Below are 56,707 nucleotides of genomic sequence, written 5' to 3'. Positions count from 1 at the left end.
GGCGGCAACGCCCCCACTGGAATTCCTGCGGCACATGGCCGCCCGTGGATTGAACATCCGGCAGACTCCCGTCATCGACCTGACCCTGGCGGCCACCAGCGAACAATATAAAGATCTGCTCGAACAACTGCTGCTTTCGGACTGGTGCGATGCCGTGCTTAGCGTGGTGGGCTCTTCGGCCCAGTTTCACCCGCAGTTGGCGGTAAAGCCTTTGATTGAATCGGCAAAGCCGGACTCCAAGCCGCTGGCCGTATTCCTGGCACCGGAGGCGAACGAGTCATTGAAGCTGCTGCAGCAGCATGGCATTGCGGCCTTCCGCACGCCGGAGGCCTGTGCCGATGCGCTCGCCGCTTTCTTCAAGCCCGTCATCGAACAGACCGACCTGCCCAGCGGCGGCGCCGACCTGCCCACCGATTGCCCGGCGTCGGGCAATTTCACGGAAGTGGAATCGATACGCGCCTTTGCCGCCTTGGGTATAAAAAGCGCGGCAAGCCAGCTATTGCAGCCCGACCACATCCAGCACGCCATCGCTTATCCACTGGTGCTGAAAGTTGTTTCCCGCGACATCCTGCACAAGACCGATGTGGGCGGCGTCAAGGTCAACATCAAGAACGATGCGGATCTGGCCCTGGCGGTTCCCGGGCTTTTGCAATCCGTTCAACGCCACAGGCCGCAAGCGCGGATCGACGGCGTCCTGGTGCAGAAAATGGAAGGCCGCTTGATCGAGCTCATGCTGGGTTATAGGCATGATCCGCTGGTCGGCCCCACCGTCCTGTTAAGCACGGGCGGGATCGCGGCCGAGCTGATGCCGGACTATGCCATCCGCCTTGCCCCTGTCGGTTTGAGCGAGGCGCACGCGATGATAGCCGAAGTCAAGCACAGCAAGCTGATACGGGGCTTTCGCGGCCTTCCCAAAGGAGATGTCGACGGCTTGGCCCAGGCGATTGTGAACATCTCGCGCCTTGCCTGCGTACCCGGACAACCCGTAGCGGAAGCGGAAATCAACCCCCTATTCGTACAAGCCGAGCAGGTCATCGCCGTGGATGGCGTCATTCGGCTGAAAGACTAACACCAGTTAAAAACTTAACGATCATAAGCAATACAAGGAGACCCAAATGAAGTCCTTTACCCTCACCCCTGGAAAATCGATACGGTCGGCACTGGCCGTCGGACTGTTTTCCGTGGCTGCGTGCGCTGGGCAAAGCGCCGTCGCGGCCGATTGGCCTACCCAACCCGTCAAGGTCATCGTGGCCTTCACGGCGGGCGGCACAACCGACATCCTGGCTCGGGAAATCAGCAACGGCCTGACAAAAAAATGGGGCCAAAGCGTAGTAGTGGAAAACCGTCCGGGTGCCGGCGGGAACATTGGAACCCGCGACGCCATCAATTCCAAGCCGGATGGCTATACCATACTGATCAACTCCATCGGTCCGATTGCCATCAACCCTTCGCTGTACACCAAACTGGGCCATAACCCGCAAACAGACCTGATCCCCTTGACGCTGGTGGCCGACGTGCCCAATGTCCTGGTCGTATCGCCGTCGCTCAATATCAAATCGGTGGAAGAACTGATCGCCGCCATCAAGAAGGAACCCGAAAAATACAACTGCGCATCGACCGGCGTGGGCACCGCCGCGCATTTGTCGTGCGAGCTGCTTGCCCGAAGCACCAAGCTGCCCATCACGCACGTTCCCTATAAGGGCGCGGGCGCATTGACCGACGTGATCGCGGGCCGCGTGCAATTCATGTTTGCCACGCTGCCCTCGGTCAAAGGCCATATCAAGTCCGGCACCCTGCTTCCACTGGCTGTTTCCACCGCCGCCCGCTCGCCCGCGCTGCCCGGCATTCCGACCATGAAGGAAGCAGGCTACCCCGACTTTGCGCTGGGCGCATGGTTCGGCTTCTTTGCTCCCAAAGGAACGCCCGAGGCGATCGTCAACAAGATCAGCCACGATATCGACAGCCTGATCCATGAGCCTGGAGTCAAAGCCAAGCTGCTGAATGAAGGTGCGGAGCCGATAGGCGGAACACCGGCGCAATTCAAAGCTTTCGTCGAGAAAGAATCGAAAAAATGGGGCGAATTGGTCAAATCGATGAATATATCGCTGGACTAAGGCGCTGCGCCCTGGCTTGGCGAACCGAACACACCGCTCGCCGGGCACAAAAGGACGGCCTTGCTTATCGCAAGGCCGTCTGCTTTTGAAGCGATGGCTGGTCCCCGCGTCGAATAAGGCTTGATCAGGCGGTCTTGGGCGGATACTGCGAAAACGAACGCTCGAACACGCCTTCCGCAATACGATTTTTCAGTATCTCGATCGACCCGCCGGCAATCATCCAGCCCCGGATGCGGCGCACGCAATACTCCACCAGTACTTCCTGGCTGAAGCCCATGCCGCCCATTACCTGCAAAGCCTCGTTGGCCACAAACCAGCCGGCCTGATTGCAGGCCAGCTTGGCCATCGCAGTGCTTTGCGCCGATGGCAATCCGTGCTCGCCCTCCAGCGCCGCGCGGTAAAGCATCAACTGAGCCGACTCCAACTGCATCCACATATCGGCGAATTTCCATTGAATGCCCTGGAATTCGCAGAGCTCTTTATTGAACTGCTTCCTGGTGGAGGCATGTTCACGTGCCAGATTGAAGGCGTAGCGCCCCAATGCGAGCGAACGGGACGCATTGCCCAGGCGCTCCACGTTGAACCCCGATATCTGTTTCTTGAATCCGCCCGGCCCCAGCAAAAGGTTGCTCGCGGGAATACGCGCATCCTCGAAATACAACTGGCACCATTGTTCGCCGTTCATGAAGCCGGCGGGCTCGCCTATCGTGAATCCAGGCGTTCCCCGCTCGATCAGCACAGAGCCTATTCCTTCCAGCCCCGGTCCAAAACGCACGTAGATCAGGAACAGATCCGCTTCGGGGCTGTTGGTGGAGAATATCTTGCTGCCATTGATCAGATAGTCGTTGCCATCCTTGCGGGCACTGGTCTTGAGCTGCGTGACCGCGGAGCCGGCATCGGGTTCCGTCATGCCCAGGGCGATCAGTTTTCTGCCGCCAAGAAGATCGGGCAGGAAACGCTCTTTTTGTTCTTCCGTGGCGTACTCCACAAAAGTGCGGATGGGACCGAAGTTTCCCGCCTGAACGATGTCGGCGCTTTTGGGGCACGATAAGGCCACTTGTTGAATGGCAAGAACGGCATGCATCAATGTTCCGCCCTGGCCGCCATCTTTTTCAGGGAAGGCGATACCCAGCAAGCCATTGTCGGCAATCAGTTTTGCGGCATCCCAGGGGTGCTCCGTCGAATGCGCGCGGGCGAGCGCGCCCGGGGCCAATTCCTGCTTTGCGAAGCGGCTGACCGAGTCGGCAAAAGCGCTGTGTTCTTCGTTGAGTTGAAAGTCCATACCTGTCCTTGGTTCTTGATTCATCAGGCCGATGATAAAGAAAACCACCCGCTATGAATACTTCCTTATTGGTTCGATGATATGATAAAAAATCATGCCTTTCCGGCTGGCCTTTTTCTATAAGGTATTGCTCATCGTGCCGCCGCAACTCCCCCCCTTGAACCCCTTGCGCGTATTCGAGGTCGTGGCCCGCCACAAGAACTTGACCGCGGCGGCCAAAGAACTGCACGTTACCCAATCGGCGGTCAGCCGGCAGATCGCGACGCTGGAAAAATACATGGGCACGGCGCTGATCAGGCGGGAAAGCCGTGGTGTCAGCCTTACCCAGGCTGGGCAACGCTATGCGAAAGAAGTCCTTCCCGCGTTCAAAATCCTTTCCGAAGCGACCGGCAAAGCCATGAAGCAAGGCACTCAAAGCGTATTGCGGGTGCGCGCGTACACGACTTTTACGGCAAAGTGGCTGATTCCCCATTTAGTCCAGTTCCGGACGCTGCACCCAGACATCGAAGTATTTATCAACAATGCCGTCCCCAACGTCGATTTCGATCGGGATGACGCTGATGTGGCGATTCAATATGGCGACGGGCACTGGCCTGGAACCGAGACCGACTTATTGTTCAAGGACGAGCTGGAGCCGGTTTGCTCGCCCGAGTACCTGGCCGGATTCCCCGGCGCGGCCGACGATCCGCGGGTGCTCCTGAATGGCCCGCTGCTTGTTTCCCGCTACCGCAGGGATGACTGGGACGATTGGCTGGCGTCCACGAAGCTGGCGGGCAAAGCCGGCAAGGCGGAGCGCATGAGCTTCAGCACGTCGGTCCTGACCTGGCAGGCCGCCATAGACGGCCTGGGCCTGGCCATGGGGCAGATTCCACTACTGAAGACGGAACTGGATACCGGCCTGCTGCTGCGCCCGTTCTCCAGTCCGTGGCACGGGGACAAAGGGCATTACCTGGTACGCCCCGCACTCCAGCGTTACTCCCGCAAAGTCAGCATGTTTCGAAACTGGATGCTGGACGCGATTCATTAAGAAGTCAGCTAAATTCATTCCCGCGTCTGCACTGCCGCCAGCGCCGCCCGGACAAAGCTCAAGTGCGCGAAAACCCATCAAACTGTGTATCCTCGTGTTTCGGACGACCTGCTTTAAGGGAAAAGGAAAAGAAGGCATGATCAATAGCCAATACACACGCATAGACGATGCCGCGATAGCACGCTGCAAAGACATACCGGCATCCATTTTTGCCGATGTGGCCGGCCGGCGCGGCGCCCTGGACGGACGCATTCGCACGGTGGCTCCGGGCATGCGCTTGTGCGGCCCCGCTTTTACCGTGGAAGTACGCCCGGGCGACAAACTGATGATCCATGCGGCGCTGGTACTGGCGCAACCCGGCGACGTGCTGGTCATCGACGGCAAGGCGGATACCACATCCGCATTGATGGGTGAACTGATGTGCGCCCATGCCAGCGCCGCCGGGATTGCCGGCATTGTCATCGATGGCGCCGTACGCGACGTCGCGACGCTGCGCCAAGGCGCCATGGCCGTCTTTGCTTGCGCATCCAACCCAAATGGACCAACTAGAACCCTGGGAGGACGCATCGGCCACACCATTTCGGCGGGCGGCGTCAGCGTCTCCCCCGGCGATCTCGTGATCGGCGACGACGACGGCGTCGTGGTCGTATCCCAGGGTGACGTAGCGCTACTCATCGATGCCGCGCAAGAGAAGATGCGCGCAGAGGAAAAGCGCATGCGCGATATTGCCGAAGGCCGCCTGGTATACGGCTGGCTGGAAGGCGCGCTTGCGACGGCGGGTGTGCTGCCGGCGGGCACCCGTTTGAACGACGCGGTGGAGCAGTTCAGGGCTGCCGGCTCCCGGCGCTAGCGGCACCGCCTCGATGGCCCGCCGCGAGCGACGGGCCATCGAGGCGTTTCATATTCCCGCAACATGAAACGAGAACACTGGAGCTTTTGCCATTTACTGGAGTGGTTCCGTGCAAAAATCCCGCCCTATCGATTCTGAAGACCTTCCGACCAACACGTCGGAGAACGAACATTTCCAGGCCGTCGTCGAACGCGCATACAGCCGGCGCGGCTTTCTCAAGTCAGGTCTTGGATTGTCCGCCGCAATGTTTCTGGACGGCTCCCTGAGCGCCTGTGCCAGAACAGGCGACGGCTCCGGCAAGCAAGACGCCTCGGCGCTGCTGGGCTTCACGGCCATCCCGATCTCCACCGACGACACACTGAAAATCGCCCTCGGCTACACCGCCACCGTCTTCGCACCGTGGGGGACGCCGCTATTCGCCGGCGAGCCAGCCTGGAAGACCGATGGCGGCGATGATGCCGGCGCGCAGGCGCGCCAGGTTGGCGATAACCATGACGGCATTCATTTCTTTCCCATCGACGGCGGCAGCACCGAAGGCCTGCTGGTCATGAACCATGAATACACCACTGTCGACAAGGGCGCCTATACCTGGCTGTTCGGTCCGAATGGAACCGAACCGTGGACGGCGGACAAAGTCCGCAAGGCGATGAATGCGCATGGAGTCTCGGTCATCCACATTCTTCGCAGTAAGGCGGGCAAGTGGGAAATAAAGCTGGATTCCCGGTACAACCGCCGCATCACCGCCTCGACGCCCATGGAATTGACCGGCCCGGCCGCCGGCAACGATCTGCTGAAGACCCAGGCCGACCCCGGCGGCACGCGGGTGCTGGGCACCTTCAACAATTGCGGCAACGGCTGGACGCCGTGGAACACCTATCTGGCCTGCGAAGAAAACTTCAACAATTATTTCGGCACCATGCCGGGCAAGGACGTGCGTACCGCGGCGCAAAAGCGCTACGGCCTTCCAGCCAAGGGCAGTGAGTATCGCTGGGAAGAATTCGAAGCCCGCTTCGATTACGCCAAGGAACCCAACGAAGCGAACCGCCATGGCTGGATCGTCGAGATCGATCCGTGCGACCCTGCATCCACGCCAAAAAAACGCACGGCGCTTGGGCGCTTCAAGCACGAGAACGCCGCCTATGCGCTGACCGCCGACAGGCGCATCGTCGTCTATATGGGCGATGATCAGCGCGACGACTACATCTATAAATTCGTATCGGACGGCGTTTACCGGGAAGGCGGCAACAATGCCGGCCTGCTCGATGCCGGCAAGCTGTATGTCGCCAAATTCAACGATGGCCCGGCCGCCGGCGACTTCACCGGGACGGGGGAATGGCTGCTTCTGGACAAGGCAGCCAACGCCACCCTGGCGGCCCACAGCGGTTTTTCCAGCCAAGCCGAAGTGCTGGTGAATACCCGCCTGGCCGCCGACGCGGTGGGCGCCACCAAGATGGACCGTCCCGAATGGGTCAGCGTCCATCCGGGCAGCGGCGAAGTCTACGTTACCTTGACCAACAACGACAAGCGCAAGACGCCCGATGCGGCCAATCCACGTGCCGCAAACATCTACGGCCAGATCCTGCGTTGGCGCGAGGCCGGCGGCGACGCCGCCGCCACGGCATTCGACTGGGACATCTTCGTGCTGGCCGGCAACCCGGTCAAATATACGGACCGCGGCGATCTGAAGTCCGGCTCCGCCAACATCACCGCCGACAATACCTTCAATAGTCCCGACGGCCTGGCCTTCGACAGCGCGGGCCGCTTGTGGATCCAGACCGATGGCAAGTACAGCAATAGCGGAGAGTATGAAGGGCAAGGCAACAACCAGATGCTGTGCGCGGATCCGGCAAGCAAGGAAATCCGCCGTTTCTTCGTGGGTCCGAAGGAATGCGAAGTCACCGGCATAGCCTTCACCCCCGACAGCAAAACGATGTTCATCAATATTCAACACCCGGGTGAAGCCGGCGATAGCCACTGGCCCGGCGGCGGCGCGTCGATACCGCGCTCGGCCACCGTCATCATCACCAAGGACGACGGCGGCGTCATCGGCAGCTAAATAGATAGATGCCAAGGCCTTTCCCGCCATGGGAAAGGCCGCTCCCACCCCTATCCCCACCGCCTGCCCATCGCGCATTGATATGCCGCGGGAATTGATCTCGACGGCGCATTTCCCGCGCCCATTAATATGCATTAGCTTGCATATTCATTTAAAACCATATAACATCTAATACATAAAAATTCCCGCCTCGTTTCAATACAGGCGCCCACCCGCCCCTGCCACACCAAGCAAAGGACTCAACATGCCCAAGAAGCCCAATAAGGCGAAAACGGCAGCTGCTGGCAATGACCCCAAGCAAAACGACATGCATGGAATATCACTTCAAGGCGTTGCCACCAAGGTGGCCACACTGAAAGACCTGCGCAAGGCCACGCAGCATACCCAGGAAGACCTGGCGCATGCGCTGGGCGTGGGTCAGGGCACGGTTTCGCGAATCGAGAAACAGAGCGACATGCTGGTTTCCACCTTGCAGCACTACATAGAAAGCGTCGGAGGCACACTGAAAATCATGGCTACGTTCCCGAATCGCCCGCCACTGCTCATCGAAAGACTGGGCAAAAAAAGCGGCGCCCCTCACAAAGACACCAACGTTAAACCTCCAGGCTCCAGCAGCCTGCCGGCTACCTGATCGACGATGCACACCATACCGACCCCCTACTACCTAATCGACAAGCCCGCCCTGCTGCGCAACCTCGAGACCATAGGCTATATACGCCAACACTCCGGCGCCAAGGTGCTACTAGCCCTGAAGTGCTTCGCCACCTGGTCGGTGTTCGACCTGATGCGCGAACACATGGACGGCACCACCTCCTCGTCCCTGTACGAAGTCAAGCTTGGCCGCCAAAAATTCGGCGGCGAAACCCACGCATACAGCGTCGCCTTTGCCGACCACGAAATCGAAGAAGCCGTGGCGCATTGCGACAAGATCATTTTCAATTCGATCAACCAGCTTCAGCGCTTTGCCTCGTATGCTCAGAATAAGCCCAAAGGGCTGCGGCTGAACCCCGGCGTCAGTTGCGCGGGCTTCGACCTGGCCGACCCCGCTCGCGCATACAGCCGGCTGGGCGAAGGCGATCCCGAACGCATCCTGACCGTCATCGATCAGCTGGACGGCGTCATGATCCACAACAACTGCGAAAATGGCGATTTTGCGCGCTTCGACGAATTGCTCACGCAAGCCGAACAGCGCTACGGCTCGATTCTGCGGCGCTTGAAGTGGGTCAGCCTGGGCGGCGGCATCAGCTTCACGGCGCCCGACTATCCTGTGGACGCGTTCTGCGAACGCCTGCGCCGCTTCGCGCGGGACTTCGACGTACAAGTCTATCTGGAACCGGGCGAAGCGGCGGTGCGCCACAGCACCACACTGGAAGTCAGCGTGCTGGATGTCGGCTTCAACGGCAAGCACCTGGCCGTGGTCGACAGCTCCACCGAAGCCCATATGCTGGATCTGCTGATCTACCGCGAGACGGCTCCCATAGGCGAAGACTCGGGCGATCATCAATACATGGTCTGCGGAAAAACCTGCCTGGCCGGCGATATCTTCGGCGAAGCCCGCTTTGCCGCGCCGCTGCGGGTGGGCGACCGCATTTCCATCCGCGACGCGGCCGCCTACACCATGGTCAAGAAAAACTGGTTCAACGGCGTCCACATGCCGTCGATCGCCATTAAGGAAGCCGATGGCTCCGTGCGCGCGGTGCGCGAATTTTCCTTTGACGACTACGTCAACAGTCTGTCCTGACAGCACTGCTCTTATTTCAGAAATTGGGGGATTATCCAATGAAACGCAATGTTCTTATTATCGGCGCCGGCGGCGTGGCTCATGTGGCGGCACACAAATGCGCGCAGAACAATATTTTGCTGGGCGACATTCACATCGCATCGCGCACGCTGGGCAAATGCCAGGCGATCATCGCGTCCATCAAGGAAAAGGACAGCCAATGCGGCCCAGGCCGCCTGCAGGCCCATGCGCTGGATGCGCTGGATGTGCAAGCCACCAAGGCCTTGATCCAATCCACCGGCAGCCAGATCGTCATCAACGCCGGATCGCCCTTCTTGAACATGTCGGTCATGACCGCCTGCATAGAAACCGGCGCCGCCTATCTGGACACCGCCATCCATGAAGACCCCGCCAAGGTATGCGAAGCGCCGCCCTGGTACGGCAACTACGAATGGAAGCGCCGCGACGCCTGCCGCCAGGCCGGCGTAACGGCCATATTGGGCGCGGGCTTCGACCCCGGCGTGGTCAATGCCTACGGACGTTTCGCGCTGGATACCTATTTCGACAACGTCGAATCGATCGATATCATCGACATCAACGCTGGCAGCCATGGCCGCTACTTTGCCACCAACTTCGATCCGGAAATCAACTTCCGCGAATTCACCTCGACGGTATGGTCATGGGAAGAAGGCAAATGGAAAGCCAACGCCATGTTCGAACGGCGCCAGGAATGGGACATGCCGGTGGTGGGCAAGAACACGGCCTACCTGACGGGCCATGACGAACTGCACTCCATGTCCAAGCATCTGGGCGTGCCCAACATCCGCTTCTGGATGGGCTTCGGCGACCACTACATCAACGTCTTCAATGTGTTGAAGGAACTTGGCCTGCTTTCCGAAAAACCGGTGCGCACGGCGGAGGGCCTGGAAGTCGTGCCGCTGAAGGTCGTGAAGGCCGTGCTGCCCGATCCCGCCTCTCTCGCCCCCCGCTATACAGGCAAGACCTGCATAGGCGATCTGGTCAAAGGCACCTATAACGGCCTGCCGCGGGAGGTCCTTATCTACAACATCTGCGATCACGAGGAAAGCTACCGGGAAGTCGGCAGCCAAGCCATCTCCTATACGGCCGGGGTGCCGGTCGTTGCGGCGGCCATGCTGATTGCCGATGGCGCATGGGATGTCGGGCACATGGCCAATGTGGAAGAACTGGATCCGAAACCATTCATTGACTTGATGAATCGCATGGGACTGGTCACCCGGATCCGCGATGCGCAGGGCGACCGCGTCCTGCATCCGCGGGATGAATCCGCGGTAACGGTCAACGCGCGGAAGCGCGCCGGTAAAGTGCCAGCCAACTATTACGCCAAGACCGAACGCCCTCTGGCGAAAGACAGGCCCTTCGCCAAGCTGCCCGGCATGGGCGGCAAGCAGGTGGCGGTCACCCGCAACCTTCCCTGACACCGGCCGCCACGGCGCTTGTATTTCGGCACGCGGGGCGAGCCAGGCCAAGATGTCCGCGCAATGTGCTTGTTTCGTAATCCTTGCGGAACAAGCCGCGCCGCTGCAGGACGGGAATCACATGGTCGACGAAATCCTCGATGCCGCCGGGCAATGACGGCGGCATCAGGTTGAACCCGTCGGCGCCCTCGTTCAGGAGCCATCGCTCCATCTCGTCGGCGATGCGCTCGGGTGTGCCGACCATCGTGCAGTGTCCGCCGCCGGAGGCCAGCCGCCCCAATAGCTGGCGCACCGTCGGCCGCTCCGTTTCAATGATGCGCAATATCGTCGCATAGCGCCCCTTGGGGCCTGAAAACTTTTCCAGCGGCGGCAAGGCCGGCACGGGCGCATCCAGTTCCCATTGCTCGCAGTTCTGCCCGACATACATGCTCAATTGCCGAAGCGCATCGGCGCTGGGCAGAAGTTCATCCAGTTCGCGCTGCTTGGCGCGCGCCTCCTGATCGGTGGAACCCACATAGGCGACCAGGCCCGGCATGATGGGCACGGGATCGCTACGGCCGGCGGAACGAACACGCCGCTTGATGTCCCGATAATATTCCTGGGCCGCCGGCAGGTCGTAAGCCACGGCATAGATGGCCTCGGCCCGCCGCGCCGCCAGGTCCCGGCCCTGGTCCGAAGCGCCCGCCTGGAACAGGACCGGATGCCCTTGCGGCGGATGCGGCACGGTAAGCGGTCCATCGACCTGAAAATGTTCGCCCTTATGATGAATCGGATGGATAGCCGACGAGTCGGCATAAGCGCCCTTTCTATCGTGCAGCAGCGCGCCCTCGCCCCAGGAATCCCAAAGATCCAGCACCACCTGTATGAATTCCTCGGCCCTGGCATAGCGCCAGGCGTGGTCCGGCATGGAGTCGAATCCATGGTTGCGCGCCTCGGCGTCGAACATGGAAGTCACGACGTTCCAGCCGATTCTTCCCCTTGAAATATGGTCCAGCGACGCGACCAGTCGCGCGGCGTGGAAAGGCGTATAGAAGGTGCTGGAAACGGTGCTGATCAGGCCTATCCGTTCGGTCGCCCGGCTCATGGCAGCCAGGGCGGTCAACGGCTCCAGAAACCATCGCGGGCCATCGGCGACATTATCGGCTGATTGCCCATCGGCAAAGAAAACCGCATCAAGCTTGCCGCGCTCGGCCGTCCGGGCCAGATCCTCGAAATAGCCAATGTCGCCGAGCCGCTCGACGCAGGAATCGGGATGCCTCCAGGCGGCGCGATGGTGGCCGCAGGCGAATATGAAAAGATTAAGGCGCAGCATGCGTTTTGCCTGGCCGTTTTCATGCGCTTGTTTCGTGCTCATCTTGGCGCCTTCCTAATTTTTCACCAGGCCGCCGTCGACGACCAGGTTCTGGCCCGTCACGGACCGGGACCAGGGCGAGGCGAAGAACAAGGCCGCATCGGCGAATTCGGCCGGCGTCGTCACACGGCGCAGCGGCGTGCTCGAAGCGATCAGATCGAAGACGGCCTCCGGCGTTGCGGACGATGCATCCGTAGTGCGCAGCAAGCCGCCCGAAATCATATTGACCGTAACGCCCGCGGGCCCCAGATCGTGCGATAGCGTGCGCGTCAGGGACAGCAGGGCGGCCTTGGCGGCCGTGTAGTCATGGTAGGGAACTACCGGATTCTGGAACAGATTGGTGCCGACATTGATGATGCGGCCAAACCCCGACTCGCGCATCCCCGGCAAGGCGGCTTGCGTGGTATTCAAGGCGCCGCGCACAATGCCCTCGAATTGCTGGCACAGATCTTCCCAGGCCAGGGTGTCGGCATGCGGCCGCGCATCGCCATTGAACGAGAAGGCGGGCAAGGCGTTGTTCACGACCGTGGTGACGGGCTCGCCAAAACGCGTGCGGGCGGCGGCCAGCATCGCTCCGACAGCCACGGGGTCGGTGACATCGGCCTGCACGGCCATGGCGCGATCAGGATGCTGCGCGGCAAGCGCGTTGGCCGATTCGGCGCTGTTCAGGTAATTGATGATGACCCGCGCCCCTTCGCGCAGAAACGATTGCACGAGGTGGCGGCCCAGCCCCCGGCCGCCGCCTGTTACCAGAACGACTTGACTATCGATAGGAAGCGCTGCGCGACTGTTGTTCATGGCATACCTTTCTTCAAAAAGAGGCGAAGGTATGGTCGCGCGGCGTGGCGCCGCTAGCACTGGGCTGACATCCCTTCGCCAGTATTAACTGGGGCAGGTTCGACGGGTTTTATCTCAGCCCAGGCTTGCACAGCCCAAGCACCCCGTGTCTTGAACTGCAACATTAGCATAGAAGCGCTCGCGCGTGAGCGGCCGTTTGTTCCAGCCATTGACAAACCCACCCCGCCTACCCTAAGCTTTGCGCCTGTTCCTAGGGGAGCCCTTTACCGGGCTGAGATTCCGCAATTGACCGCGGTAACCCTTTGAACCTGATCCGGGTAATGCCGGCGAAGGGAAGGAAATCAATTCATGTCTTGCTGTCCTTTCCCTTTTGATCATCTCGCACGGCTTTGCTCTGCAATGCGCCTTGCGGCTTTATTTTGTCCGGCCGCGCCGGACTCAAGGGAATGGAAATGCTGACGAGTACTTCGACAATATTGTGGCTGCTGTTTTTTTCGGCGGTCTTCGCCATTCTTGGCGTGCTGTACTCCCGGCGCGATCGCGGCAGCCTTGAAGACTATGTGATCGCCCGCAACAGCCAAAGCTCCATCGCGACCATGCTGACGCTGCTGGCCAGCACGCTGGGCGCCTGGATTCTGTTCTCGCCCGCGCAGGCGGCCACCTGGGGGGGACTGGCCGCGGTGATCGGTTATGCCATAGGCGCCCTGTCGCCGCGCTTCCTGATGATCCCTCTGGGCCGGCGCATGCGCGAACTGATACCGCAAGGCCATACGCTTACGGAATTCGTCATCATGCGCTATGGCCGGCCCATGTACGGCCTGACCTTGCTCATCATGCTGTTCTACATGTTCATTGCCTTGTCGGCGGAAATCACCGCCATCGGCAAGCTGATCACCTTGCTGGCGCCGGTGCCGCTGTGGGCGACCGCCAGCATCGTCATGGGCTTCACCCTGCTGTACACCTCGTACGGCGGGCTGCGGGCCTCCATTTTCACCGACAAGGTCCAGATGATCGTCATCGTCCCCCTGCTGCTGGTGCTGGTGGTTCTGGGCTGGCAGGCAAGCGGCGGCATCCAGCCGGTGCTGGCCGGACTAGAGGAAAGAGCCCCGCAGTTGCTAAGCCTGACCGACCCCGTGGGCGTCAAGGCGGGACTGACGTTTTTCGTAGCCATCCTGCTGACAGGCCTTTTCCATCAGGGAAACTGGCAGCGCGTTTATTCCGCGCGCGACACGCGCACCATGCGCATGGGTTTCCTGACGGGCGGGCTATTGGCCGCGCCGGTGATATTCGTGATGGGTCTATTCGGCCTGGCCTTCGTCGGGCTGGGACATCAGGGCGACGGCTCGGTCGCGCTATTCAGCGTCGTCATGCCCAATGTCCCGACCTGGTTCGCCATTGCCCTTATCCCCTTGGGCCTGGCTTTGGTCATGAGCACCGCCGATACCGTCATCAGCGCGGTGTCCAGCATTATCGCCGTCGACGTGCGCCGCCTGGCTCCTCATGTACGGAAAAGTACATTGATGGGGCTGTCGCGCTGGCTGATTTTTTTGCTGGCCATCCCGGTCATCATCGTGGCGGCGCAAGGCTATAGCGTGCTTTACCTGTTCCTGCTGGCCGACCTGTTCTGCTCGGCCGCCGCCTTCCCGGTTTTCTTCGGCCTGTTCAGCCGCCGGCACCAGGGCCACGCCGCCACGGTCAGCACCGTCTGCGGCCTGCTGGCGGGGATATCCCTGTTTCCCGCGCCCGGAGCCAAACCGGAATACCTGCTGGAGTCCTTCCTGCTGGCGGCCCTGGTTCCCGCCGTCGTGTCGCTGGCAATGCTCAAGTTCAAGTCCGGCCGTTCCCTGTTCGACTTCGGTCATCTGGACCGGACCATCCGCAGCCTGGATGACTGATGCACGAGCCAGCCTCTTATCCTTGATCGCGAAGGAACCTGAAAGCCGCGACCGTTTGCCCGCGCTCGATTCCGTGCGCAAGACGGTCGGGCGCAAGCCTTGTCAAAGGAAGCGCCACCGGTTAAAACCTGCTCAATGGCCGGACATGTCCCGGCGATGCAAAGGAAGCAGCGCGTGAATCAGATAAAAGCCTTTTGTTTCGATGTGTTTGGCACCGTCGTGGACTGGCGTTCCGGCATTGCGCGGGATGCGGCGATCTTCTTTGAGCGCCACGGCCTGGCCGGCGTGGATCCTCTGCGGTTCGCCGATGCCTGGCGCAGCCGCTATCAACCCGCCATGCAGGCCTGCCGCGATGGTCATCGTCCCTACGTTCGCCTGGACGTACTGCATCGCGAGAACATGGAATATGTGCTGGCCGAAATGCACGTCGATACCCGCGATATCAAGGAATCCGAACTGGCGTGGCTGAACATGGCCTGGCATCGGCTGGATCCCTGGCCCGACGTGGTCGCGGGCCTGACACGGCTAAAGACCAAGTACATCATTGCTCCCGCCTCCAACGGCAATATCGCGCTTATGGTGGACATTGCCAAGCGCGCGGGCATTCCCTGGGATGCCATTCTGGGCGCCGAAGTAACCCAGGCCTACAAGCCGGCGCCGCAAGCCTATACGCGCATGTCCGAAATCCTGGGCCTTCGGCCCGAAGAGATATGCATGGCCGCCGCGCACAACAGCGACCTTAAGGCCGCCCAGGAATGCGGCCTGGCCACCGCGTTCGTTGCCAGGCCAAGCGAACACGGCCCGGGGCAGACCATGGACCTGGCCCCCACCGGCGATTGGAGCATCGTTGCCCGCGACTTCAAGGACCTGGCCTCTCAGGCCGGATGCTGACCGCTGATACGCGGACGCCGCCTGGTGCTTGAACGGACGGCCTCATACTGACTACCGGAGATCGCGGCCCCGCCGGCTGCCGACCGCGCGACAACTCGCGCAGCAGGCCGTGCTCGCTGCAAATTTGTTGCGCTTATGTCACGGAAAGCCGCCAGGCGATGCCGGTTCCCATCTATTTTCTTACATTTTTCTGAACACACAAACAAGAATTGATATCATTCACATTCTTGTTCTTATCCTACTGTTGATCGATGCGGCGTTGGCCCATGCACCGATCGGCTCCAAATCGAATTAGCGCCTTGGCGCGTCACCGCCCTCTGGACGAAAGCTCATGGCAGGGCCGCGCCTTGGCGAATTCAAACCTATTTCAGCAATGGAGAAAATCAGATGTTCCGCAATAAAGATATCCACCCACCGCAACGCCCCAGTCTGCTTTATCTGGCAATTTGCGGAGCCATGGCCATGCCGGCCCTCTCCAACGCGCAAGAGGCCGGCGTATCGGAACTGGCTCCGGTCAAGGTTCAAGGGTCTACACCGACATTCAAGCCGGAGGCCGTCCAATCGGTGAAGTTCCAAGCCCCTCTGGTGGATACGCCGCAGACCATCAACATCGTGCCATCGGAAGTACTGAAGCAGCAAAATGCCCAGAGCCTGCAGGACGTATTGAGCAATGTGCCAGGCATTACCTTTTCATCCGGCGAAGGCGGGGCGGGCTGGGGCGATATGTTCACCATCCGGGGCTTTTCAGCCGAACAAAGCATTACGGTGGATGGCGTGCGCGACAGCGCCCTGTCCAGCCGCACGGACATATTCAATCTGGAGCAGGCGGAAGTCTATAAAGGCACGGGCTCGATCGAATCGGGCGTCGCCGCACTGGGAGGCTCGGTCAACCTGGTTACGAAGACGCCCAAGCTGGACAATTTCTACGATTTCAATGTGGGTTTCGGCACCGACAATTACCGGCGCACCACCGCCGACCTGAATCATCAATTGGGCGAGACGTCGGCATTCCGCCTGAATGCCATGTATCACCATAACGATGTGGCCGGCCGCGGCCCCACCGATTTTGACCGCTGGGGCGTGGCGCCTTCCTTCAGTTGGGGGCTGGGTACGCCTACACGCGTCACCGCCGCCTTTTCGCATCAGAAAGACGAGAACATGCCGGACTTCGGCTTGCCGCTGAACCGCGATGGCGAACGGATGCGCGGCATCGACAAAGATTTCTGGGGCGGGATGCGCAATCTCAATACGGAAGAGACCGAAACGAACAGCGCCATGCTGCGCGTTGAACATGACTTCAACGACAAGGTGTCGGTGCGCAATCAGACACGCTGGTCCGAAACCAGGCGATACACCCATCTGACCACCGGCGGAAGGCTGCTGAATGCCAGGACCAGCGGTCCCGGCCGGGTTCCCGCCACTACCGCCGGACAGGTGCTTTCCTCCGCCGACACCAACGATTTCTGGGGATACGACCTAAAGGGCAATGAAACCTACCCTACCGGCTACTTGGCGACCGCAAGGCTGCAAGCCAACATCAACAATTACAAAGGTGAAATCTGGGCCAACCAGACCGATATCAATTGGGACTTCAACACGGGAAGCGTAAGGCACCAGATGGTGACCGGGCTGGAGCTCTATGAAGAAAGCTATCGCAAGCAACCCTACAGCGCGACTGCGCCTGATGGCTACAGCGTCATCGACGTGCGCGATCCCAGCCATTACTATAGTGGACCGACCAAAGCGGTAAGCAGTACGAATCGCAGCGGCGCCAAGGTAAGCAACGCGGCCTTGTACGTGTACGATCAAATCACTCTGAACAAGAACTGGGAAATCGCCGCCGGCTTGCGCTACGACCGGTACAAGGTCAAATGGTACGAGGCGGATGGCAGCACGGCGCCCAAACGCCAGAGTGAAGGGCTGTGGAGCGGTCGCCTGGGCATCGTTTACAAGCCTGTGGACTTCGGCAGCATCTACCTGTCATACAGCCAAGCCAGCCAGGCCTCCGCCGCGGCTGCCGCATCCCGTAGCGGGAGCGGAAGCGACGGCGCCGATTACAGCCCCGGCAAGGCCGACACCTGGGAGCTCGGTACCAAATGGGACCTGCTCGATCAAAAGCTGTCGCTTACCGGCGCCATTTTCCAGGTTGAACGCAGCAACCCCAACGACACCGATGAGTTCGGCGTGATCTCGCAGAAGTCGGCCAAGGAACGCGTGCGAGGCTTCGAACTGGGCCTGGCTGGCAACATTACGCCTCAATGGTCTGCTTACGGCGGCTTTACGGTGATGAACAGCAAAGTGCTGGAAGACGAGGGCGACCCCGCACAGGTCGGCGGCAAGATGAAAAACGTGCCCGACATGACTTTCAACGTCTGGACCAATTATGCTTTCGACCATCAGTGGGACGCGGGCCTCGGCGCTCAGTACGTGGGCAAACGCCGTTTTTGGGCGGGTAATACCACTGATGGGAGGCGCCAAGGGGGACGCCACGCCAACGACGCCTACATGCCCAGTTACTGGCTGTTCAATGCATCGGTCGGCTACAAAGTGAACAAGAGTCTGGCGCTGCGCATGAATGTGAACAATATCCTGGACACATACTACATCGCGCGCGGCACATCCAGCTCGGACGGCTTCCAGTTGTACGGCATCCCCGGCGCCGGCCGCAGCGTTATTCTTAACGCCGAAATGCGCTTCTAGGCTTCATCGGGCGAGCAAGGCGCCTGCATCCCCCTGCGGGAGGTTCAGGCGCCAGCCAGCCCGCAGGCCCCTGCAAAGGGCTAGGGGCCGAACCAGACAATCACGGTGCCTTTAATATATAAAGGCGACGGCAAAGCCCCCTTCCCGCCCACAGCCTTGTGCACCAGGTAAACGGGCCTGGAAGGATCCAGCCCCTTAAACGCGGACGTTGTCAGGCTCCCGCCCGTCAGCGGCACGCAGCGCTGAGTGCCATTCCAGCACAACGAAGTCTGTACCTGGGTATCGCCCTGATAGGACCGGCTTGCATAGACCCGCTTGATTTCGAACTGCGCCGCGCGATCCATTCCCGGCGGCATTACGGCCGTGCCCCGACCACCTCGCTTGGCGTCCTGGCCTGGCGGCTCGTAGACAACAACCACATCCCGATCGGCATGATTGATGGCGGAACTGACCTTGTCCCGGGACCATGAAAAGTCTCCCGCCCAAGCGGCGGGCAGGCAGGCAAGCGTCATTGCCGCCAGCGATGACGAAAGTAAAAACGAACAGCGCTGCGGATGAGCCGGGCGGGCCATAAGAAACAGCTCCAGGAACGAGATTAAAAAAAGGCCGTGGACAAAAAGCATACCTGAACAGCCAAGCAAATGCGTTGGCCAATAAAATTAGCCAATATGCAGAGCAAAAGAATATGAAGCCAAGGCAAAGCAGCTCTCCAAAAGCTTTGACGTTTAACGTTCAACGATATAATATTTCAGAATGATCGAAAGCTTTCGATGCTCCGACACACAAGCCCTTTACGAAGGCCGGCGCGTAGCGCGGTTCTCAAGCTTCAAGATGATCGCAGAACGCAAACTGCAAATGCTGGATAGCGCAAACACACTCGATTTTCTGCGTTCGCCGCCAGGCAATCGACTAGAAGCGCTCAAAGGTGATCGCATCGGACAGCACAGCATTCGTATCAACGATCAATGGCGCATTTGCTTCGTTTGGACCAAGGAAGGGCCTCAAGACGTCGAGATCGTCGATTACCACTGAAATGGAGTTGATTATGTCTAAAAATGGCATGCGTCCGATTCATCCAGGTGAAATTCTGCGGGAGGAGTATCTGGCGCCGCTGGGCATGAGCATCAACGCTCTATCCGCTTTGCTGCATGTACCAACCACTCGCATGAACGAGATAGTTCGGGAACGCCGAGGCATCACACCCGATACAGCGTTGCGGCTGGCCGCCTTTTTTGGCGGAGAGGCAAGCTCGTGGCTGAATCTTCAGCAAACCTACGATCTAAAGGTCACGGAAGCGAAGGTTGCCAAGCTGATAGCCAAGCAAGTCCAGCCACTCGAACATGCCTGATTCAAATCGGTATTGGGATTAAAAAAGGCCCGCAAGGCAAGAAGCCCGCGGGCCAAACAACCTGACCTGGCGGTCAGGCAGCACTGGACTTATCGTCGACGGAACAGGCCGTTCAGCAAAGCGAGCACGGCCAGGACGATGAAAATAAAGAAAAGTATTTGTGCGATGGACGCCGCGCCCGCGGCAATGCCGCCAAACCCCAGGACGGCGGCGATGATGGCAATCACAAAAAACACAACGGCGTAATAAAGCATGGTGGCTTCCCCTTTTTGCTATTTTTTTTGCTAATGGTTTTATTCGAAGTCTCGCGCCATCGCATCAACGATTGTTATCGAAGAACTCCTTGACTTCGCGCTCCGCCTCTTCACGGGTGCGCCCGTATTTTTCCTGCACAAGCCCGGCCAGCCGCTCGGCATTGCCGTTTACTTTCGCCAGGTCGTCATCCGTTAAATCGCCCCATGCCACCTTGGCTTTGCCCGACAACTGCTTCCACTGTCCTTCAAGAGTGTCTTTATTCATTTGGCTCTCCTTGAGTAGTCGCCTCTACCCTAGTCGCATCCGCAAAAGCCGGTCAACCCGGATTACCCGCAAAATGTAACCACGCATTGAGCCGCTATCGGAAGCCGGCTTGCGGCAGCAACATCCGCTTAACAATAAGGCAACGCTGTAACAAGGCGGCGGCGTCCCGGAAACTGATAAACTGTACATAAAACCAGTATCGATATCACCACGCCTCATGCCCGGATATGCCCCCTGATACACCGCCGGAAAACCCCTGGTATTACCTGGACAATTTCGAAACCGTCCTGCGTTGGGTTTCTTTGCGCTATAACGACCTTCTGCTTCCGCTGGAACATCGATTCGTGCAGGATTTCCTGCAATTGCCCAAGGCATCGCGCGGCCTGCTGGTGCGCATGATCATGCGTAAAGGCTGCCTGTTCCGGACCAGCAAGCTGCGCTATCGCGAAATCGGCGACACGGCCCAGGCCGCACAGTCGCTTATACGCCATGAATGGATCAGCGACACGCCGCCACTCTCGCTCGACGAACTTTTCGGCGTGTTCACGAAGGCAGAGCTCGCAGGCTTGTTCGGCAAAGCACTTGCAAGTTTCGGCGCGCGGCGCGCCAGCAAGCCGGCACAGCTGGAATGCCTGCGCCCTCATTACCCGAATGCGCTCACGCTTGAACAATGGAGAAGCGCCGCCGAACACGACGAACACGACGAACGCGTCTACAGGATAAACATATCGCCCTTGTGCGATCGATTGCGGCTGATGTTTTTCGGAAACCTAACACAGGACTGGACTGAATTCGTGCTGTCCGACTTGGGCCTGTTCACCTATGAGCGCGTCGACTTTCCGGCCTCTGCGCGCGCCTTCCAGACACGGCAAGAAGTCGACGACTACCTGCACCTGCATCAATGCAGGGAACGCCTGGAAACCGCGGCAAGCGCAGGCGATCTGGCCGATATTTTCGCTGCTGTCCCAGCCGCCGTTTATGCCAATCACTGGCTGGAAAGCCGACGCGGCAAGCTGCTGTACCGCATCGGCCAACATCAGGAACGCTACCGCGATTGGGCGGGAGCCTTGGCCTGTTATGCGCGTAGCGGCTATGCCGGCGCGCGTTGCCGGCACATACGCGTACTGGAGCGCGACGGCCAATCAGATGCGGCGCTCTCCCTGGCGACGGCGGCGCTGCATGCGCCCGAAAACGAGGCCGAACAGCAGGCGCTGCTGCGCATGCTGCCGCGCCTGCATCGGCAATGCGGCGCGAAGGTCCCCGCGGCCCGCGACAAAAACCATATCCGCCGCATCGACCTGGTGCTGCCCCAACCCTGGCCCGCGATGCGCGTTGAAGAGGAGGTCCGCCTTCATCTGGCCATGGACGAAGCTCCGGTCTACTATGTGGAAAATACGCTGATCAATTCCCTGTTCGGACTGCTCTGCTGGGATGCCATTTTTGCCGTCGTGCCGGGCGCCTTTTTCCATCCCTTCCAGCAAGGTCCCGCCGATCTGATGCTGGCCGGATTCCGCGAACGCCGCCGCGAACGGTTCGACGCCTGTTTCGAGCAACTCGATAACGGACAGTACCGTCAAACCATCCATCTCAATTTCATGCGCAAGGCGGGCATCCAGTCCCCCTTCGTCGCATGGACCGTGCTCTCCGGCCCCGTGCTGGACCTGGCATTGGACTGCATGCCGGCCATGCACTTGAAAGCGGCTTTTCATCGCTTGCTGGCCGACATCCCCGCAAACCGTTCGGGCCTGCCCGACCTGATTCAATTTTGGCCGGGCGAACGGCGCTACCGCATGATAGAGGTCAAGGGCCCCGGCGACCGCTTGCAGGACAATCAGATACGCTGGCTGGATTACTGCCGTGTCCAAGGCATGCCGGTCGATGTCTGCTACGTGCGCCGCCAGGAAACCGCATGACGTATGCCATTGCCGTGCGAGAGCTCTGCGAGTTCACCGCCAAAAGCGGCGACCTGGACTTGCGTTTTACGCCATCGCCCACCGGACTGGAAGGCATTGAAGGCCATGCCGCCGTCAGGGCGCGGCGCGCGGCGTCGTATCAAGCCGAGATCACCCTGAGCGGCGAGTACCGCAACTTGCTGGTGCGCGGCCGCGCCGACGGCTACGATCCCGTCCAGAATCAGCTTGAGGAAATCAAGACGTATCGCGGCCCGCTGGATGCCATACCCGCCAACCATCGCGCTCTGCACTGGGCGCAGGCAAAGATCTACGCCCACCTGCAATGCCGGGCTCTGGCCCTATCGACGATACGTGTCGCGCTGGTGTATTACGATATTGCGCAGCGCACGGAAACGCTCTTCGTCGAAACCTGCGACGCCGCCATGCTGGAGCGGCATTTTCAGAAGCTCTGCGACTGCTTCGCGGACTGGGCGGAGCGGGAATTGCTGCACCGGAGCACGCGCGACCAGGCCCTTGAGGCATTGCCGTTTCCCTATGCCGATTTCCGGCCGGGACAGCGGCAACTGGCCGTCACGATATACAAAGCCGCAATGCAGGAGCGCAGTCTGCTGGCCCAGGCGCCCACCGGCATCGGCAAGACGGTGGGCGCGCTCTTTCCACTACTCAAGGCCTGCCGCCGCAAAGAGCTGGACAAGGTGTTTTTCCTGACGGCCAAAACATCGGGGCGGCAGCTTGCGCTGGACGCGCTTGACATGATGATTGGATCGCGCAAGGCGTCGACGGCGCCCTTCCTTCGCGTGCTGGAATTGACCGCAAAGGAAAAGGCCTGCGAGCACCCCGATAAAGCCTGCCATGGCGCATCGTGCCCGCTTGCCGAAGGCTTCTACGACAAGCTTCCCGCCGCACGCCTGGATGCGCTGGGGGCGGCCCGGATGGACAAGGCCGAACTCAGGAAAATAGCCTTGCGCCACCAGATCTGCCCCTACTGGCTTAGCATGGACCTGGCGCAATGGAGCGACGTCATCGTGGGCGATTACAACTATTACTTCGATGCGTCGGCCCTGCTGCATGGCCTGACGGCTGCGCGCGATTGGCGTGTTGGCGTGCTGGCCGATGAAGCCCACAACCTGGTCGAAAGAGCCCGCGCGATGTATAGCGCCGAATTGTCGGAAGCCGATCTGCGCAGCGCTCAACAGGTGTCGCCCCCCGCCCTGAAGAGAGCCCTGGGCGGCCTGCTCAGGCAGTGGCGCGACACTTACCGCGACCAGGAAGCCCGCTATCAGGCCTACACGGATCCGCCCGCCAAGTTCATTGCGGCGCTCTTGCGCGCCAGCGGCGCCATGACGGAGCATTTCGCCGAACACCCGGCCGAGGCTGAAGGCGCATTGCAGCGCCTGCACTTCGACATCCTGTATTTCCTGCGCCTGGCGGAAACGTTTGGTGGCCATTCTATATTCGACATCTCGCTGGCGGACGGCGCAATGCCCATGGGTATCAACGTTGGCAGCACAAGCCGGCAAGGCGCCGTATTCTGCATACGCAACCTTATTCCAGCGCCTTTTCTTGAACAGCGCTATGCCGCCAGCCGCTGCACCGTCCTGTTCTCGGCGACGCTAAATCCCTGGACTTTTTATCGGGACATCTTGGGGCTGCCCGCGGACACGGCGTGGGTGGACGTGGAATCGCCCTTCCGACCCGACCAGCTTCAGGTCCGCATCGCGCGGCGCATATCTACCCGCTACGCGCATCGTGCGCAGTCTCTCGCTCCCATTGCCCGCCTCATGGCAACACAGTATCGACGGCGGCCCGGCAATTACCTTAGCTACTTCAGCAGCTTCGACTATATGCGGCTGGTGGCCGATGAATTTGCGCGGCTGTGTCCGGATATCCCCGTGTGGCGGCAGACGCGCGGCATGGACGAACACGACAGGGAAGGCTTTCTGGAGCGCTACACCGACGACGGCAAAGGCATCGGCTTCGCCGTTCTCGGAGGCGCATTCTCCGAAGGCATCGACCTTCCCGGAAACAGACTGATAGGCGCCTTCATCTCGACGCTGGGATTGCCGCAGGTCAACCCCGTGAACGAACAACTCAAGCAGCGCATGGACAGCGTCTTCGGCCGGCAGTGCGGCTACGACTATGCCTACCTGTACCCCGGCATCCAGAAAGTGATCCAGGCCGCCGGGCGGGTGATACGGAGCCGCGAGGACCAAGGCATTGTGCACCTGATAGACGATCGCTACGGGCAACCCCGCATCCGCGCGCTGCTTCCGCACTGGTGGCAGGTAGAATACGACAACGGAAACGGAGACCACAGCGGCGCACATCAATGAAACCAACAATGATTCCGTGGGCGCTTTCAGGCGGAGCGGCCGTGGCGGTGGGTTTTGCGCGATTCGGTTATGCGCTGATCCTGCCGGCCATGCAAACCGACCTGAATCTGAACTACGCTCAGGCGGGCTGGCTGAATACCGCCAATGCATTGGGGTATCTGCTGGGGGCGCTGCTGACCATCTATTTCGTTGCGCGCATCGGAAACCGCAGGCTGTTCATCGCCGGCCTGGCGCTCACCACGCTGGCCCTGCTGGGCAACGGCTTGACGCATGATTTCCAATTGCTGACCCTGTATCGTTTCCTGGCCGGCTTGGGCGCCGCGGGCGCCTTCATATGCGGAGGCGTGCTGTCGGGGGTGCTGGGCACCCGGGCCATCGTCATCTTCTTCAGCGGCGGCGGCGTAGGCATGCTGGCCACCGGAGCCCTGCTGCCCTGGCTGTTCGATTATGCCGGCCCGGCCGCATGGCCCTGGGCATGGGTAGGGTCGGGCGGAATATGCATTCCGCTGTCGCTTGCGGCTGTCGCCGCCATGCGCGCCATTCCCGAACCTTCCGCCAGCGGCGCCACGGCGACCTGGCCATGGCGCCCCTGCGTGCCCGAATTCACCGCCTACTTCCTGTTCGGCCTGGGCTATATCGCCTACATGACCTTCATTGTGGCCTGGCTGCGCCAAAGCCACGTACAAGCCTTGTCGATCGCCGCCGCGACCTCGATCATGTGGAGCCTGCTGGGCATCATGACGCTGCTGGCGCCACTGATGTGGGCGCGCATCTTCAACGGCCGGCGCGACGGCCTGCCCATGGCCGCCTCCATGATCGTATTGGCCGTGGGCGCGGCTCTGCCGCTGCTGGTACCCAGCATCGCGGGCGCATGGCTGTCGGCCGCGCTGGTGGGGTCCAGTGTCTTCATGGTGCCTTCGGCGGCCACCGGCTTCGTCAAGACCAATCTGCCCAAAGCCGCCTGGGGCAGCTCGCTGGCGGTGGCGACCAGCCTGTTCGCCATCGGACAGGCCGTCGGCCCGGTGGCGGCCGGATGGATCAGCGACCTGTCGGGCTCGCTATCGACGGGCCTGGCTGTTTCAGCCGCCATGCTGATACTGGGCGCGTTGATCGCGCTTACGCAAAAACCCTTGCAAAGCCAATGAACTCAACCTTATTGGCAATGTGGTTCTGACACGGATTGCAGCGGCCGCTACCTATAATCAAAACACGACCTCCACTCTTTACAAGGACCTGATCGTGTCAATTGATTCCCCCATTCCCGTGTTTTCCGAAGGCGTCCATCCTTTCGACGCGCGCGGCGTCGCCAAGCGTTTCCGCCACGCCGCCATCTTCGGCGCGCTGTCCGCTCTTCATCCCGGCGAAACCATGCGTTTCTGCAATGACCACGATCCGCTGCCCTTGTTGCAGCAGCTTCAAGACCACTTCGGCGACCAGATCAAGATCGATTATGTTTCGCGCCAGCCAGGCGAAATCGTGATCGATTTCCAGATACTCGGCTAAGCCTGCCGATGCCGGATCATGGCGGTCACAGCTTTGTCCATTGTGTGTTTTTCCAGGGCGCCATGCCGGCTTGCGCCGGCATGGCGCCTTCTATTTAACCTGCATCAAGCTATTCCGAAATAAACGGCTCCCAAGCTTGACTGGCACTATATATAGTAAATATCCTTCGTTTCACCACAATATGTAGTGATACGGAGCAAGCATGACACATATCGACGTCGAATCCTCGATCGATGAATATCTGGAGCGGGTCGACTGGCGCGTCAACGCCAATGCCAATCAAGGCTACTCGCTGGGGGGCCTGATTCTGAACGTGTCCGGCAAGGTCATCGCCAATTACTGGCTGGACCATGTCTACCCCCCCGCCATAGGCCGGGCCCACCGCGATGCCGACCTGCACATACACGATCTGGACATGCTGTCGGGCTACTGCGCCGGATGGTCGCTGCGTACCCTGCTGAATGAAGGCCTTAACGGCATACCGGGAAAAGTGGAATCCGGCGCGCCCAAGCACATGTCCAGCGCAGTCGGGCAGATCGTCAACTTCCTGGGCACACTGCAGAACGAATGGGCCGGCGCCCAGGCATTCAGCTCCTTCGATACCTATATGGCTCCATTCGTCCGCAATGACGCCTTAAGCTATGGACAGGTCAAGCAGTACATCCAGGAACTCATCTACAACCTGAACGTGCCCTCGCGCTGGGGAACGCAGACCCCTTTTACCAACCTGACTTTCGATTGGGTCTGCCCCGAAGACCTGCGCGATCAGACGCCGTTGATCGGCGGCCGGGAAATGCCGTTCACCTATGGCGAACTGCAGGCTGAGATGGACATGATCAATCGCGCCTACATCGAAATCATGATGGCGGGCGACGCCAAGGGCCGGGTGTTCACCTTTCCCATCCCCACTTACAACATCACCGGCGATTTCGACTGGCACAGCCCCAACGCGGAATTGCTGTTCGAAATGACGGCCAAGTATGGGCTGCCCTATTTTCAGAATTTCATCAATTCCGAACTCAAGCCCAACATGATCCGTTCCATGTGCTGCCGCCTGCAACTGGATCTGCGCGAGCTGCTCAAGCGCGGCAACGGCTTGTTCGGATCCGCCGAGCAAACCGGCTCGCTGGGCGTGGTCACCATCAACTGCGCACGGCTGGGCTATCTGCACGCCGGCGACGAAGCGGCGCTGCTGCGCCGCCTGGATGAATTGCTGGAACTGGGCAAGAACAGCCTGGAGATCAAGCGGGAAGTCATCCAGCGTTTGATGGACGACGGCCTGTTTCCCTATACCCGGCGCTACCTGGGAACGCTGCGCAATCATTTTTCCACGCTGGGCGTGAACGGCATCAACGAAATGATCCGCAACTTCACTCACGACGGCCATGACATCACGGCCCCATGGGGCCATGCCTTCGCCTTGCGGTTTCTGGACCATGTGCGCGCCCGCATGCTGGAGTTCCAGGAAGCAACCGGTCACATGTACAACCTGGAAGCGACCCCGGCCGAAGGCACCACCTATCGCTTCGCCAAGGAAGACCGCAAACGCTGTCCCGGCATACTTCAGGCCGGCACGGCCGACATGCCCTACTACACCAACTCGTCGCAACTGCCGGTGGGCTACACCGATGATCCGTTCGAGGCGCTGGAGCGCCAGGACGACCTGCAACGCAAATACACGGGCGGGACGGTGCTGCATCTGTATATGACTGAACCGCTGTCCAGCGCCGCTGCCTGCCGCGCCCTGGTCCAGCGCGCGCTGGGCCGCTTCAAGCTGCCCTACATCACCGTGACGCCGACGTTTTCCATTTGTCCCGTTCACGGCTATCTGGGCGGCAGCCATAAATTCTGCCCCAAATGCGATGAGGAAATCCTGGCGCGCAAACTGCGCCAGGCAGCTTGATCCGTTTTTTTCACACCACTCAAGGAGAAACCACCATGACATTCCGCACACAAGACCCACGCGCCTCCCAAGCCACACCCACCCTGTCTGACGGCGAACGTCAGCCATGCGAGATCTGGACACGCGTCATGGGCTACCACCGACCCATGTCCTCGTTCAACATCGGCAAGAAAGGCGAATTTCACGAGCGCAAATATTTCAGCGAGCGCGAGGCCCGGCTTGCGGCCTGACGCAGCAGCGCGGACGGAGCCCCGGCGCCGCAGCCTGAAGGTGGGCGGCGTAACGCCGTTCACCGCAACCGACTACCCGGGCCAGCTTGCGGCGGCGGTATTCGTGCAGGGCTGCCCCTGGCGCTGCGGCTACTGCCACAATCCCCATTTGCAGGAACGCACGCCGCACAGCCCCGTACCGTGGGAAGACGTGCTTGCACTGCTGGAGCGGCGTGTGGGCCTGATCGACGCGGTGGTGTTCAGCGGCGGCGAGCCCACCATGGATCCCAGCCTGCCCGAGGCCATCCGGGAAGCGCGCGCGCTGGGTTTCAAAATAGGCCTGCATACCGGCGGCACCCATCCCCAGCGGCTTACCGAAGTCCTGCCCATGCTGGACTGGGTGGGGCTGGACATCAAGGCCGGCTTCGCCGACTATGCCCGCATCACAAAAGTGGCGGGCAGCGGCGCGCCGGCCCTGGCCAGCCTGCAAGCGGTATTGGCCAGCGGGATCGACTATGAATGCCGCAGCACGGCGCATGCCGCGCTGCTGCCGGAACACGAGATAAAGAAGATGGCGCGGGCTCTTGCGGACATGAAGGTGCGCAGCTACGCCTTGCAGGCGTTTCGCAGCCAGGGCTGCGAGGATCAAGCCTTGAACGCGGCCACGCAGCCGGACTATCCCGGTGCCGCATTGATCGAAGACGTGGCCGCCTTGTTTCCTGTGTTTACGCTGCGTCGGCATTAAGGCTGCGGCAAGGCAGCTATCGAATCGTGCAAAGCCCGGCGCCGCGCATATTCCTGCCAGGCCGATACCCCCATGCTCAAGCCAGAGCCTGTTTATTGGCGTATAAGCCGCGCTTCTCTATCGTAGAGGCCATGATCTTTGACGAAAGAAGCGCGCCGGACTGAAATTGCCCGGGGCGAACGCAGACAAATCCATGGAGTCCAGGGAGTTCTTCACCAGCAGCCCCAGCTCGGTATCGCCTTCCATGCTGAGGCGGCGACTGAAAAACAGCGTGTCGGGATCTTCCCTGCGCTGCATCAGCAGATAAAAATCGTGCACGTTCGCGGCTATGGTCAAGTCAGGTTGCGTCGCCGGAGCTATGGCCTTGAAGCTGGTGCCGCTCCACATGAAATCGAAAGCTACGCCGGCATCGCGAGGCTGTATGCGCAAGGCCTTGCCCTGCAGCATGCGCAGCGTATCGGCCGGCAGATGCGACGCAAGCATCAGGTTCAGACCCGCGGTGAATACCAGCGAACCAGGATAGGCGGGTAAATGCGACAGCAATTTTCCCAATGGCGCGGGAAAAAGAGGATTTCCGGTAGTCATGAAGTTTCCTGCGGCCGGGCATCAAGCCACGTAGGCCACGACAGTGAAGTAATGGCAGGCGCTGCCGCCCAGCACGAATAAATGCCACACGCCATGGCCGTAGCGCCATTTCTCGTCGGTGGCGTAGAACACGATGCCCACGGTATAAATCAGGCCGCCCGCCGCCAGCCACAGAAAGCCATCCCGGCCCAGGGCGTCGACCAAGGGAACGGCGGCAACGACGGCCAGCCAGCCCATCAGCACATAGATAAGCAGGGACAGGATGCGTCGCCCCTTGGCCAGCCATATCTCCTGGACGATCCCGAACAGCGCCAGGCCCCACACCGCGCCGAACAGGGACCAGCCCCAGGCGCCGCGCAGGCTGACCAGGGTGAAGGGGGTATAGCTGCCCGCGATCAGCAGGTAGATGGCGCAGTGATCGAATTTGCACCAGATTTTCTTGGCGCGCCCGCGCAGGCTGTGGTACAGGGTCGACGCCAGATACAGGCAGAGCAGCATCGTCCCGTAGATGCTGAAGCTGACGATTTTCCAGGGATCGCCCAGGCGCGCCGCCATGACGATCAGCAGCACGCCGCCCACCGCTGCCAGGCTGGCGCCCGCCAGATGGCTGATGCTGTTGAATCGCTCGCCGTAATACATAGAATATCCGCCCTTTATGCCACCAGTTGTTCGAGCCCCGGCTTGCCGTGCCAGTAGCCGTTACAGGGCCCTGCGGGCATCAGGGGCAGCGCCCGCTCGAAGGCCTCGCGTCCTGCAAGCGAACCATCCGCCACCTGCCGGAACAGGCCGGCTATCTGGGCGGTATGCTCGGACTGCGGGCTGATGCGCAGAATATCGACCCGCAGGTCTTGCATGTCTCGCAGTTCGTTCAGCAAGTTGTAGACCAGCGCCGACTGCGTCTGTATGCCGTTCAAGACAAGGAAGGGTTCGTTTTCCCGCGTCCTCAGCAACAGGCCATCGGGATCGTCCATGCATACGTACTGGCAATTGTCCTTGGGGATATTCCGGTGCCTGGCCGTAAAGCAGCGCGCCGAAAACGCCAGCGGCATGCGCCCATAGGCAAACACCTCGGTTTCCATGCCATCGGGCCGGTCCCGTTGCAACTGCTCCAGACCCTCGCGACCCATTTCCAGCGGCATGACCCATCGCCGCGCACCCAGCCCGGCAAGAATCTCCAGGGTCGGACGACTGTAGACATTCAGGAAGGGACCGGCGACGAAGGGCTTGCCATCCAGGCAATGCACTGCGCCCATGTCATTGGCCTCGACCTGGAAACGCCCATTGCCGGCAATCTTGCGCATGGTGGCCAGGTCCTGCCCGGATTCGAGCAAAACTTGCGTGGACAGCACGACTTCCTTGCCGGCGTCGGCCAGCATCTGGGCGATTTCCAGCCAATCGGGCAAGCGCAGCTCGTGCCGGCGCGAGCATACCGTTTCGCCCAGATAGAGGATATCAACGGGTGCGTCTCTCATGGATTCATAGAACTGCATCATCGTTACGCGCGACCAGTAATATTGAACGGGACCCAATGCGATTTTCATAGTATTGAAACCTCGGTGTTGCTATTAGCCACGACTTCTTTCCCCGCCTTCTGCCGATTCATTTCCATGGACGGTGATAAGCGCCCAGGGTATGCTGCTGGCCCTCGGCGACCTTGTTCAACTCCGCCATCCACGCCGGCTTGACCGAATAACGCTGCTGGCTGGCCAGGCACTGGTCGATGGCATCGCGCCAGACGCGCGTCACTTGCGCAACATAGGCGGGGCTGCGCTGCCGCCCTTCTATCTTGAAGGCGCGAACTCCCATTTGCATCAACTTGGGCAGAAGTTCCAGCGTATTCAGGCTGGTGGGTTCTTCGATCGCGTAATAATTTTCGTCCGCGACGTCGAATCGGCCCTTGCACAGGGTGGGATAGCCGGCGTTCTCGCCATCGGCATAGCGGTCGATCAGCACGCCGTTAAGCCGCGATTCCAGTCCATCGGGGGTCTGCTGCCAGCGCACGGATTTGGCCGGCGAGCAAACGCCGTGCGTATTGGGCGATTCGCCGGTCACATAAGAGGACAAGGCGCAACGGCCCTCCACCATGACGCACAGGCTGCCGAAGCCGAACACCTCGATCTCGACCGGCGTATTTTCCGTCACCTGCTGGACCTGGGCCAGCGACAGCACGCGCGGCAGGACGGCGCGCACCACGCCGAAATGCTGGCGATAGAAATTGATGGCTTCGTGGTTGGTGGCGGATCCCTGCACCGACAGATGCAGGCGCAGTTGCGGGTGTCGGCGGCTGGCGTATGCCATCAGGCCGGGATCGGCCACGATCATCGCATCAATGCCCGAATCCGCCGCGCGGTCCACCGCCTGGCGCCATTGCTGCCAGGCGCGCGGCTGCGCATAGGTGTTCAAGGCCAGGAATACCTTGCGCCCCCTTGCATGCGCATAGCGTATGCCTTCGGCAATGGCCGCCTCGTCGAAATTCAGGCCGGCGAAATTGCGCGCATTGGTCGCATCGCGAAATCCCAGGTAGACGCAGTCGGCGCCGTTATCGACGGCCGCTTTCAAAGCCGGCAGGCTGCCTGCCGGACAAACCAGTTCGACGGCGGGCGCCGCCTTCGAAATGACGGATGTGGCTGTTGTCATGAAGAGTCCTGCGGGATGGTTCAGGCGGGAAGCAGCGCGTCGGCGACGCGCACAGAAGGCGCCGCGACCGCGTTCAAGGCCGGACGGATGCCGGTAAGCAGATATTCGATCAGCTCGCGCACAGGACGGATGGCATTGCCGAAGGGCAGCTTCTCGGAACCCCGGAAAAAAAGACCCCGCTTGATATCGCCCGCCAGCGCGAACGCCAGCTGGGTATCGATGCAGAACTGCCCATGCTTGCTGATGCCATCGCGCAAGCCGCAAGAAGCCAGGCAATCGAAGCCCACCGTGCAAGGACGCTTCTTGGCGATGCGCTGCAGCTTCTCTTCTTTTTCCAGATAGTTGGCCAGCCATGGCGTGCGCACCGCGCGCGCCGGCAGGCCGGCCACGCTCATGAAGGTGACGATATCCTCGGGTTTGGCTTCGACCAGCACCTTCTTGAAGTTGGGATGCGCATCGCCTTCTTCGGTAACGGCAAAGGGCGAGCCGCATTGCACCGCGCTGGCCCCCATGCCCATCAGCCTGACGACCTGTTCATGGCTATGAATGCCGCCACCGGTAATCAAGGGGATACTTTCCTTTTCCAGATCCAGTTCCTTGAACAATTCCAGGGTGCCTTCCAGCACGTTCGCAAAGGCGAAATTGGGATTGTCCAGGCTATCGGCGGTCGGTGCGCCTAGGTGGCCCGCCGCGTACTTCGGGTTCTCGATCACGATGGCATCCGGCAGGCGGTTCTTGCGCATCCATTTTTTCAGGATCAGCCCTATCCCGCGCACGTCCGACAAGATGGGAATGATCGCCACCTTGGAAAAACCGCTGGTCAATTCGGGCAGGTCCAGCGGCAGGCCGGCGCCCACCACGACGGCATCGGCTTCGCTTTCGCAGGCCTGGCGCACATACGAGGCATACTCGGATACGGCCCGCATGATATTGACCGCCACCAAACCCTTGCCGGCGGCCATCTTATGGGCGGCCTTGATTTCACGATCGAGCGCAAGCAGGTTGGCCGAGTCGATCAGTTCCTTATTGCGCGAACGGCCGGTCTGCACCATGAGGTCGGGATGGTGACGGCGCAGATCCACGCTGGAAATCGTGCCCATCGCCCCCAGCGAAGCGACCGTTCCGGCCAGCCTGTGGGCCGACACGCCAACCCCCATGCCCCCCTGCACAATAGGCAACAGCGCCTTGCCTTTCAACTTGAGTCGTTCCAATGCGGTCTGCAACACGGTAATTGTCCTTGCTTGATAAATATTGGCGTATGAACGCAGTTGCCACTATGTAGGCAAATGCCGCCAGCTTCCTTAATAAATATCAAGGTTCCCGCGTTTACCTGGATGTGAAAATACAGCATTCGCAATGGGGTTATGCCGCCCGGCAAACCTGTATATGTGTAGGGTTGAGCTTATGGAAAACACAAAAGAAGACAGCGTTCTGGACGTAGGCGGGCTTGCGCCGCCGGAACCTCTGGAACGGGTACTGGACGCGCTGGAGGATCTTGCGCCGGGCGCGCGCCTGCGCGTGCTCATCGACCGCGAACCGCATCCCCTATATGGCATTTTGCGCAACAACGGCTACGACTACTCGTTCAACGCCGGCCGCCGTCCATACGAACTTCTTATCCGGCAAAAAAGCTGATGCAGCGCGCCCTGTCGTTTCAACAATCCCCGGCCCCCGGCGTTCCCTTGCGCTTCCTGTTCACCGCGCCGCTCTTCGTCCTGCTGGCCGCCTTGCTGCTGCTCTGGTCAGGTCCCGCCGCGCTGGCATCGCGCTGGACGGGACAGGCCTTGGCATTGACGCATCTGTTTACGCTGGGCGTCCTGGCCAACGCCATGACGGGCGCCCTGATGCAGATCCTGCCGGTCGCAACGGGAATAAGCGTATTGGCTCCCCGGGCGACCTCGACGGTCGTGCATGCCTTGTTGAGCCTGGGCACGCTGGCCCTGGCCGCCGCCTTTCTTTGGCTCCAGCCATGGCTGTTCGCCTTGGCGCTGATTTCGCTGTGCGCCGCCCTGGGCTGCTTCCTGGCCGCCTGCGGCGGGGGATTGTGGACATACCGTAAACAGGCCACCAAGGGCTCGACGGAAATTCTGGCCACCACGCGGCTGGCGCTTGCCGCGTTGCTGGCCGCTACCGCCATGGGTGCAATGCTGGCTGGAAGCTTCGCCTGGCCGCAGCCCTTTTCCCGAATGTTCACCAACGCGCATGGAGCCTGGGGCCTGCTCGGTTGGGTGGGGCTGCTAGTTATCGGCATCGCTTATCAGGTCATCCCCATCTTCCAGGTAACCGAAATCTACCCCAAGCGCCTGACACGCTGGCTGGCGCCGGCGATTTTCGCCTTGCTTATCGCCTACATGGTCAATACCATTGCCCCGGCAAGCCTGCGTCTTGAAATCGACCTGGCCATAGGCGCGGCAATGCTGGCCGCCTACACCGTTTTCGCCCTGGTCACTTTCCGGCTGCTTTGGACACGCAAAAGACCCAAGGCCGATGCCACCACCCATTTCTGGCGAACCGCCATGCTTTGCCTGGCCGCTTGCGGGCCGGTCTGGCTGGCCCATGCCGCGGGCGTCGCGGATCTTTCCATCACCTTGGGCATGCTTTTCATCGTGGGCTTCGGCTGGTCCGCCGTCAATGGCATGCTGTACAAGATCGTTCCCTTCCTGCTGTGGTATCACGTGCAGAAAGACCTGGCCGTCGCGCTGCGCGCCGTACCCAAGGTCAAAGATATTATTCCCGATGCCGTGGCCGCAAAACAATACTGGGCCCATCTGGCCGCCGTTCTGCTGCTGCTGTCGGCCAGCCTGCGGCCGGCAAGCTTCTCGCAGGCGGCGGGCCTGATGCTGGCCGTCTCGGCGGCATGGCTGTTCGTCAATATGATCAACGCCCTGCGCCTCTATCAAAAGGCCAGGAAACAGATTGCGCTGGCCCTGGCGCAGTTGCCTCAGCCTTGATACGCACCCAGCCTGGCGATATCCAGGATGCAGACTTCGCGGCCCTTCACGCCGATCAGCTCGTGCGCGCACAAGTCATGCAGAATGCGCGAGAAATGTTCCGGCGTCAGGTTCAGGCGCGAGGCAATCACCGTTTTGCTGGTTTCCAGGCGGAAGCGGTAGCCATTCTTGCATTGTTCATCTTTCAGCAGATAACCGATGACGCGTTGTGTACCTGAACGCAAGGAATAGGCCTCGACGTCATTCATCAGGCTGTGCAGACGCTGGCTAAGGCCGGCCAGCATCTTGCGCGCAAAGCCCGGATGGCGGTCCAGCTCCTGAAAGATGACGGCCTTGCCGACATGCAGCAACAGGCTGTCGGCCAGCGCCTGGGCGGACACGATATATGCCTTCTCCATGAACATCAGCGCTTCGCCGAAGCTGTCGCCCGGTCCGATCAGCCGGACGACTTTCTCGCTTCCGCCCGGCGATACGAACATCAGCTTGATCTGCCCGTAGACCACGGTATGCAACCCTACGCAAGGTTCGCCTCGGTGAAAAACCATCTCGCCCCGCGCGACCTGCACTTCGGTCGTGCCCGAAGCCAGGTTGTCGAGCCCGTGTGCGTTCAATTCGTTGAACAGGGGTAGCCTGGCCAGGAAATCCTGGGTACGCGCCTTGCCGCTTGTCGTCATATTGCTAGAATCCCGTATCGATATCATTGCGCCACGCCAAGTTGGCGCAAGGCTCTCATCCTAAAAACCATGTGATCAAAGTCCTGTTCAACATCGCCGGAACCCTGGCGCTTATCCTGGCCGTATTGGGACTGTTCCTGCCCTTGCTGCCCACCACGCCCTTCCTGCTCCTGGCGTCCGCCTGCTATATACGCGGCTCCGAACGCATGCACCGCTGGCTGATGGGTCACCGCATACTGGGACCCTACCTGACTGGCATACAAACCGGCAGGGGTATCCCCATCCGCGCCAAGGTCATTACCTTGATTTTCCTGTGGGCCACGCTGGCTGTTTCCGCCTGGCATGTACCGCTGCCCTGGCTGCGCCTTTTGCTTCTGGTGCCCGGTATCGGCGTCACGATCTATCTGCTCCGGATGAAGACCTTGCCCAGTTCCGGAAAGCACGCCGGCCGCAACGACGGCGCAACTAAATAAGCTTGGAGTATGTCGATACCGTGGGCTGCCCCAGATATTTATCGAAGACCATGCCCATGGCCCGCACGAACAGGCGCCCCTGGGGTGTGACGCTTATCCCCTTGCCGTCGATCCGCAACAGGCCGGAATCCTTGAACGTATCCAGCCTTTTCAACTCGGCGCCGAAATAAACCATGAAGTCGATGCCATAGGTCCTGTTCAGCATCTGGAAATCCAGCGGCATGCTGCACATCAGGGTCATGATGACATCGCGCCGCAGCACATCGTCCAGGCTCAATTCGAAGCCTTTCTCGATGGGCAGCCGGCCTTCGTCCAGCACCTGGTAATAGGCATTCACACTGCGCACCGACTGGCTGTATGAATCGCCCACCTTGCCGATGGCCGAAACGCCCAGCCCAATCAGGTCGCACTCCGCGCGTGTCGTGTAGCCCTGGAAATTGCGATGCAGGCTTCCGTCCCGGCGCGCCAGATTCAGCTCGTCGTCCGGTTTGGCGAAATGATCCAGTCCGATATATACATAGCCCGCTTCCAGAAGCCGCCGCGTGGACATCAGGAATATCTGCAAACGCTCTTCCGCGCTAGGCAGGTCACCGGCCGAAATAAGCCGCTGCGCCTTGAACCGGCTGGGCAGGTGGGCATAGTTATACAGAGCGATGCGGTCCGGCGACAGGCGGATGACCTGGTCCAGCGTGCGATCGAAACTGGATAGAGTCTGCTTGGGCAGGCCATAGATCAAATCCGTGTTGACCGACTGAAAACCCGCATTGCGGCTGGCATTCAGCGCTTTTTCCACCATTTCCAGCGGTTGGATGCGGTTGACGGCCGCCTGCACGTCGGGATCGAAATCCTGAACTCCGAAGCTGGTCCGGTTAAAGCCCAGTCCAGCCAGCATGGAAAGCGTTGCTTCACTCACCGTTCGCGGATCGATCTCGACCCCCAGTTCGGCATCCGGCGTGAATTCGAAATGCCTGCGTAACGACGCCATTAGCCGCGTCAGTTCGGCCGCGGTCAGGAAGGTGGGAGTGCCTCCACCTAGATGCAATTGGGTGGTCTTTCGATCTGGTCCAAGACGGCCGGCCACCAGATCCATTTCCTTGTCCAGATAGTCCAGATACTGCGCCGACCGGCCATGATCCTGCGTGATCACTTTGTTACAGGCGCAAAAATAACAAAGCGATTCGCAAAAGGGCAGGTGCACGTAGACCGACAACGGAGGGTTCGCTCCGGCATCGGCGCCGGCCCGCCGGGCCAGGTAAGCCAGATAGGTCTGCTCATTGAAACCGGACTTGAAGCGGTCGGCGGTAGGATACGAGGTGTAGCGAGGCCCGGAATGATCGAAGCGACGGATCAAGGTTTCGGAAATCTCGATATCTGGAAAAGAAACCGCGTCATGGCTGACGACAGGAATACTGCTATCCATTGCCTTTCTCCGATCAAGGCTTGTTAACGGAAAAAACGCCACGGCCATTGCTTGTGCAGCGCGCCGCATACGCTGTTCTTGAATACCTTATTGTGAAACCGTATGCCCATATCTTTTTTGACCTAGGTCAAGCAATTGGCCGATACCGGCCAAACGCGCGCAATATAGGCCTGGCACAAGCTTTCTCAAAGCTGAACAAAACATATCGTATTATTAAGGCTGGATTCACCCACTTCACCCTCCGTCCTCGATGTCGTTATTCTTTATACTTGTCTTGCCTTTCGCAGGCAGCATCATCGCTGCTCTGTTGCCGTCGAATGCGCGCAAGCTCGAGGCCTGGCTGGCCGGATTCGTTGCTGTTCTTTGCGCCATCCTTGTTTTCACGCAGTTTCCGAACGTGCTCGACGGCCATGTCGTCAAAGCGGTCGTGCCTTGGCTGCCCGAACAAGGCGTGGACTTCACCTTGCGCATGGACGGCTACTCGTGGCTGTTTTCCATGATCATCACGACCATGGGCGCGCTTATCGTGCTTTATGCGCGCTACTACCTTTCGCCGCAAGACCCCGTTCCCCGCTTCTTCTCTTTCTTTTTGGCTTTCATGGGCTCCATGCTGGGCGTGGTGCTTTCCGGCAACCTGATCCAGCTTGTGGTGTTCTGGGAACTGACCAGCCTGTCGTCCTTCATGCTGATCGCCTACTGGCATCATCGGCTGGACGCGCGGCGCGGAGCCCGCATGTCGCTGACCATCACGGGCGCCGGGGGGCTATGCCTGCTGGGAGGAATGCTGATGGTGGGGCATGTCGTGGGCAGCTACGACCTGGACGTCGTCTTGTCCTCGGGCGACGTCATCCGCAATCATCCGTGGTACACGACCATGCTGGTGCTGATCGCCCTGGGCGCCTTGAGCAAAAGCGCCCAGTTTCCGTTCCATGTATGGCTGCCCAATGCCATGGCGGCGCCCACGCCGGTGTCCGCCTATCTGCACTCGGCCACCATGGTCAAGGCGGGCGTCTTTCTGCTTGCGCGGTTCTGGCCCGTCCTGGCCGGCACCGACGAATGGGCCTGGATCATCGGCGGCGCGGGGCTCTGTTCGCTGGTGCTTGGCGCCTACGCCGCCACCTTCCAAATGGACATGAAGGGCGTACTGGCCTATTCGACCATCAGCCACCTGGGCCTGATCACCTTGCTGCTGGGCATGAACAGCCGGCTGGCCCTGATCGCCGCCGTATTCCACATGATCAACCACGCCACCTTCAAGGCCTCGCTTTTCATGGCGGCCGGCATCGTGGACCACGAAACCGGCACGCGCGATCTCAGCCGCCTATCCGGCCTGTACCGAAGCATGCCGATCACCGCCACGCTGGCCGTCGTGGCGGCGGCCTCCATGGCCGGTGTGCCCCTGCTGAACGGGTTCATTTCCAAGGAAATGTTCTTCGCCGAAACGGTATTCGTCAGCGGCAACTGGTTCAATCGGGTCGGGCTGCCCGTCGCCGCGGTCATTGCCAGCGCATTCAGCGTGGCTTATTCGCTGCGTTTCGTGATGCAGGTTTTCTTCGGCCCGCCGCCGCGCGACCTGCCCCGTGCACCTCATGAACCGCCCTTGCGCATGCTGATTCCCAGCGCCATCCTGGTCCTGACTTGTCTGGTGGTGGGCATGCTGCCCAGCTTCACCCTGGGACCCTTCCTGCATAATGCCGCCGTGTCCATCCTGGGGGCCGATACCCCGGTCTACGATCTGCGCATTTGGCATGGCTTCAACCTGCCCCTGGCGATGAGCTTCCTGGCCCTGGGCGGCGGCATCTGTCTGTTGTGGCTGCTGCGGCACCTGCACCGGGCACATCCGGGCAGAACCCCCTTCATCTACCGCTTCGATGGCCGCCGCACATTCGAACTCCTGTTGGAAGCGCTGGATACCGCATCGGCCTTCGTGCTGGACTGGACACGATCGCCGCGCCTGCAGCCGCAGCTCTTGCTGGTGGTTCTGGTCACCTTCTTCGTGGCCATGCTGCCTCTGTTGGGCGGCGCCTGGCTGGAGCCCCAGATATCCACACCGGTCGATCCCTTCTTTGCATTGATGTGGCTGGCGGGAGGCGCTTGCGCCATCGGCGCCGCCCGCCAGGCCAAATACCATCGTCCGGTATCGCTGCTGCTGACCGGCGGCGCGGGCCTGGTCACCGCGCTGACCTTCGCCTGGCTTTCCGCCCCCGACCTGGCGCTCACGCAATTGGCGGTCGAGGTCGTGACCATGGTGCTCATTTTGCTGGGCCTGCGCTGGCTGCCGCCGCGTGTCCCCGGAGACGACGAACCGCCGCCGCTGACCAGCACCGTGCGCGCCTATGTGCGCCGCTTCCGCGACCTGATCATCGCCGTGATTGCCGGCGCGGGGCTTTCCGCCCTTGCCTACGCCGTCCTGACGCGGAACCATCCCCGAGGCATTTCGTCCTTCTTCGTGGAGCAGTCGCTGCCGCTGGGCGGCGGGGCCAATGTCGTCAACGTCATCCTGGTCGATTTCCGCGGCTTCGATACCTTCGGCGAGATCACGGTACTGGGCATCGTCGCCCTGACGGTATACGCGCTGCTGCGCCGCTTCCGGCCGCCCCCCGAAAGCATGACGCTTCCCAAGGCGCGCCAGCGCCCCTTGCCCGCCAACCGTTTGCTGGATGCCTTCGCAGAGCCTGATCCCAAGGCGCCGGTGCCCGACGGCGTCATGAAGGTGCCCGCCGTGCTGGTGCGCCTGCTGCTGCCTCTGGCCGCCCTGATTTCACTGTATTTCCTGATACGCGGACACAATCTGCCGGGCGGCGGATTCGTCGGCGGGCTAATCATGGCCACCGCCATCATCCTGCAATACATGGTCGGAGGAGTCATCTGGATAGAAGCCCGGCCCCGCATCCATCCGCAGTACTGGATCGCGATGGGCCTGCTGGCGGCCGGCGCCGCCGCCATGTCGGTCTGGTGGGCGGCCAAGCCCTTCCTGGCCGCCAACAACCTGGATTTGATACTGCCCCTGGTCGGCCACGTCCACCTGTCCACCGTGCTGCTGTTCGATATCGGGGTGTACATGCTGGTGGTCGGCGCGACCGTATTGATGCTGGTGGCGCTTGCCCACCAATCGCTCCGGCTGTACCGGAAACCGGCGGCAACCGCCGCCACCACCGAAAAAGGAACCGCTTAATGGAAATCGTGCTTGCCCTGGCCATCGGCGTGCTTGCCGGTTCCGGCATCTGGCTGCTTTTGCGTCCGCGTACCTTCCAGGTGATCATGGGGCTATCCCTGATCTCGTACGCGGTTAATCTATTCATATTCAGCATGGGCCGGATTACCCTGAACGCGCCGCCCGTGATCAACACCGACTGGGCGGCCGACGCCAGCCATTATGCCGACCCCTTGCCGCAAGCTCTGGTGCTGACCGCCATCGTCATCGGCTTTGCCACGACAGCGCTGTTCCTGGTCGTGCTGCTGGCCTCGCGCGGGCTTTCTGACACCGACCACGTCGACGGACGGGAGGCCCGCCCGTGAACGGATGGATGCAGCATCTTCCCATTCTCCCCGTCGCCGTGCCGCTGATGTTCGGCGCGGCCATGCTGCTGCTGAACGATACGCAGCGGCATGCGCGGCTTGCCTTGAGCTTCATTTCCATCGCGGCCCAGATTTACTTTGCCATCACCTTGCTAAGCCTGTCGGCGGGCTACATTCCCAATGATTGGCCCGACGGGGTGGGCGTCTACTTGCTGGGCGACTGGCCGGCGCCCTTCGGCATCGTGGCCGTGGTCGATAGGCTGTCGACCATCATGCTGCTCCTGACCTCGGTGCTGGGGGCCGCCACGTGGATATACGCGACGGCGCGCTGGGATCGCGCCGGCGTGCATTTCCATCCCTTGTTCCAGTTCCTGCTGATGGGCCTGAACGGCGCCTTCCTTACCGGCGACCTGTTCAACCTGTTCGTATTCTTCGAAGTGCTGTTGACGGCTTCCTACGGCTTGATGCTGCACGGGTCCGGCAAGGCGCGTGTGGCTGCGGGCCTGCACTATATCGTCGTCAACCTAGTGGCGTCCTTCCTGCTGCTGATCGCGATGGCCCTGATATACGGCGTTACAGGCACGCTGAACATGGCCGATCTGGCCCTGCGGGCAGGCCAACTGACCGGTACGGAGCGGACTCTCTTCGAATCGGGGGCCGCCATATTGGGCATCGCCTTCCTGATCAAGGCCGCCGCCTGGCCGCTCAATTTCTGGCTGCCGGCCGCCTACGCCAACGCCTGCGCACCCGTGGGCGCCGTGTTCGCCATCATGACGAAAGTGGGCATCTATGCCTTGCTGCGCATAGGCTCCCTGCTGCTGCCCACAGGCGCTCCCGCGGCGTTCGGCGGCGAATGGATGTTCCCGCTGGGCATGGCCACCCTGATATTCGGCACCGTCGGCATCCTCGCCGCTCCGCAGGCCGATCGCCAAGCCGGTTACTGCATCATCATTTCCTCGGGAACGCTGCTGGCGGCCCTGGGCATGCCGGGTGTCGTGCTGACCGGGCCCGCCCTGTTCTATCTGATCAGTTCCGTGCTGGCGCTGGGCGCATTATTCATGTTGCTGGAAATGGTCGAACGCACCCAGGCCTTCGGCGCCGATCTGCTGGCCGTCAGCCTTGAAGCCTTCGACCTGGAGGATCCCGAACCCGCCGACCGGTCCGATGACGTGGTGGGCGTCGCCATCCCCGCCGCTATGGCTTTCCTGGGCATGGCCTTCATCGCCTGCGCCTTGTTGATAACCGGCCTGCCGCCGCTGTCGGGCTTCGTAGCCAAATTTTCCCTGTTGTCGGCGGCGCTGCAAACCTCCAGCACGGATACGCCGTCGGTGGCAGCCTGGTCGCTGGTGGCCGCCGTGCTGCTTTCGGGACTGGCCGGCATCATTGCGTTGGGCCGCACCGGCATACGCCTGTTCTGGAGCTCCGAAGACACCATCACGCCCCGCCTGCGGGTCAACGAGGCCGCACCGGTCGGCGCGCTGATCCTCGCCTGCGTCGCCCTGGTCTTCTGGGCCGGACCCGTCATGCATTACATGGGACAAACCGCAAGCTACCTGGACCGGCCCGCCTCGTACATCAATGCCGTGCTGACGCAAAGCACCACACGCACGGTGGAACCAGGGGCCACCCAATGATGAAACGCTTTCTAGCCCCCTTGGCCATGCCCCTGGTACTGCTGATATTGTGGCTGCTGCTGAACGACAGCTTGTCCATAGGAAACATCGTGCTGGGCGCCATCCTGGCCGCCCTGCTGGGCCTGGCGCTGGCCGCCTCCAAGCTGCGGCCGGTCAGGGCCTATCCCAAGCACCCACTCACGATACTGCTGCTTATATGGCATGTGGCGGTGGATATCACCAAATCGAATATCGCGGTTGCCCGGCTGATATGGCTGGGCGAGCGCGCAGGCGCCACGCCGGGGTTCCTCAAGATTCCGCTGCGCATACGCGATCCGCACGGTTTGGCGGCCTTGGCCTGCATCGTGACCTACACTCCCGGTACGGTGTGGTCGGATTACTCCGAAGCCGACGACCTTCTGACCCTGCATGTGCTCGACCTGAAAGACGAAGCCCAATGGTTCCGGACCATACAGCAACGATATGAACGCCCCCTGATGGAGATCTTCGAATGAACAGCCTTGTATACTGGGCCGCCACGTTCGCGCTCGGATGTTTTGTGATTGGCCTGGTTTTTGCCGCGCTGCGCCTGCTGCGCGGCCCCGCGTCCACCGATCGCGTACTGGCGCTGGATACCATGTACATCAACGGCATGCTGATTCTGCTGGTGCTGGGCCTGCAATTCGGCTCGGCGCTGTATTTCGACATCGCCCTGCTTATAAGCCTGTTCGGCTTTGTCGGATCCGTGGCCATGGCCAAGTTCCTGCTGCGCGGCGAGGTCATCGAGCCATGATGGATACCTTGCCCCTCTGGGTTGCCATCCCCGTCGCCTTGCTCCTGGTTGCCAGCGGCTTTCTTACCCTGACCGGCTCGCTGGGCTTGTTGCGCCTGCCCACCTTCTACACCCGCATCCACGCACCCACGCTGGGAAACACCCTGGGCGTATTCGGGGTGCTCCTGGCGTCCATTCTGGTCTCCTCCACTCTGGAAGAACGCTACGTCGTGCATCAGATACTCATCACCGTATTTCTGGTGATCACGTCGCCGGTGACGGCCATGCTGCTGATGCGCGCCGCCATCAAGCGCCAGAAACAACCCGCAGCGCAACCCGTCCAGGCCTTGCCGACGGACGCAAGCCCGCCGGCACAGCCGCCCGCGGACGACCGCAAACCCGCCGCCGGGCAAGACTAGAGCATTTTCGGTTCAGGTGCTTACGTGCTTGCGGGTTCTGGCGGCGCGATATTCAGTGGTGACTCAAGATCCGTGTGCGGTGCTCTCTGACGCGTGCCGGGTGGCGAGTTCGCGCCCGACCCCCGGCGTAAAGCGGCTGCAAGGGAACCCCGAAGGGGCGCAGCGATCCGAGCACGGCCCCGGCCCACCGGCTGCGCCGGTTTGATAAGCTGGAGCAGAGCCACACGCTTACCGGCCATAAAGCTTTGTAAACACTTGAACCGAAAATGCGCTAGGCCGCCTCGGACGCAACGGCGTTCCAGGCGAGAAACGTTCACTTACAACGCTCCGGGCCAGCCCTTATATACTTCTTTACAGGGTCCGCCGTCCAGGCGGATTCATGTTCCAAAGAAAAGGAGTATGTATATGATGCTTACTCGATCAACATTCCTTCCGCGCCTCCTGGCATCGGCAAGCCTTATCGGTATTTGCCTGGCCGCGCCGATCGCCATAGGGGCCGGCACCGGCGCCAAGGCCCAATCCAGCGCCGATATCGAATCCCGTTACAGGCTGGACGTCGAGCGCTGCAACACCGGACAGACCAATCAGGACAAGGCCACCTGCCTGCGCGAAGCCGGCGCGGCGCGCGACGAAGCACGCCGCAGTCGCCTGAACAACAGTAATGAGTCCTATCGGCAAAACCAGACTGCGCGGTGCCAGGCCCTGCCCGTGGCCGAGCGCAACGATTGCATGCTGCAGATGTCCGGCCAAAACACCAATGTGGAAGGCAGCATCGGAGCAGGCGGCGTTCTGCGCGAAACGACCATCACGATTCCTGGCACGCCGACGCCGGCGCCCGGCGCCGCGCCGGTAACGCCGGCTCCCGGACTGACGCCCAATCCGCCACCCGTTACACCGGCCCCCTCCTTGACGCCGGCCGTACCGAGTGCACCGGCCGCACCAGGCACCACCATCACCCCGGTTCCCGGCGCACCCCGCTAAGCGGCCAAAGCCTTATCTTTTACGCGCGACCGGCCTGGCGGCCGGCGCGCATTTTCATAATTCCATCTGCATGCCCATTTCCACCACGCGATTGGGCGGAATGCGGTAGAACCGCGTGCTGCGGCTTGCGTTGCGCGCCATGAAAGCGAACAAGCGCCTGCGCCAGGCTTGATGAAACGACAACTTGCGCACCACGATGACGGTCTGGCGGGACAGGAAGTACGAGACCTGCATGGGGTCCAGATTGATTTCGGGATAAGCCAGCGCGATTTGCTCCAGTGCCTGCGGCACATTGGGCTCTTGCTTGAATCCCCAGCGCGCCACCGCTTGCCAACTGGTCCGGCTCATGCGTTCCAGCCGGAAGCGTTCGGAGAAAGGCACATAGGGCACATCGGCGCTTTCAACAGTCAGGAACAAAGCCTGCTCGTGCAGTACCTTGTTGTGCTTCAGATTATGCAGCAGCGCGGGCGGCACGGTGTTGACGATCATGCTCATGAAGACCGCCGTGCCCGGCACGCGGGTGGGCGGATATTCCTCCAGGGACTCCATGAAAGACTTCAATGGCTGGTGGTCGCCCGCCAGGTTCTCGTGTATTTTTTCGCGCCCCTGCTTCCAGGTGACCATCAGCGTCAACAAGGCCGCGCCCACCAGCAAAGGCACCCAGCCGCCGTCGAAAAGCTTCAAGGCGTTCGACGAAAACAGCAAGACATCCATCAGCAGGAATCCGCTGACCAGGCAGAGCCAGGCCAAGCGGCGCAAGCCCGTTGTCTGACCCGGCAGAACCGCAAAAGCCAGCAGCGAGGTCATGAGCATGGTCCCGGTCACGGCGAACCCATAAGCATGAGCCAGGCCATCGGATGAACCGAAGGACAGAACCAGGACCAGCACGGCGATGAAGAGAAGGATATTCACGCGCGGCAGGTAGATTTGCCCCTCTTCCTGGGCGGACGTATGCAAAATGACCATGCGCGGCCAAAATCCCAATTGGACGGCCTGGCGGGTAACCGAGAAGGCGCCCGAGATCACCGACTGCGAAGCGATAATGGTGGCCACCGTGGCCAACGCGACCAGCGGCGCCAGCCCCCAGTCCGGCGCCATCAGGAAAAACGGGTTCTTCAAGGTGGAGGGATCGGCCAACAGCAATGCGCCCTGGCCGAAATAGCACAGGACCAGCGCGGGCAGCACAATGCCGAACCAGGCGCGCCGTATGGCCTTCCGGCCGAAATGCCCCATGTCGGCATAGAGCGTTTCCGCGCCGGTAAGCGCCAGCACGATGGCGCCCAGCAACAGGAAGGTTTCCCACGGCGCGTCGCCGATGAATGCCCAGGCCCACCGGGGATCCAGCGCCTGAAGCACGGAAGGTTCAAGGAAGATGCGCCATGCGCCCAGCACGCCCAGCGTCAGGAACCAGACCAGCATGACGGGGCCGAACAGCTTGCCCATGGCGCCCGTGCCGCGCGATTGCACCGCAAACAAGACCATCAGCACCGCCACGGCGATGGGCACGACCCAATCATCGAAGCGATGCGACACGATGCTGATCCCCTCGATCGCCGACAGCACCGATATGGCCGGGGTGATCATGCTGTCCCCGTAGAACAGGCAGGCGCCGATCAGGCCCAGAATCATCAAGCGCCAGCGTGCTTTGCCCGACTTGCCGCGCAAAGCCAGCTCCATCAAGGCCAAAGTGCCGCCCTCGCCCCGGTTGTCCGCCTTGAGTATGATGGTCACGTACTTCAGCGACACGACCATCATCAGCATCCAGAAGAGCAGGGAAAGCAGGCCCAGGATATCGGCCGCGTCCTGCGTGGGCATGCGGGAAAGCGCAGCCCGTATCGTATACAGCGGGCTGGTGCCGATATCCCCATAGACCACACCCAGCGCACCCAGCCAAAGCGCCGAGTGCGAAGAGGAGTTCGACGAAGGGTGTTCCTGTTGCAGAGCCGTCATGATTGCCTATTCTTGTCTGCTAAGTTTTGCGCCTATCCGGGGCCCCGGAAAAACCACGGTAATGCGCGTGCCGGGAAATTCCGGCCGACTGGAAAGATTCCACCATGCTCCGTGCGCTCGCGCTATTTCACGCACAATGGCCAAGCCCAGCCCCGAACCCTCGGCATTCGCGCGCGGCGAACGATAGAACGCCTCGAATACCCGTTCAGAATCGTCGGGATCGATACCCGGGCCGTTATCCTCGACGGAAAGCGACGGAGGGTTGGCGGCGACCTGCAGTTTGATGGTCGTGGCGCCGACACCGTATCTAAGCGCATTGTCGATCAGATTGCTCAGCAGCTCTTCGAGCAGCAAGGAATCCACATCGACCCACACCGGCTCGTCCGGCGCGATCAATTGGATTTCGACATGCTGGCCACGGGCGGCGGGTATCCATTCCGCGCCGCTCACGCGCACCCATTCGCACAGGTCCACGCGCAGAAAACTGTCTTGAGGCCGGGTCGATGAATCGGCGCGCGCCAGCACCAGCAATTGCTGGCCCAGCCGGATCATGCGATCGGTCACCGATTTGATCCGCTCGGCGCGCTCGCGAACATCGTCGGGCAGCGGCCGGGTCAACATCAATTCCAATTCGAGCTTCAAGCCCGTTAGCGGAGTGCGTATCTGGTGCGCCGCATGCCCGATAAAACGTTTTTGCGCCTGCATGGAGTCGTCCAGGCGCAAAAGCAAGTCGTTGAAGTGCGTCAGCAATGGAGCAACTTCCGTTGGCAGGCCCGCCATATCGAGTGGTTGCAGATCTTCGATGCTGCGCTGGTTGATTTCACGGGACAGGCGGTTGATGGACGCCAATCCCGAGCGCACGCCGGAAATCAACACCCAGGCAAACACGGAAATCAGCAAGACCTGACTGACCACCATGGTCCAGAAAATATCGCGCAGCACCCATGTTTCCATGGTCATCTTGCGCGTCATGACCCAGGTAGCGCTCAGGTCCAGCACAACCAATACAATGACGGCTGGAAACAGGCGCAGAACCAGATGGCGGGCCAGCGAACCCGACGGCATCCATGCCGTCCAAAACCTACGCAGCACTTTCCACGTCTAGGAGATAGCCGAAGCCTCGGACAGTTTGTATCCCCGCGCCAGTGCCTTCCAGCCGTTTACGCAAGCGATACACATAGACTTCGACGGCGTTTTCGCTGAAGTCGGCATCCCATGCCGACAGCGAATTGACGATTTGCCGCTTGGTGACCACGCGGCCGACACGCGCCATGAGCATTTCAAGCACGGAAAGTTCTCGGACGGATAGCGACAGGCGTTCGCCGTTGACGCGCACCTCGCGGCCGACGGAATCAAACAGCAAAGGCCCAGCCTCGATAAAAGGCTGGGCCTGCCCGGAACGGCGGCGTCCGAAAGCGCGCACCCGCGCCGCCAGTTCGGCCAGTTCGAACGGTTTGGTCACGTAGTCGTCGGCCCCGGCATCCAGCCCCGCCACCCGGTCTTCGACGCCATCGCGCGCGGTAAGGATAAGGACGGGAACCTGTTCGTTGCCGGCGCGCAGCTTGCGCAGGATGTCCAGGCCGCTTTGCCCCGGCAGATTCAGGTCGAGCAGCAGCAGATCGTAGCTTTGGCCGGCGATGGCTCCTAAAGCCTGATCGCCGTCGGCAAGCCAGTCGACAGCGTATCCCTGTTCAACCAGGAATTCCTGCAGGGCGTGGCCAAGAGTAGTGTCGTCTTCGATAACTAGAACTCGCATGGTGTGATTCTATATCGAAGCGCGCCCGATTGTTATGACCGGGCGCGATATTGGGGTTCTGCGTTACAAACCTGACAAAGGGCTTATCGAAGCCTTACCGGGATGGCGGGGCTGCCTGCGGCGTACCGCTGGCAGGCGCCGCCTTCGCCGGAGGCGCATTCCCGGCAGCAGCGGCGGACCCGCCATCGGACCCTGGACGCGTAATGAAGCCCAGGCGCTTCAAGCCGGCCGCCTTGGCGCTGCTCATGATCTGCGCAAGCACTTCATAGCGCGTGTTCAGGTCGGCCCGGATACGCAATTCAGGCTGGGGATCGAGCGCCGTTTCGGCCGCGAATTTTTGCGTCAATTCCTCGGTGCCGACGGCAACCTCGTTCCAATACATCTGCCCTTGCGCATCCACGGCCAAATCGATGATCTTGGGTTCCTGTTCGACCGGCTGGGCACTGGCTTGGGGCACATTGATCTTGATCGAATGGCTGAGCAAGGGCGCGGTGATGATGAAAATCACCAGCAAAACCAGCATCACGTCGATCAGGGGCACCATATTGATCTCGGACACCGTATGGTTTGCCCCGTTGCTATTGTCGAAGCTGCCGAATGCCATCATTCACCCTTGGCCTTGGCGGCCGCAAGCGTCACGCGGCGCACCTTGCCGGTCGATTCGTATGCCTGCTGACCGGTTGAAAGGAAAGTAAAAAGATCGTGGGCAAAGGCGTCCAGGCGAGCCAGATAGACGCGATTGCCTCGTACGAAACCGTTATACGCCAACACGGCGGGAATCGCCACGGCCAGGCCCAAGCCGGTCATGATCAGCGCCTCGCCCACCGGACCGGCAATGCGGTTGACCGTCACGCCATCGGACAGCGCGATGCCGATCAATGCATGGTAAACCCCCCAGACGGTACCGAACAGGCCGACGAAAGGCGCCGTGGAGCCGATGGAAGCAAGCACCGTCAGGCCATTCTCCAGACGCGCCGTTTCCTCGTCGATGACCTTGCGGATGGTGCGAGTCACGAAGGCGCCAGTCGACCCTTTTTCTTCGAGCTTCAGCGCCCCATATTTGGCATGGTGGTTGCTTGCATGGATGGCATGGCTGGTCACATGCGCAAACGGCTCATTCGCGCCGTGCGTGGCGATTTCATTTTCGACCTGCTCCAGCGAGCTGGCTGCCCAGAACTCGTTCAGAAACTTCTTCGAACGGCTGCTTATGCGCCAATTGACAAAGCACTTGACGAAGATCAGATACCAGCTGGCCAGAGACATCAGGACCAGGATGCCGAACAGCGACTTTCCGACCACATCGCTTTGTGAAATGAAATGCAGCATGCCGCCGCCCTGCGCGACATCGGCCGCCGATGTACCGGCGCCGGCAAGCGCAGGCGCCGCCGCGCCGGCAGCCGCGGCGCCCGACTGCACGGCGGGAGCCGCTTCGCCAAGCTGTGCCAGCACATGCATTGCGCTATTAACTAGATCGAACATTCTCGCGTCCTATAAAACGAAATCAAAAGGGATGTCGGCCATGGCCTGGTATGCAATGCCGTTTTCTGTGTATGGCTTGAAGCGCGCGCCACGAGCCGCCTTCACAGCCGATTCGTCCAGCCGTTCGTAGCCCGACGACGATCGCACCGTCACATTCAACACGGTGCCCTGCGCGGAAATCAATACGCGCACTACCACCCTGCCCTGTTCGCCGCGCCGCTCGGAAGCGCGGGGATATACGGGGCTGGGCCGCTTGCCCAGATAATCGACCTTGCCGATCAGGCGCGGGCGATCCGGATCCACCGGCGCGGACGGAGCCTTGGGGGCAGCCGGCGCCGCGGCCTTGCCCGTGGGCGCCGCCGGAGGCTGGGCGGGTTCGGGTTTAGGCGCGGGCTTCACGACAGGTTTCGGCTTGGGCTTGGGCTTCGGTTTAGGCTTGGGTTCGGGTTTAGGCTCCGGAGGAGGCTCGGGAGTGATGCTTTCCGGCTCGGGTTCTTCAATCACCGGTTCGGGCTCAGGCTCGGGTTCCGGCTCGACCACAGGCTCCGGTTCCGGCATGACTTCCGGCTCGGGCTTGGGAGGCGGCGGCTCGGGTGTGGGTTCCGGAATGATCTCTTCGACCGGCTCGACGGCGGGGGCCGCCTCGACCACCTCATCGGCGATTTCAACGAAACGCACTTCGACCGTTTCCGGCATGTCGATTTCTGGCTTGACGGAAGGGGAGGACAAAATTGCACCCAATACCGCAAGGTGCAGGCCCACCGCGGCAGCGGCCCCTACCGCTTTGACCAATGCGGGGCGAAGTTTCGGTTGAACACGGGAACGCGGCATGAATCCAGCAATGAAAAAAGTTGTACAGCGTCAGTATCGTGCACAAACGGCTGTTTTTCAGACAAGGCTAGGATAATAACAATAATGCGAACCATTCGCAATAAATTAGATGCCATGCCTGTTAAAAAACTGCCAAAGCCAAACAGGATCAAGCAGAAACAAAAAAAGCCGCTTACGTTTTATAAGCGGCTTTTTTCGATTTGCAGTTTTAGTGGTGGGTGCTGACGGGTTCGAACCGCCGACCTACGCCTTGTAAGGGCGCCGCTCTACCAGCTGAGCTAAGCACCCATTTCTACAGGTTGTAATTCATGCTGCTTACAACCCTGGGGCCACTACATTTGCTGCAAAACGCGGTAAGACAAAAATTATAGCGTACCGCGTCTTGCCTTGCAACAAGGCAGAACCTTAGTTGACAGCGTCTTTCAGGGCCTTGCCTGGGCGGAACTTAGGCACGCGCGCTTTCTTGATCTTGATGGCTTCGCCCGTACGTGGGTTGCGGCCGGTACGTGCTGCGCGCTCGGATACGGCAAACGTTCCAAAGCCCACCAAGGTTACCGAGCCTTTCTTTTTTAGTGTAGTTTTTACGGCGCCGATAAAGGCTTCGAGTGCGCGGCCGGCATCGGCCTTCGACAAATCGGCTTTGGTGGAAATGTGTTCGATAAGCTCTGTTTTGTTCATTAAGGATTACCCCTAAAAATTATTGTAGCCAAGCTTCGTCTGAAGGACTGGCTTGGCGCTTGATGAAAATATACGAGGCACAATTATCGGCGCTGATCGTATTACCCACACAGGACCATGCGGGTGCAGCCCACTAGCATATTCAAACAATACACACGCGGCTGGCTAACGCGTATTAAGCCTTTGAACGCCAAGCCTGTCAAGTAAAAAAGCTCCCAAAACCCGCATAGTTACTGACTTTTTACTTGCGCACAGCAACATGATGAAAATTTGCAATGCTTTTTTGAAAGGCATGCCGCCCAGCCGGATTTGTGGTAAAAGCCGCCGCTTCTTTCCGGCTATTCCAAGGCTTGAGCGAAGTCGTCAATCAGATCCTGTGTATCTTCGATACCGATGGACACACGCAGAAAATTGTCGGAAATGCCCATCAAGGCGCGGCGCTCGGGGCCCATTTCGTAGTAGATGGTATGGGCCATCGGCAAGACCAGCGTGCGGTTGTCCCCCAGGTGCGTGGCCAGCGCCAGCACCTTCAGGCGGTTCAGGAAATCGAACACATCGATCTCGTCAATCAGTTCGATGCCCATGAGCCCGCCGTAACGGCCGCCGAACAGTTGCGCGGCCCGATCATGCTGCCCATGCCCCGGCAAGCCAGGGTAATGAACCTTGGCGACCTTGCCATGGGCGCTTAGCGCCTGCGCCAAAGCCAGGGCATTCGAGCATATCTTTTCCATCCGCAATGACAGCGTTTCCGCGCCGGCCGCCAGGCGATGCGCCGCCTCGGACGACAAGGTACCGCCCATGTCGCGCAGCCCCTTCTTCTTGATCTGAGTAAGGCCCCACGATGTCGGCTTGCCCTTGCGATAGGGCTCGGCGATATTGCGATAGTCCGACCAGTCGTACAAGCCGGTGCTGGTCACCGCCCCGCCCAGCGCATTGCCATGCCCTCCTATATGCTTGGACAGCGAATTGACGACCAACGTGGCCCCCACGCTTTTACCCGTGCAAAGCAAGGGGGTCACCAAGGTGTTGTCAACGACATACACCAGGTTTTCCTGGCGGCACCAGTCTCCTATGGCCTTCAAGTCGGCGATCTGCGTTCCGGGGTTGGCCAGCGACTCGGTAAACACCATTTTGGTCTCGGGCCGCAAGGCGGCCACGACGTTGCGCACATCCGTCGCATCGACCATCGTCACCTGCACCCCCAGATCCGCCAGCGTGCCTAGCAAGCTATTGGTGTTCCCGAATATGTGTTGGCTGCTGATCAGGTGATCGCCGGCTTTCAGCAAGGTGAAAAATATTGCGGCCAGCCCCGCCATGCCCGTCGCGAAACTGACCGTGCCTTCACCTTCTTCCATTTGAGTGATCTTGGATTCCAGTGCCGCGGTGGTTGGCGTGCCTTGCCGCGCATAGGTGAAGCCCGCCTTGCCCTGGAACACCGCCGCCAATTCACGCGCATCGGTAAAAGCATACTCGGACGAAGGGTGCATCGGCTTGTGAATGGCGCCGTGCTCTACCGACGAGCGGCGATCAGAGTGGACGATGGTAGTGGTAAAACCGTTTTTAGCCATGATGTCAGGACAGCGATGAGTTAAGGAAGGGAAAATATCGGCCGATGCAAAAGCGGGTGCCTTGCACGCGAAAATCGATGGGCAGGCCTACAGCGGATTCAGGCTTGCCTTTGGCGCACTGTCTCGTACAGGCACACCGCGCTGGCGACGCTTACGTTAAGGCTCTCTACCGAACCCTGCATGGGAATGGCCACCAGTTCGTCGCAGGTTTCGCGGGTAAGGCGGCGCATTCCCTCGCCTTCCGCGCCCATGACCCATGCCATGGCGCGGCGCGCATCCACGTGGTGCATGCCTGTCCCGGCCTGATCGTCGGTGCCCACCAGCCAGACATCGCGTTCCTTCAGCTGCCGCATGGTGCGCGCAAGATTGGTGACCATAATATAGGGGACTGTCTCGGCCGCCCCGCAGGCTACACGTTGCACGGTGCTGTTCAGCCCCACCGCCCTGTCGCGCGGCGCAATGACAGCATGCACGCCGGCCGCGTCGGCCGTGCGCAAGCATGCGCCCAGGTTGTGCGGGTCGGTCACGCCGTCCAGGATAAGCAATAGCGCGGGCTCGGCGCGGTCTTCCAGAACATCCAACACCTCGTTCACATCGACGGCCAGCTCGCGGGCCTGGGCCAGCGCCACCACGCCTTGATGCCGCGTGCCGCGCGCCAGACCGTCCAGCCTGTCGACCGATACCGGATGAACACGGATATTGGCGGCCTGCGCCTGCTCGATCAAAGCCTGCATGCGTTTGTCGCGGCGAGATGCCTCGACATAGAATTCCTTGATGGAGTCCGGCGCATAGCGCAGACGGGCAACCACCGCATGGAAGCCGGCGAGGACCTGATGAGACGACATGATTTTCCTTAGAGTTGGGGCGTCCGGGCGCATTCGATCAGCGCCCGGTGATGGGATTTTAACCCCGCCCCGTCAGCGGCGGCTGCGCCCTGACTTCTTGGGCGCCTCGGCCTTGGCGCCACGCTTGGCGGCAGCCCTGCGCTGGCGCGATGTCGTGCCCTTCAGGGCGGCCGGCTTGGCCGGTGCCGCGCGTTTGACCTTGCGCTCGGCGGGCGCCTCCGGCTCGATGGAAGCCTTCAGCTCTTTGAAGCCGGTACCCTTGACCAAACGGAATTCGATGCGGCGCGCTTCCAGGTCGACGCGGGAAACCTGCACCTGCACCGCATCGGTCAAGCGGTAGCGGATGCCGGTGCGCTCGCCGCGCAGCTCGTGCATGGCTTCGTTGTACTGGAAGTAATCGGAACCCAGCTCGGAGACGTGCACCATGCCCTCCACGAACAAGGTATCCAGCGTGATGAATATACCGAAAGTCGCCACACCGGTGACTCGGCCGCTGAAGACTTCGCCCACATGCTCCTTGACGAACCAGCATTTCAGCCATGCCTCGACATCGCGTGAAGCATCGTCGGCGCGGCGCTCGCGGGCCGACAGCAGCAAGCCCAGTTTTTCCCATACCGCGTGCTCGCGCTCGTTCTTGGGCAGAGCCGCAACACCGCTGACATCGGCCAGCGCGGGCAGATAGCGCTTGCCGCGCAGGACGCCCTTGATGACGCGATGCGTCAGCAAGTCGGGATAGCGGCGGATCGGCGAGGTGAAGTGCGCATAATGTTCGTAGGACAAACCGAAATGCCCAACCTGCTCTGGACTGTAGATGGCTTGCTGCAAAGACCGCAAGCACATGGTCTGGATGATCTCGAAATCGGGCCGGTTGCGCGCCGCCTTGATCAAGCGCGCGTAATCGGTGGTCGACGGATCGTCGCCGCCGTCCAGCGTCAACCCCAGATTGCGCAAATAATCACGCAAGGATTTGAGCTTTTCCGGCGTGGGCCCCTCGTGGACCCGATAAAGTCCCAGGCGCTTGTTGCGCGTCATGAATTCCGCGGCGCAAGTATTGGCAGCCAGCATGCATTCTTCGATCAGCTTATGGGCATCGTTGCGGTTGTACGCCTCGATGCGCTCGATCTTGCCCAGGGGGTTGCACACGATGCGGGTCTCGACCGTGTCGAAATCGATGGCGCCGCGCTTGACGCGGGCCTCTGAAAATAACTGGTACAACTCGTACAAATTCTGTATATGCGGCAAGACGGGCCGCATGGATTGCGCCGCCGGCCCGGTGGGCTGCTGCAAGGCAGCCCAGACGTCGCTGTACGTGGTGCGCGCGTGCGAATGGATGACCGCTTCGTAAAACTGGTAGGCGGTAATGGCGCCGGCCTTGGTGCCGGTGGCGGTGACCGCCATGTCGCAGACCAGGACCAGCCTGTCGGCGTCCGGGTTCAACGAGCAGATGCCATTGGACAGCGCCTCGGGGAGCATGGGGATGACCCGGCGCGGGAAATAAACGCTGGTGCCGCGATCAAGCGCGTCCTCGTCCAGGGCATCGCCCGGCTGCACATAATGGCTGACGTCGGCAATGGCCACCAGAAGCCGCCAGCCCGGCTTCTTGCGCTTTTCAGTACCCAGTTCGACGGGCATGCAGAACACGGCGTCGTCGAAGTCGCGAGCGTCCTCGCCGTCGATGGTGACAAAAGGCACATCGCGCAAATCGACACGACCCTTCAGCTCGGACGGCTTGACGGTGGGCGGGACTTTTTCGGCTTGCCGCAGAGCGGCTTCGGAAAACTCGTGCGGCACATCGAACTTGCGCACGGCGATTTCGATTTCCATGCCGGGATCATCGATTTCGCCCAGGACTTCGACCACCCTGCCCAGGGGCTGCGTATGGCGGGTCGGCTGCTGGACGATTTCGATGGATACGACCTGGCCGTGCTCGGCATCGGACGTATCCGACGCGGGGACAATGATGTCGTGCTTGATGCGCTGGTCTTCGGGAACCACGATAAAGGCTCCGCGCTCTTTAAGAAAGCGGCCCACCAGCTTGTTGGTGCGCCGCTCCACCACTTCGACGATGGTGGCTTCCGGCTTGCCCCGGTATTCGCCGTCGGGCTTGGCCAGCACGCGATCGCCGTGCAATACCTTGAGCATCTCGCGCGGGGACAGAAAAAGATCGGGACCGCCGTCGTCGCGCAATAAAAAACCAAAGCCATCGCGATGGCCCTGTACTTTTCCGGCGATGAAATCCAGTTTGCTATTCAACGACAACTGACCTTGCGGATTGACAAAAAGCTGCCCGTCACGCTCCATGGCCTTCAGGCGGCGGTCGAACCCGACGGACAATGGCAGCGAAGCACCCACCGCTTTGGCTAAATCCTTGAGGTCCATGGGTGTTTCGGAGGACCGCAAATGCTGCAATATGACTTCCCGACTGGGCACGTCCGGATCGAAGTCCGGCGGCAGCTCGTGCTGGCCAGCGGTGTTTTCTTTGTTGTTAGTGTCGTTTTTAGATCGTTTGATCAAAGGTTGTTTCCATAAATTAAAAAAGTACGTTATACTTTGCGCCTTCTAAAGTGGCGCCTAACGCAGTAATTATCGCAATAGCGATGTAGCAACAGCGATCGCGGTAATGCAATAGGCGATAGCATACACTTTATGCCCAGGTGGCGGAATTGGTAGACGCGCATGGTTCAGGTCCATGTGCCGCAAGGTGTGGAGGTTCGAGTCCTCTCCTGGGCACCATCGCTAAGTACAGAAAACCCAGCTAAGCAGCTTGTTTAGCTGGGTTTTTTGATTTTACGATCGGTGAAGATCGTTTTATTAAAAGGCGGGCCTACCCCAATTCATAATTTGGTGTATGATTCGCCCTCGTTGTGCCCAGGTGGCGGAATTGGTAGACGCGCATGGTTCAGGTCCATGTGCCGCAAGGTGTGGAGGTTCGAGTCCTCTCC

At 60.6% G+C, this 56,707-nt stretch carries 53 protein-coding genes, 2 tRNA genes and 2 riboswitches (1 of these 57 cut by a window edge); of the genes, 31 read left to right on the top strand and 24 right to left on the bottom strand.

All coding sequences use genetic code 11. The annotated features are described in order from the left end of the window. Together V0R37_RS06265 and V0R37_RS06260 are read left to right on the top strand one after the other, a co-directional pair. Positions 1-1,069: the 3' portion of an acetate--CoA ligase family protein gene (locus V0R37_RS06265; protein WP_420373703.1), read on the top strand. It extends 1,040 nt beyond the left edge of the window; only the last 1,069 of its 2,109 coding nucleotides appear in the window; its start codon lies off the left edge, out of view; the stop codon is at positions 1,067-1,069. A 46-nt stretch (positions 1,070-1,115) separates the two neighbouring features. Continuing rightward, entirely contained in the window at positions 1,116-2,114 is a 999-nt protein-coding gene (locus tag V0R37_RS06260) for a Bug family tripartite tricarboxylate transporter substrate binding protein (protein WP_420373702.1), read from the top strand. A 124-nt stretch (positions 2,115-2,238) separates the two neighbouring features. On the opposite strand, the gene V0R37_RS06255 is transcribed toward V0R37_RS06260, so the two are convergent. Beyond that, on the bottom strand, positions 2,239-3,396 hold the full coding sequence (locus V0R37_RS06255) for an acyl-CoA dehydrogenase family protein (RefSeq protein ID WP_420373701.1): 1,158 nt from the start codon (positions 3,394-3,396) through the stop codon (positions 2,239-2,241). Positions 3,397-3,490: 94 nt separating this feature from the next. Between V0R37_RS06255 and V0R37_RS06250 the strand changes: the two genes are divergently transcribed. The 6 genes from V0R37_RS06250 (at position 3,491) to V0R37_RS06225 (ending at position 10,506) form a co-directional block, all read left to right on the top strand. Next, a complete protein-coding gene (locus V0R37_RS06250; RefSeq protein WP_420373700.1) occupies positions 3,491-4,423 on the top strand; it encodes a LysR substrate-binding domain-containing protein in 933 nt (310 codons plus the stop codon). Positions 4,424-4,559: 136 nt separating this feature from the next. Continuing rightward, a complete protein-coding gene (locus tag V0R37_RS06245) occupies positions 4,560-5,273 on the top strand; it encodes an RraA family protein (protein WP_420373699.1) in 714 nt (237 codons plus the stop codon). A 109-nt stretch (positions 5,274-5,382) separates the two neighbouring features. After that, a complete protein-coding gene (locus V0R37_RS06240) occupies positions 5,383-7,329 on the top strand; it encodes a PhoX family protein (RefSeq protein WP_420373698.1) in 1,947 nt (648 codons plus the stop codon). Between the two features lie 307 nt (positions 7,330-7,636). Continuing rightward, positions 7,637-7,960 carry a helix-turn-helix transcriptional regulator gene (locus V0R37_RS06235; protein WP_420373697.1) on the top strand — a complete coding sequence of 108 codons (324 nt, stop codon included), beginning with the start codon at positions 7,637-7,639 and terminating at the stop codon, positions 7,958-7,960. A 6-nt stretch (positions 7,961-7,966) separates the two neighbouring features. Then, positions 7,967-9,070: a carboxynorspermidine decarboxylase gene (locus V0R37_RS06230; protein WP_420373696.1), complete on the top strand. Its 1,104-nt coding sequence runs from the start codon at positions 7,967-7,969 to the stop codon at positions 9,068-9,070. A 38-nt stretch (positions 9,071-9,108) separates the two neighbouring features. After that, the gene (locus tag V0R37_RS06225) at positions 9,109-10,506 is read left to right on the top strand and encodes a saccharopine dehydrogenase family protein (protein WP_420373695.1); all 1,398 of its coding nucleotides are present in this window, start codon (positions 9,109-9,111) and stop codon (positions 10,504-10,506) included. Here the strand turns inward: V0R37_RS06225 and V0R37_RS06220 are convergent. Both V0R37_RS06220 and V0R37_RS06215 read right to left on the bottom strand, forming a co-directional pair. Then, complete coding sequence (locus V0R37_RS06220; RefSeq protein WP_420374030.1) at positions 10,487-11,818, bottom strand: LLM class flavin-dependent oxidoreductase; 1,332 nt, start codon at positions 11,816-11,818, stop codon at positions 10,487-10,489. The two genes, V0R37_RS06225 and V0R37_RS06220, sit on opposite strands and share 20 nt — an antisense overlap. Before the next feature lie 54 nt (positions 11,819-11,872). After that, positions 11,873-12,655: a 3-oxoacyl-ACP reductase gene (locus V0R37_RS06215; RefSeq protein WP_420373694.1), complete on the bottom strand. Its 783-nt coding sequence runs from the start codon at positions 12,653-12,655 to the stop codon at positions 11,873-11,875. A 53-nt stretch (positions 12,656-12,708) separates the two neighbouring features. Then, a riboswitch (TPP riboswitch) is annotated at positions 12,709-12,811 on the bottom strand. A gap of 86 nt (positions 12,812-12,897) precedes the next feature. Further along, positions 12,898-13,007, top strand: a riboswitch (TPP riboswitch). 100 nt (positions 13,008-13,107) lie between these two features. Between V0R37_RS06215 and V0R37_RS06210 the strand changes: the two genes are divergently transcribed. The 3 genes from V0R37_RS06210 to V0R37_RS06200 all read left to right on the top strand — a co-directional run bounded on the left by V0R37_RS06210 (position 13,108) and on the right by V0R37_RS06200 (position 18,141). Then, entirely contained in the window at positions 13,108-14,550 is a 1,443-nt protein-coding gene (locus tag V0R37_RS06210; RefSeq protein WP_420373693.1) for a sodium:solute symporter family protein, read from the top strand. Between the two features lie 174 nt (positions 14,551-14,724). Next, the gene (locus V0R37_RS06205) at positions 14,725-15,441 is read left to right on the top strand and encodes a haloacid dehalogenase type II (RefSeq protein WP_420373692.1); all 717 of its coding nucleotides are present in this window, start codon (positions 14,725-14,727) and stop codon (positions 15,439-15,441) included. Between the two features lie 387 nt (positions 15,442-15,828). After that, positions 15,829-18,141, top strand: a complete 2,313-nt coding sequence (locus tag V0R37_RS06200) for a TonB-dependent receptor (RefSeq protein WP_420373691.1) — start codon at positions 15,829-15,831, stop codon at positions 18,139-18,141. Positions 18,142-18,221: 80 nt separating this feature from the next. Here V0R37_RS06200 and V0R37_RS06195 read toward each other — a convergent pair whose 3' ends face one another. After that, positions 18,222-18,713 carry a flagellar protein FlhE gene (locus V0R37_RS06195; protein ID WP_420373690.1) on the bottom strand — a complete coding sequence of 164 codons (492 nt, stop codon included), beginning with the start codon at positions 18,711-18,713 and terminating at the stop codon, positions 18,222-18,224. 181 nt (positions 18,714-18,894) lie between these two features. On the opposite strand from V0R37_RS06195, the gene V0R37_RS06190 reads away from it, so the two are divergent. Both V0R37_RS06190 and V0R37_RS06185 read left to right on the top strand, forming a co-directional pair. Then, entirely contained in the window at positions 18,895-19,173 is a 279-nt protein-coding gene (locus tag V0R37_RS06190; RefSeq protein WP_420373689.1) for a type II toxin-antitoxin system RelE/ParE family toxin, read from the top strand. A 13-nt stretch (positions 19,174-19,186) separates the two neighbouring features. Then, positions 19,187-19,489, top strand: a complete 303-nt coding sequence (locus tag V0R37_RS06185) for a HigA family addiction module antitoxin (protein ID WP_420373688.1) — start codon at positions 19,187-19,189, stop codon at positions 19,487-19,489. Positions 19,490-19,578: 89 nt separating this feature from the next. Here the strand turns inward: V0R37_RS06185 and V0R37_RS06180 are convergent, their stop codons facing one another. Further along, positions 19,579-19,743: a DUF1328 domain-containing protein gene (locus V0R37_RS06180; protein ID WP_264132051.1), complete on the bottom strand. Its 165-nt coding sequence runs from the start codon at positions 19,741-19,743 to the stop codon at positions 19,579-19,581. A 64-nt stretch (positions 19,744-19,807) separates the two neighbouring features. Beyond that, positions 19,808-20,008, bottom strand: coding sequence for a CsbD family protein (locus V0R37_RS06175; RefSeq protein WP_420373687.1), 201 nt, complete (start codon positions 20,006-20,008; stop codon positions 19,808-19,810). Between the two features lie 227 nt (positions 20,009-20,235). On the opposite strand from V0R37_RS06175, the gene V0R37_RS06170 reads away from it, so the two are divergent. From V0R37_RS06170 to V0R37_RS06140, 7 genes are all read left to right on the top strand, one after another. Continuing rightward, entirely contained in the window at positions 20,236-21,921 is a 1,686-nt protein-coding gene (locus V0R37_RS06170) for a VRR-NUC domain-containing protein (protein ID WP_420373686.1), read from the top strand. Then, positions 21,918-24,254 (top strand): helicase C-terminal domain-containing protein, encoded by a 2,337-nt coding sequence (locus V0R37_RS06165; RefSeq protein WP_420373685.1) that lies wholly within the window; start codon positions 21,918-21,920, stop codon positions 24,252-24,254. Before V0R37_RS06170 ends, V0R37_RS06165 begins: the two co-directional genes overlap by 4 nt. Continuing rightward, positions 24,251-25,399, top strand: coding sequence for a YbfB/YjiJ family MFS transporter (locus V0R37_RS06160; protein ID WP_420373684.1), 1,149 nt, complete (start codon positions 24,251-24,253; stop codon positions 25,397-25,399). The genes V0R37_RS06165 and V0R37_RS06160 overlap by 4 nt, the downstream gene beginning before the upstream one ends. A gap of 94 nt (positions 25,400-25,493) precedes the next feature. Continuing rightward, the gene (locus V0R37_RS06155; RefSeq protein ID WP_420373683.1) at positions 25,494-25,757 is read left to right on the top strand and encodes a DUF2249 domain-containing protein; all 264 of its coding nucleotides are present in this window, start codon (positions 25,494-25,496) and stop codon (positions 25,755-25,757) included. A 202-nt stretch (positions 25,758-25,959) separates the two neighbouring features. Further along, positions 25,960-27,660, top strand: coding sequence for a ribonucleoside triphosphate reductase (locus V0R37_RS06150; protein WP_420373682.1), 1,701 nt, complete (start codon positions 25,960-25,962; stop codon positions 27,658-27,660). Between the two features lie 35 nt (positions 27,661-27,695). Next, complete coding sequence (nrdD, locus tag V0R37_RS06145; protein ID WP_420373681.1) at positions 27,696-27,890, top strand: anaerobic ribonucleoside-triphosphate reductase; 195 nt, start codon at positions 27,696-27,698, stop codon at positions 27,888-27,890. Then, positions 27,880-28,614, top strand: a complete 735-nt coding sequence (locus V0R37_RS06140; RefSeq protein ID WP_420373680.1) for an anaerobic ribonucleoside-triphosphate reductase activating protein — start codon at positions 27,880-27,882, stop codon at positions 28,612-28,614. Before nrdD ends, V0R37_RS06140 begins: the two co-directional genes overlap by 11 nt. A gap of 117 nt (positions 28,615-28,731) precedes the next feature. Here the strand turns inward: V0R37_RS06140 and ubiT are convergent, their stop codons facing one another. From ubiT to V0R37_RS06115, 5 genes are read right to left on the bottom strand one after another with little or no spacing between them, the layout of a single operon-like run. After that, complete coding sequence (ubiT, locus tag V0R37_RS06135; protein ID WP_420373679.1) at positions 28,732-29,199, bottom strand: ubiquinone anaerobic biosynthesis accessory factor UbiT; 468 nt, start codon at positions 29,197-29,199, stop codon at positions 28,732-28,734. Between the two features lie 21 nt (positions 29,200-29,220). Next, a complete protein-coding gene (gene trhA, locus V0R37_RS06130) occupies positions 29,221-29,838 on the bottom strand; it encodes a PAQR family membrane homeostasis protein TrhA (RefSeq protein ID WP_420373678.1) in 618 nt (205 codons plus the stop codon). Positions 29,839-29,852: 14 nt separating this feature from the next. Continuing rightward, positions 29,853-30,740 carry a ubiquinone anaerobic biosynthesis protein UbiV gene (gene ubiV / locus V0R37_RS06125; RefSeq protein WP_420373677.1) on the bottom strand — a complete coding sequence of 296 codons (888 nt, stop codon included), beginning with the start codon at positions 30,738-30,740 and terminating at the stop codon, positions 29,853-29,855. A gap of 58 nt (positions 30,741-30,798) precedes the next feature. After that, entirely contained in the window at positions 30,799-31,836 is a 1,038-nt protein-coding gene (ubiU, locus tag V0R37_RS06120) for a ubiquinone anaerobic biosynthesis protein UbiU (protein ID WP_420373676.1), read from the bottom strand. 20 nt (positions 31,837-31,856) lie between these two features. Then, on the bottom strand, positions 31,857-33,062 hold the full coding sequence (locus V0R37_RS06115; RefSeq protein WP_420373675.1) for an NAD(P)H-dependent flavin oxidoreductase: 1,206 nt from the start codon (positions 33,060-33,062) through the stop codon (positions 31,857-31,859). Positions 33,063-33,240: 178 nt separating this feature from the next. Here V0R37_RS06115 and V0R37_RS06110 point away from each other — a divergent pair, with 178 nt between their 5' ends. Both V0R37_RS06110 and V0R37_RS06105 read left to right on the top strand, forming a co-directional pair. Beyond that, complete coding sequence (locus V0R37_RS06110) at positions 33,241-33,471, top strand: DUF2249 domain-containing protein (protein WP_420373674.1); 231 nt, start codon at positions 33,241-33,243, stop codon at positions 33,469-33,471. Then, positions 33,471-34,787 (top strand): hypothetical protein, encoded by a 1,317-nt coding sequence (locus V0R37_RS06105; protein ID WP_420373673.1) that lies wholly within the window; start codon positions 33,471-33,473, stop codon positions 34,785-34,787. The genes V0R37_RS06110 and V0R37_RS06105 overlap by 1 nt, the downstream gene beginning before the upstream one ends. Here V0R37_RS06105 and V0R37_RS06100 read toward each other — a convergent pair. Next, positions 34,778-35,461 carry a Crp/Fnr family transcriptional regulator gene (locus tag V0R37_RS06100; protein WP_420373672.1) on the bottom strand — a complete coding sequence of 228 codons (684 nt, stop codon included), beginning with the start codon at positions 35,459-35,461 and terminating at the stop codon, positions 34,778-34,780. The genes V0R37_RS06105 and V0R37_RS06100 overlap by 10 nt on opposite strands. 71 nt (positions 35,462-35,532) lie before the next feature. Here V0R37_RS06100 and V0R37_RS06095 point away from each other — a divergent pair, with 71 nt between their 5' ends. Next, a complete protein-coding gene (locus V0R37_RS06095; protein ID WP_420373671.1) occupies positions 35,533-35,934 on the top strand; it encodes a YbaN family protein in 402 nt (133 codons plus the stop codon). On the opposite strand, the gene hemN is transcribed toward V0R37_RS06095, so the two are convergent. After that, a complete protein-coding gene (hemN, locus tag V0R37_RS06090; RefSeq protein ID WP_420373670.1) occupies positions 35,927-37,354 on the bottom strand; it encodes an oxygen-independent coproporphyrinogen III oxidase in 1,428 nt (475 codons plus the stop codon). The two genes, V0R37_RS06095 and hemN, sit on opposite strands and share 8 nt — an antisense overlap. A 250-nt stretch (positions 37,355-37,604) precedes the next feature. Between hemN and V0R37_RS06085 the strand changes: the two genes are divergently transcribed. The 7 genes from V0R37_RS06085 (at position 37,605) to V0R37_RS06055 (ending at position 44,658) form a co-directional block, all read left to right on the top strand. Continuing rightward, entirely contained in the window at positions 37,605-40,529 is a 2,925-nt protein-coding gene (locus V0R37_RS06085; protein WP_420373669.1) for a monovalent cation/H+ antiporter subunit A, read from the top strand. After that, positions 40,529-40,873 carry a Na+/H+ antiporter subunit C gene (locus V0R37_RS06080; protein WP_420373668.1) on the top strand — a complete coding sequence of 115 codons (345 nt, stop codon included), beginning with the start codon at positions 40,529-40,531 and terminating at the stop codon, positions 40,871-40,873. The genes V0R37_RS06085 and V0R37_RS06080 overlap by 1 nt, the downstream gene beginning before the upstream one ends. 8 nt (positions 40,874-40,881) lie before the next feature. Then, a complete protein-coding gene (locus V0R37_RS06075; RefSeq protein ID WP_420374029.1) occupies positions 40,882-42,507 on the top strand; it encodes a monovalent cation/H+ antiporter subunit D in 1,626 nt (541 codons plus the stop codon). Then, positions 42,504-43,001 (top strand): Na+/H+ antiporter subunit E, encoded by a 498-nt coding sequence (locus tag V0R37_RS06070; RefSeq protein ID WP_420373667.1) that lies wholly within the window; start codon positions 42,504-42,506, stop codon positions 42,999-43,001. Before V0R37_RS06075 ends, V0R37_RS06070 begins: the two co-directional genes overlap by 4 nt. Further along, positions 42,998-43,279, top strand: coding sequence for a K+/H+ antiporter subunit F (locus V0R37_RS06065; protein WP_420373666.1), 282 nt, complete (start codon positions 42,998-43,000; stop codon positions 43,277-43,279). The genes V0R37_RS06070 and V0R37_RS06065 overlap by 4 nt, the downstream gene beginning before the upstream one ends. Then, positions 43,276-43,677, top strand: coding sequence for a monovalent cation/H(+) antiporter subunit G (mnhG, locus tag V0R37_RS06060; protein ID WP_420373665.1), 402 nt, complete (start codon positions 43,276-43,278; stop codon positions 43,675-43,677). Before V0R37_RS06065 ends, mnhG begins: the two co-directional genes overlap by 4 nt. A 405-nt stretch (positions 43,678-44,082) precedes the next feature. Beyond that, positions 44,083-44,658, top strand: coding sequence for a hypothetical protein (locus V0R37_RS06055; RefSeq protein WP_420373664.1), 576 nt, complete (start codon positions 44,083-44,085; stop codon positions 44,656-44,658). Positions 44,659-44,712: 54 nt separating this feature from the next. Here V0R37_RS06055 and V0R37_RS06050 read toward each other — a convergent pair whose 3' ends face one another. The 11 genes from V0R37_RS06050 to rnr all read right to left on the bottom strand — a co-directional run bounded on the left by V0R37_RS06050 (position 44,713) and on the right by rnr (position 56,279). Then, positions 44,713-46,608, bottom strand: a complete 1,896-nt coding sequence (locus V0R37_RS06050) for a potassium transporter Kup (RefSeq protein WP_420373663.1) — start codon at positions 46,606-46,608, stop codon at positions 44,713-44,715. A 6-nt stretch (positions 46,609-46,614) separates the two neighbouring features. Continuing rightward, complete coding sequence (locus V0R37_RS06045; protein ID WP_420374028.1) at positions 46,615-47,673, bottom strand: sensor histidine kinase; 1,059 nt, start codon at positions 47,671-47,673, stop codon at positions 46,615-46,617. Positions 47,674-47,689: 16 nt separating this feature from the next. Next, positions 47,690-48,364, bottom strand: coding sequence for a response regulator transcription factor (locus V0R37_RS06040; protein ID WP_420373662.1), 675 nt, complete (start codon positions 48,362-48,364; stop codon positions 47,690-47,692). Between the two features lie 94 nt (positions 48,365-48,458). Continuing rightward, complete coding sequence (locus V0R37_RS06035; RefSeq protein WP_420374027.1) at positions 48,459-48,968, bottom strand: ExbD/TolR family protein; 510 nt, start codon at positions 48,966-48,968, stop codon at positions 48,459-48,461. Next, positions 48,968-49,843, bottom strand: a complete 876-nt coding sequence (locus tag V0R37_RS06030) for a MotA/TolQ/ExbB proton channel family protein (protein ID WP_420373661.1) — start codon at positions 49,841-49,843, stop codon at positions 48,968-48,970. Before V0R37_RS06030 ends, V0R37_RS06035 begins: the two co-directional genes overlap by 1 nt. Positions 49,844-49,852: 9 nt before the next feature. Then, a complete protein-coding gene (locus tag V0R37_RS06025; protein ID WP_420373660.1) occupies positions 49,853-50,674 on the bottom strand; it encodes an energy transducer TonB in 822 nt (273 codons plus the stop codon). 212 nt (positions 50,675-50,886) lie between these two features. Next, positions 50,887-50,962 (bottom strand) — tRNA-Val (locus V0R37_RS06020). Positions 50,963-51,079: 117 nt separating this feature from the next. Further along, complete coding sequence (locus V0R37_RS06015; protein ID WP_017523731.1) at positions 51,080-51,352, bottom strand: HU family DNA-binding protein; 273 nt, start codon at positions 51,350-51,352, stop codon at positions 51,080-51,082. Between the two features lie 338 nt (positions 51,353-51,690). After that, entirely contained in the window at positions 51,691-52,920 is a 1,230-nt protein-coding gene (locus V0R37_RS06010) for a cystathionine gamma-synthase family protein (protein ID WP_420373659.1), read from the bottom strand. A 98-nt stretch (positions 52,921-53,018) separates the two neighbouring features. Beyond that, positions 53,019-53,765, bottom strand: a complete 747-nt coding sequence (rlmB, locus tag V0R37_RS06005; RefSeq protein WP_420373658.1) for a 23S rRNA (guanosine(2251)-2'-O)-methyltransferase RlmB — start codon at positions 53,763-53,765, stop codon at positions 53,019-53,021. A gap of 72 nt (positions 53,766-53,837) precedes the next feature. Then, complete coding sequence (rnr, locus tag V0R37_RS06000; RefSeq protein ID WP_420373657.1) at positions 53,838-56,279, bottom strand: ribonuclease R; 2,442 nt, start codon at positions 56,277-56,279, stop codon at positions 53,838-53,840. A 134-nt stretch (positions 56,280-56,413) separates the two neighbouring features. On the opposite strand from rnr, the gene V0R37_RS05995 reads away from it, so the two are divergent. Next, positions 56,414-56,498, top strand: a tRNA-Leu gene (locus tag V0R37_RS05995). Positions 56,499-56,707: the final 209 nt, after the last annotated feature.

Source organism: Pollutimonas rozaliensis (assembly GCF_048751585.1).
Taxonomy (GTDB): domain Bacteria; phylum Pseudomonadota; class Gammaproteobacteria; order Burkholderiales; family Burkholderiaceae_B.
This window is presented reverse-complemented; position numbering and strand designations above follow the sequence as displayed.

Excerpts from the sequence above, each read along its gene's own strand:
- V0R37_RS06195 (WP_420373690.1), bottom strand. The coding sequence starts at position 18,713 with ATGGCCCGCCCGGCTCATCCGCAGCGCTGTTCGTTTTTACTTTCGTCA.
- V0R37_RS06215 (WP_420373694.1), bottom strand. The coding sequence starts at position 12,655 with ATGAACAACAGTCGCGCAGCGCTTCCTATCGATAGTCAAGTCGTTCTG.
- ubiV (WP_420373677.1), bottom strand. The coding sequence starts at position 30,740 with ATGAAAATCGCATTGGGTCCCGTTCAATATTACTGGTCGCGCGTAACG.
- V0R37_RS06225 (WP_420373695.1), top strand. The coding sequence starts at position 9,109 with ATGAAACGCAATGTTCTTATTATCGGCGCCGGCGGCGTGGCTCATGTG.
- V0R37_RS06010 (WP_420373659.1), bottom strand. The coding sequence starts at position 52,920 with ATGGCTAAAAACGGTTTTACCACTACCATCGTCCACTCTGATCGCCGC.
- V0R37_RS06075 (WP_420374029.1), top strand. The coding sequence starts at position 40,882 with ATGCAGCATCTTCCCATTCTCCCCGTCGCCGTGCCGCTGATGTTCGGC.
- V0R37_RS06160 (WP_420373684.1), top strand. The coding sequence starts at position 24,251 with ATGAAACCAACAATGATTCCGTGGGCGCTTTCAGGCGGAGCGGCCGTG.
- V0R37_RS06250 (WP_420373700.1), top strand. The coding sequence starts at position 3,491 with ATGCCTTTCCGGCTGGCCTTTTTCTATAAGGTATTGCTCATCGTGCCG.
- V0R37_RS06180 (WP_264132051.1), bottom strand. The coding sequence starts at position 19,743 with ATGCTTTATTACGCCGTTGTGTTTTTTGTGATTGCCATCATCGCCGCC.
- V0R37_RS06260 (WP_420373702.1), top strand. The coding sequence starts at position 1,116 with ATGAAGTCCTTTACCCTCACCCCTGGAAAATCGATACGGTCGGCACTG.
- mnhG (WP_420373665.1), top strand. The coding sequence starts at position 43,276 with ATGATGGATACCTTGCCCCTCTGGGTTGCCATCCCCGTCGCCTTGCTC.
- V0R37_RS06055 (WP_420373664.1), top strand. The coding sequence starts at position 44,083 with ATGATGCTTACTCGATCAACATTCCTTCCGCGCCTCCTGGCATCGGCA.
- V0R37_RS06150 (WP_420373682.1), top strand. The coding sequence starts at position 25,960 with ATGACACATATCGACGTCGAATCCTCGATCGATGAATATCTGGAGCGG.
- ubiT (WP_420373679.1), bottom strand. The coding sequence starts at position 29,199 with ATGACTACCGGAAATCCTCTTTTTCCCGCGCCATTGGGAAAATTGCTG.
- V0R37_RS06050 (WP_420373663.1), bottom strand. The coding sequence starts at position 46,608 with ATGACGGCTCTGCAACAGGAACACCCTTCGTCGAACTCCTCTTCGCAC.
- V0R37_RS06185 (WP_420373688.1), top strand. The coding sequence starts at position 19,187 with ATGTCTAAAAATGGCATGCGTCCGATTCATCCAGGTGAAATTCTGCGG.
- V0R37_RS06080 (WP_420373668.1), top strand. The coding sequence starts at position 40,529 with ATGGAAATCGTGCTTGCCCTGGCCATCGGCGTGCTTGCCGGTTCCGGC.
- V0R37_RS06190 (WP_420373689.1), top strand. The coding sequence starts at position 18,895 with ATGATCGAAAGCTTTCGATGCTCCGACACACAAGCCCTTTACGAAGGC.
- trhA (WP_420373678.1), bottom strand. The coding sequence starts at position 29,838 with ATGTATTACGGCGAGCGATTCAACAGCATCAGCCATCTGGCGGGCGCC.
- V0R37_RS06015 (WP_017523731.1), bottom strand. The coding sequence starts at position 51,352 with ATGAACAAAACAGAGCTTATCGAACACATTTCCACCAAAGCCGATTTG.
- V0R37_RS06040 (WP_420373662.1), bottom strand. The coding sequence starts at position 48,364 with ATGCGAGTTCTAGTTATCGAAGACGACACTACTCTTGGCCACGCCCTG.
- V0R37_RS06030 (WP_420373661.1), bottom strand. The coding sequence starts at position 49,843 with ATGTTCGATCTAGTTAATAGCGCAATGCATGTGCTGGCACAGCTTGGC.
- V0R37_RS06210 (WP_420373693.1), top strand. The coding sequence starts at position 13,108 with ATGCTGACGAGTACTTCGACAATATTGTGGCTGCTGTTTTTTTCGGCG.
- V0R37_RS06220 (WP_420374030.1), bottom strand. The coding sequence starts at position 11,818 with ATGCTGCGCCTTAATCTTTTCATATTCGCCTGCGGCCACCATCGCGCC.
- V0R37_RS06165 (WP_420373685.1), top strand. The coding sequence starts at position 21,918 with ATGACGTATGCCATTGCCGTGCGAGAGCTCTGCGAGTTCACCGCCAAA.
- rlmB (WP_420373658.1), bottom strand. The coding sequence starts at position 53,765 with ATGTCGTCTCATCAGGTCCTCGCCGGCTTCCATGCGGTGGTTGCCCGT.
- V0R37_RS06230 (WP_420373696.1), top strand. The coding sequence starts at position 7,967 with ATGCACACCATACCGACCCCCTACTACCTAATCGACAAGCCCGCCCTG.
- V0R37_RS06245 (WP_420373699.1), top strand. The coding sequence starts at position 4,560 with ATGATCAATAGCCAATACACACGCATAGACGATGCCGCGATAGCACGC.
- V0R37_RS06065 (WP_420373666.1), top strand. The coding sequence starts at position 42,998 with ATGAACAGCCTTGTATACTGGGCCGCCACGTTCGCGCTCGGATGTTTT.
- V0R37_RS06035 (WP_420374027.1), bottom strand. The coding sequence starts at position 48,968 with ATGGCATTCGGCAGCTTCGACAATAGCAACGGGGCAAACCATACGGTG.
- hemN (WP_420373670.1), bottom strand. The coding sequence starts at position 37,354 with ATGGATAGCAGTATTCCTGTCGTCAGCCATGACGCGGTTTCTTTTCCA.
- V0R37_RS06100 (WP_420373672.1), bottom strand. The coding sequence starts at position 35,461 with ATGACGACAAGCGGCAAGGCGCGTACCCAGGATTTCCTGGCCAGGCTA.
- V0R37_RS06200 (WP_420373691.1), top strand. The coding sequence starts at position 15,829 with ATGTTCCGCAATAAAGATATCCACCCACCGCAACGCCCCAGTCTGCTT.
- V0R37_RS06235 (WP_420373697.1), top strand. The coding sequence starts at position 7,637 with ATGCATGGAATATCACTTCAAGGCGTTGCCACCAAGGTGGCCACACTG.
- V0R37_RS06070 (WP_420373667.1), top strand. The coding sequence starts at position 42,504 with ATGATGAAACGCTTTCTAGCCCCCTTGGCCATGCCCCTGGTACTGCTG.
- V0R37_RS06045 (WP_420374028.1), bottom strand. The coding sequence starts at position 47,673 with ATGCCGTCGGGTTCGCTGGCCCGCCATCTGGTTCTGCGCCTGTTTCCA.
- V0R37_RS06105 (WP_420373673.1), top strand. The coding sequence starts at position 33,471 with ATGCAGCGCGCCCTGTCGTTTCAACAATCCCCGGCCCCCGGCGTTCCC.
- V0R37_RS06085 (WP_420373669.1), top strand. The coding sequence starts at position 37,605 with ATGTCGTTATTCTTTATACTTGTCTTGCCTTTCGCAGGCAGCATCATC.
- ubiU (WP_420373676.1), bottom strand. The coding sequence starts at position 31,836 with ATGACAACAGCCACATCCGTCATTTCGAAGGCGGCGCCCGCCGTCGAA.
- V0R37_RS06175 (WP_420373687.1), bottom strand. The coding sequence starts at position 20,008 with ATGAATAAAGACACTCTTGAAGGACAGTGGAAGCAGTTGTCGGGCAAA.
- V0R37_RS06255 (WP_420373701.1), bottom strand. The coding sequence starts at position 3,396 with ATGGACTTTCAACTCAACGAAGAACACAGCGCTTTTGCCGACTCGGTC.
- V0R37_RS06025 (WP_420373660.1), bottom strand. The coding sequence starts at position 50,674 with ATGCCGCGTTCCCGTGTTCAACCGAAACTTCGCCCCGCATTGGTCAAA.
- V0R37_RS06170 (WP_420373686.1), top strand. The coding sequence starts at position 20,236 with ATGCCCCCTGATACACCGCCGGAAAACCCCTGGTATTACCTGGACAAT.
- V0R37_RS06110 (WP_420373674.1), top strand. The coding sequence starts at position 33,241 with ATGGAAAACACAAAAGAAGACAGCGTTCTGGACGTAGGCGGGCTTGCG.
- nrdD (WP_420373681.1), top strand. The coding sequence starts at position 27,696 with ATGACATTCCGCACACAAGACCCACGCGCCTCCCAAGCCACACCCACC.